Here is a 56,277-nt window from a genome sequence, read left to right as displayed (position 1 = left end):
AGCTGCGCCATGGAGTTGGCCGTGGAAAAGCGCACGAAGGCCTCGGGGGCGTGGCTGCCGAAGTCGCGCCCCGGCGTGAGGGCCAGGTGGGCGCGGCGCATCACCTCGTGGGCGAAGTTCCAGCTGCCCTCCACGCCCAGGCGCCGGGCGGCGGCGGTGCAGTCGGCCCAGGCGTAGAAGGCGCCGTCCGGCCGCACGGGCACGGACAGGCCCAGGGATTCGAGCGCGGGGATGAAGTAGTCGCGGCGGGCCTTGAACTCGGCGCGGCGGCGTTCGTACTCGGCGATGCTGTCCGGCTCGAAGCAGGCCAGCGCGGCATGCTGCGCCACCGTGCTCGGGCAGATGAAGAGGTTCTGCGCCAGCCGCTCCACGACCGGGACCATGGCCTCGGGCACGACCATCCAGCCCAGGCGCCAGCCCGTCATGTTGAAGTATTTGCTGAAGCTGTTGATGCTGACGATGTCCTCGCCGATCGCGAGCGCCGTGTGCCCGAAGGCCTCTTCGTAGGAGAGGCCGAGGTAGATCTCGTCGATGAGGGTGAAGCCGCCGCGCGCCTGCACGGCGGCATGGATGCGGCGCAGTTCGCCGGGCGCGATCGAGGTGCCCGTGGGGTTGGAGGGCGAGGCCAGCAGCACGCCGCGCGTCTTCGGGCCCCAGTGCGCGGCGACCTTGTCGGCGCTGAGCTGGAAGCGCTCTTCGGCGGTGGAGGGGACGAGCACCGCGCGGCCGTCCGCCGCGCTCACGAAATGGCGGTTGCACGGATAGCTCGGGTCCGGCATGAGGACCTCGTCTCCCTGCTCGATGAGCGCCAGGCAGGCGAGTTGCAGGGCGCCGGAGGCGCCCGCCGTGACCACGATGCGGCGCGCCGGCACCGCCACGCCGAAGCGTTCGGCGTACCAGCCGCCGATGCGTTCGCGCAGCGCTTCCAGGCCGAGGGCATTGGTGTACTGGGTGGCGCCGCTGCGCAGGGCGCGGTCGGCGGCCTCGCGCACCAGCGGCGGCGCGGTGAAGTCGGGCTCGCCGATGTTCAGGAAGATCATCGGCTCCGGGCCGCCGGCCACCTCGCGGGCCAGGGCCTGCGCGGCCTTGGCGATCTCCATCACGTAAAAGGGTTCGATGCGCTCGGCGCGCCGGGAGAACTTCATGGGAGGGATGTCCGAAAGGGGGCTGGGGCGCCGCGCAGCTCCCGTGGGAGCCGGGCGGCAGCCGGGGGGGCGGGCGAAAGAGGTGGGGCGCGCGGCCCGGGCTCAGTCCGTGCGGCCCGCCGCCGCGGCGGGCGCGCGGTCGGCGGCGATCTCGGCCGCCCGCAGCGTGGGCGCCAGGCCGTTGAGCACCCCGTTCACGTACTTGTAGCCGTCGGTGCCGCCGAACTCCTTGGCCAGCTCGACGCACTCGTTGATGACCACGCGCCACGGCACGTCCAGGCAGTTCTGGAACTCGTACACGCCGATCCACATGGTCGCGTGCTCGATGGGGGAGATTTCTTCCAGCGTGCGGTCGAGCTTCGGGGCGATGAGCGCGTCCAGCGCCCCGGCGTTCTCGATGCAGCCGTGCAGCAGGGCGTCGTAGTGCGCCGCATCGGCCTTGTGGAAGCCGGAGAGGTCGCGCGTGAACACGTCGATCGCCGTGGCCTCGTTGCGGCCCACGATGTGCTGGTAGAGGGCCTGCAGCGCGAAGGCGCGCGAGCGGCTGCGGGCCGACTTGGACGCGGCCTTGCGCGCGCCCGTGGACGTGGTGCCCGTGCGCGCCTGCCGCGGCGGGCGCTTGGCGCCGCCGGGCGCCGGGGTAGAGGCGGAATCGTCGCTCAAGACAGCTCCTCCAGCAGGTTCGCCATCTCCACGGCCACGCGCGCCGCGTCGCGGCCCTTCTCGGTCTGGCGGGCGACGGCCTGCTCCAGGTTCTCGGTGGTCAGGATGGCGTTGGCGATCGGCGTCTGGGTATCGAGCGAGACGCGCGTCACGCCGGCACCGGACTCGTTGGCCACCAGCTCGAAGTGGTAGGTTTCGCCGCGGATGATGCAGCCCAGCGCGATGAGCGCGTCGTATTCGTCCTGCTCGGCCAGGGCCTGCAGCGCCAGGGGTACTTCGAGGGCGCCGGGCACGCGCACGTGGCGGATGTTCTTTTCCTGCACGCCCAGGGCGAGCAGCTCTTCGCGGCAAGCGGCCGCCAGGGCCTCGGTGATGCCTTCGTTGAAGCGGGCCTGCACGATGCCGATGTGCAGCTTCCTGCCGTCGAGCCTGTCCGCGGTTCCTTTGTCTGCGCCAAACATGTGTTGCTTATTCCTTGGGGATGTATCCGGTGATCTCGAGGCCGTAGCCGGTCATGCTGGGCAGGCGGCGCTGCTGGCCCATGAGCTGCATGCGCGTGACGCCGCATTCGCGCAGGATCTGCGCGCCGACGCCGTAGGTGCGCAGGTCCATGCGGCCGCGCTCCGGCGCGTGCGATGCGCGCGCGGTGCCGTCGAACTGGGCCAGCAATTGCTCGGCGCTCTCGCCGCAGTTCAGCAGCACCGCCACGCCGCTGCCGTGCCGGGCGATGTGGCGCAGGCTGGCGTCCAGGTCCCAGGAGTGCATGTCGCGGCCCACTTCCAGCGCGTCGAGCACGGACAGCGGCTCGTGCACGCGCACCGGGACGCTGTCGTGCTCGCCCCAGGTGCCGCGCACCAGGGCGATGTGGACCGACTGGCTGGGGCCGTCGCGGAAGGCATGCGCGATGAATTCGCCGGCGGCCGTCTGCAGCGGGCGGGTACCTACCTTCTGCACCAGCGTTTCGTTGCGGCTGCGGTATTCGATGAGGTCGGCGATGGTGCCGATCTTCAGGCCGTGCTCGGCGGCGAACTGCTGCAGGTCGGGCAGGCGGGCCATGGTGCCGTCGTCCTTCATGACCTCGCAGATCACGGCGGACGGGCTGCAGCCTGCCATGGCGGCCAGGTCGCAGCCGGCTTCGGTATGGCCGGCGCGCATGAGCACGCCGCCATCGACCGCCTGCAGCGGGAAGATGTGGCCGGGCTGCACCAGGTCGGAGGCCTTGGCGTCCGGTGCCACGGCGGCCTGCACGGTGCGGGCGCGGTCGGCGGCGGAGATGCCGGTGGTCACGCCCTCGGCGGCCTCGATGGAGGCGGTGAAGGCCGTGCCCATCTTGGTGCCGTTGCGCGCCACCATGGGCGGCAGCCGCAGCAGTTCGCAGCGCTCGCGGGTGAGCGTGAGGCAGATGAGGCCGCGGCCGAAACGCGCCATGAAGTTGATCGCTTCGGGGGTGACGTGGTCGGCGGCCAGGACCAGGTCGCCTTCGTTCTCGCGGTCTTCCTCGTCCACGAGGATGACGATGCGCCCGGCGCGCATCTCCGCCACGATGTCTTCGACGGGCGAGATGGACGCGGGGGGAAGGGGGGTGTTCATGGGGGCGGGCTTTCGGTGGTCCGCGGCGGCCGGACCGCGCCGCCGGGAAAAGGGGGATTTTAGTGCAGGCGGCCGCCTCCCGCGGAGGAGTCCCGGCGTGCGCGTTCCGGGCCGGCCAGGGCACCCTGGCACAGCACGGCCGCCAGCAGCGCCAGGCAGACGAGCTTGGCGGCGCAGAAGACGGCGGCGGCCGTGCCCCAGGGCGCCGCGGCCATGTGCAGCAGGGCGTAGTTGTCTGCCAGGTCCGCAGCCGCCAGCAGGCCCATGAACCAGTGGGCGTGGCGCGGCAGCCAGGCGAGCCGGCGCCCGCGCGGCACCGCCCGCGCCACGAGGCGGCGCAGGGCCCAGGCCATCGGATAGGGAAGCCACAGGGTGTAGGCCAGCACGAAGGCGCCATCCCAGGCCAGCGTCTCGCGCAGGGCGGCGGGGCTGCACGGCGCGTCCGGGGCCGCCTGCCAGGCCGCGGCGAGCTGGGGCAGCGACGGCATGGCGCGCATCCAACCGGGGGCGCCGTCCAGCACGCAGGCACCGCGTCCGGCCAGGGCGGTGGCCGCGACCAGCAGCGCGACCACCACCGGAAGCACCCATCCCAGGGTGCGCCAGGGCTGGGGGCGCGGCACGTGTTCCGCAGGCACCGCGGCCGCGATGGGCAGGGCGCTGGCGTCGATGGCGTCGTCGGGCTGGCGTTCGCGCGCATTCAGCCCGGCCCAGACCCAGTACGGGCAGTCGTAGGCCTGGTCGTGCATGGGCGTGTGCGGGTCTCCGGGCAGCCACTGGCCACGGTCCAGCCGCAGCCCCTGCGCGGAGGCCTCCCCGGCCATCCAGCGCAGGGGTGTGCGCGACAGCCCGTCCCGGGCATAGGAGCCGCCCACGTCGCTGTGCACGCCGCGGAACCAGCGTTGGGCGAAGCTGCGGTGCACGCGCTCGCGGTCGGAGAAATACGGATCGTCGTAGCGCCGGGGCGCATAGGGCACGCGTGATTCGTGCAGGGACATCGCATGCCGGACGTGGGCGAAGCGCTTGCAGGCGAAGCCGGCCGAGTTGGTGATCTTCAGCCCGCCCAGCATTCCGATGCCGATGGATTCGACGGTGTCCCAGACGCCCACGAAATGCACCAGGGGCATGCGGCCCAGGGAAAAGTTCTCGATCACGTCCCGCGCGAAGTCCTCGCGCTCGCGCGAGCCCGACGGGTTGCGGCGCCGCGGCGGCGCGAAATACGTGCGCACCAGGCTCTCCAGCAGCGGCAGCCCTTCCGGGTGGACGAGCCCGTACATGTTGACCATGCCGGCCACGGCGCGCGCGGTGAACGCCCCCCGGGAAAAGCCCAGCAGGTAGATGCGGTCACCGGGCCGGTAGTTGCGCGCGAGGAATTCGTAGGCGCCCGCGATGTTGTGGAAGACGCCGCTGCCGAGCGCCAGGCCCGAGAGCCGGTCGCCGGCCTGCCGTAGCCGGGCGGCGACGTTGGCAGGCGGAAACAGGTTGGCGGTGCCGACGCCCGGGTCGTAGTACACGAGCTGCTCGGGACCGCCGCCCGGCGCGGCAGGGCCCTTGTCCAGCATGCGCAGCAGCTTCACGACGTTGGTGTCCTGCTCGTTGCCCAGGATGTTGCCCGTGCCGTCGAAGAGCAGCACGAGGTTGCGGCCCGGCGCGGCGGCCCAGCGGGCATCGGCTTCGGCGCACTCGCGCAGGATGTCGGCGCGCGTGGGCGCGCCAGCGCTGCGGGCGCCTTGCCGGCGCGCCGCCTCGATGGTGTCGTTCATGGTCCTCTCTCCCTCTTGTTCCCCGCAGGGTGGGACCATTCTGGCGAAGGTGGGCGCCGCTCCGCAAGGGGGGCGGGCGCCTGGGGTCACGTGGGCCGGCCCGTGGACAGGCTCAGACCGCGGAGGTTTCCAGGTGCACGTCGCTGGTGGGGTAGGCCACGCAGGGCAGGACGCAGCCCTCGGCCTTTTCCTCCCGCGAGAGGCCCGGCCATTCGATGGCGTAGCGCACCGAGCCTTCGGAGAGCATGCCGATGCAGGTGCGGCAGGTACCGTTGCGGCAGGAGCTCGGCCAGTCGATGCCGCCCTGTTCCATGGATTGCAGCAGGGTCTGCTCGGGCCAGGCATCGCATTGCGTGCCGTCGCTGCCGACGCGGGCGATGAAGAACGGTGGCGTGGGGGCGGGAGACGTCATGTGGAGGAACCGCCGGGTTGGCGGGGCAGGGTGGAATCGGCGCCGGATCGCGGTGCCATGGGCGTGTTCAGCTACGGTTTCAGGAGCCCGGCAGGCGGCCTGCCCGCGGGTTTCCCACTGCACATTTTTTGGGCAATGGGAATCAATCCCTTGTGAATCAACCACTTGCAATCGCCATACAGCGCTGCTCCCGTGTTATCCACATTGTTGTCCCATGCGGTGCGGGATAACCGGGCACCGGCTGGACATGCATTGCACAAAATTTGGGCAGTGCGTGGGTTTCCCAGGGAAATCAAGGACTTGCGATCGCCGTACAGCGTCGTTCCAGGGTTATCCACATGATTGTCCAGTGCAGGCAGGGATAACCGCGGAACGTTCAGGCCTCGACCTTCACGCCTTTCCAGAAGGCGAAGCGGCCGCGGATCTGCTCGGCCTCGGGGTGCGGGTCGGGGTAGGTCCAGGCGGCATCCGGATTCAGTTCGCCGTCCACCAGCAGCGAACGGTAGGCGGCCTGGCCTTTCCAGGGGCAGGTGGTGCGGTGGTTGCTGAAGGTGAAGTACTCCGTCTTGAGCGCGCTTTCGGGGAAGTAGTGGTTGCCCTCGACGAGGACCGTGTCGTCGCTTTCGGCGACGACCACGCCGTTCCAGATGGCTTTCATGGGGATCCCGGTGGAAGTGGGTGGATGTGGGGTGGAAGGAGGGGCCGCGCCGACCGGCGGCGCTGCGGGCGCTCCACCATAACCGAGTTCGCGCGGGGCCGGCGCGTTCAGAGGGCGGCAGGTACGGTGTCTCCCGGCCCGCGGGCAGGAAGCTCGATGCGGAAGACGGCGCCGCCTTCCACGTTGCGCGCGTGGATGCGGCCCTCCAGTGCTTCCACGATCTTGCGGCAGATGGCCAGGCCCAGGCCCGTGCCGCCGGAGCGGTTGCGCGTGCGGCTCGACTGGGCGAAGGCGTCGAAGATGCGTTCCAGCTCCGCGGGCGGTATGCCGGGGCCCTGGTCCTGCACTTCGATGCAGATGGTGTCCTCGGCATCCATGCCGGCGCGCAGCTGGATGCACGAGCCGTCGGGAGAGAACTTGATGGCGTTGGCCAGCACGTTGCGCACGACCTGCTGGAAGCGCCGCGGATCCGCCCGTGCCACCAGGGGATGCTGCGGCAGGTCGATGCGCAGATCCTGCCGGCGCGACGCGACCAGGGGGCCGAGTTCGCGCGCCACCGTGCGGATGTGGCCGCGCAGGTCGGTGCGTTCCAGGTGGATGGTGCCGATGTCGCTCTCGATCTTGGCCACGTCGAGCAGGTCGTTCACCAGCGCCAGCATGCGCTGGCCGGCCGCGAGGATGTCGGTGAACATCGCGCCCAGGCGTTCGTCCTGGCTGCGTGCCGAGCCCAGCTCCGCGAAGCCGATGATGGCCTGCAGCGGCGTGCGCAACTCGTGGCTCATGTTGGCCACGAACTGGGTCCGGGTGCGGGCCGCTTCCTCGGCGGCGTCGTACGCCTCGCGGGTGGCGCGCTCGGCCTCGCGGAAGTCGCTGATGTCCACGAGGATGCTGAGCACGCCCGTGACGTCGCCGCGGTCCCCGTGCACGGCGGCCTTGAGCACGCGCGTGGCGCGCCGCGTGCCGTCGCCGTAGGGCAGGTCGCGCTCCAGCGTGGTGCCGCCGCCGGCAGAAAGCGCGGCGTTGTCCGCTTCCTCGCCCGGGTAGAGGGCCCGGCGTTCGCCCACGATGTGCTCCCGCGGGCAGCCCATCGCCTGCTCCCAGGACCGGTTCACGAGCACCACGCGGTGGGCGAGGTCGGTCAGCATCATCGGCTGCGGGCTTGTCTCCAGCAACAGGTTCTGGAAAGCCACCTGGGCGCGCAGGCGCTGGTCGCCCCGCTCGCGCTCCGTCACGTCCACCGCGCTGCCCGCGAAGGCGATCACGTGGCCGTCCGCGGCGCGCAGCGGCACCGCCGCCACGTCGAGCACCCGCTCGCCGCCCAGGGGCGAGCGCACCCGCAACTGGCGGGTGCGCAGCGCGGACGGGGAGCGCGGGTCCAGCATCGCGGCCACCCGCTCCTGGCTTTCGGGAGCGACCAGGTCCTGCAGCCTGCGCCCGATCGCCGAAGCCGGCGGCTCCCCCCAGAGTGCGTTCCAGCGGGCGTTCACATAGGTGAACACGCCGTCGCGGTCGGTGCGGAAGATCAGTTCCTGCACGCTGCGCAGCAGCAGTGCGAGGTCCCGCTCGCTGCGCGCGATGCGTTCCTGCGCCGCGTCCACCGCCGCCCGCGCCGCTGCGCGCGCGCGCAGGCTGCGCCAGGCGATCCAGGTAAGCGCCAGCACCAGCGCCACAAGCCCCAGTTCCATCGCCAGGAACGGACAGGAGTCGCGCAGCCAGCGCATGAAGGCCTCGTGCCAGGGCTCCTCCACGATGACCACGAGCGGCTTGCTGCGGGACGCGCGATAGGCCAGGATGCGGTCGGGCCCCTGCACGCCCGGGCCGACGTAGCTGCCGTGCTCCTGCAGGGGCAGCAGGCGCGTGAACACCGGCAGCGAGGCGATGTCCGGAGTGTCCGGATCGGGAAGGGGAACCGAGGACGCGAGCAGGCGCCCGTCGTCGGTGGCGATCACCGCGTCGTAGTTCAGCGACTCGAGCGCCAGGTACTGGAAGTTGGACAGCGCGTCCGGATTGACCAGCGCCACCACCATCATCGGCGCGCCGGCATGGTCGCGGAACCCGTGCAGTACGGGAACGAAGGCCAGCCCCGGCGGGACCGGGGGCGGGGGAACGCCGCGCTGGAGGCTTTCCAGCCCGCGCCCGGGCTGCCGCGGGCCGATGTACGCGCCCCCGGCTTCCTGCCACGGGCCCAGGCGCCTGCGGTCGATCTCCATCCCGGCGATGTCGGCATCGGTGCTCGCCAGCACCCGCCCGCGTTCGTCCACGAGCGACACGCTGCGGATGAAGGGCAGGGCGGTGAGGGCCTGCCGCATGGCTTCCCCGGCGCCGGCATGGCGGTCGCTGCCCCCGTGCGTGTCGGTGACCTGCGCGTGCGCCAGTGTCGCCAGCACCATCTCGGCCGAATCGAAAGTGCGCGTGGTCTGGTCTTCCAGCACCCGGGCGAGCAGGCGGGCCTGGCCTTCGCTGGTGGCCATGGCGCTGCGCAGGTCGCCGACGCTCACCACGAGCACGCTCGCCACCGCCCCCGCCGCCGCCGCGAGACCGGCGATAAGTACCGGGGTGCCGGCGGGCCATGGCGACATGCGCTGCGCGAACGCGCGGACAGCGCGGGACAGGAACGGGATGCGCATCAGGGCACCGCCATGCCGTCGAGGCCGTGGCGACGGGCCGCCTCGTGCAGACGGCCGTCGCGCTTGATGCGCGCGACGAAACCGTCCACGGTGGCCAGCCACTGCGCGTCGCCCGGACGCACCGCATAGCCTGCCGGTATGGTGAAGCCCGGCCTGGGCGGCGCGACGATCCGAGCCCATTCGGCTTTACGCGCGAACTGCCGGGCATAGACACTGGTGGTCATGAAGGCATCCACCCGGCCGGAAAGCAGTTCGCGCTCGCGGGTGTCGGGCAGCCGCACCGGCACGACGCGCGCATGCTTGAATTGCCGCTCCGCCTCGAACTGGATGACCGCTCCGCTCTGCACCGCGACCGCGATGCCGGGGCGGTCCAGGTCGGACCACTGGCGCACCACGGAACTGCCCTTGGCGGCGATGGCGAGCACGCTGCTTTGCAGGTAGGGCTGGCTGAACTGCAGGTGCTGCAGTCGGGGCAGCAGCATGCCCAGCGCGAACATGGCGACATCGCAGCGGCTGTCCAGCAGGTCGCCCACGACGGTCTCCATGGACGAATCGACGTAATCCAGCCGCACGCCCAATTCGCGGGCGAAATGCTGCGACAGCTCGATGTCCATGCCGCTCAGGGTGCGCGTGCGCGGGTCGCGGTAGGTCACGCCGTGGTAGCCCGGCCAGATGCAGACCCGCACCACGCCATGCGCCGTCACTCGCTCGGCGACCGGCCCGGCGAGCAGGGCCGATGGCGCCGCCGCCAGGGCGGCGGCCAGCAGCAAGGCCGCCGGGCAGCCCATGCCGGGCAGGATGCGCCGCATCAGCCGGCCACCGGGGTCCCGGCGGTGTCGAGGCGCCGCACGGTCTCGGCGAGGTAGGCGGGGCTGAAGGGCTTGGAAATGAAGCCGCTCGCACCGGCCTGCATGCCCGCGGCGCGGTCCTGCAGGCCGTCGCGCGCGCTCAGAATGATGACGCGGGTGTGGGAGAGGTCCGGATCGTTGCGGATGCGCCGGCAGACCTCCATTCCGTCGAGCGAACCGGGCATCATCAGATCCAGCAGCACCAGGTCGGGCCGCTGCGCGCGCGCCATCGCCAGGGCGGCTTCGCCGCTCGCGGCCTCGTGCAGGGCCACCCCCTGGTCTTCCAGCGTCATGCGCAGAAGGCGGCGGATCTCTGCATGGTCGTCAACGATGAGTACGGTCTTCATGGGTGGGCGCGCAATCACTTGCGAAGATTGAATCATATTTATTAGATTTTATGTTTGCAAGAGAAATGCATTCCGACAGACACACACTGCATACATCTTGCACGCCGCACAGAGGCACAATGCCAGCTATGCCGAATTCCGACGAAGCCCAGAACGACCACTACACCACCCTTGAAACCGCCAAATTGCTAGGCATGGCCGTCCGCTCCATCCAGCTCATGGTGGACCGGGGCGAGCTCGAGGCCTGGAAGACGCCCGGGGGCCACCGTCGCATTTCGCGCGACTCGGTGTAGCGCTGGCTGCGCTCCAGGGAGGTGGGGCGAGGCGCCGCCCCGGGCGGGCCGGCGGTCACCCGCAGCTCCCCGGCGGGTCGCCCCAAGGTGCTGCTCATCGAGGATTCCGTCCATTACCAGAACCTGATCCGGCTGCTGCTGGACCAGCAGTTCCCGGACGTGGCCCTGCACGTGGCCAGCGACGGCATCGCCGGCCTGGCCATGTGCGGCAAGCTGGAGCCGGATGTGCTGATCGTGGACATCCTGCTGCCGGGCCTGGACGGCGCCGCGCTCATCACCAGCCTGCGGTCGCACGTGCAGTTCGCGCGCGTGCAGCTCATCGTGGTGACGTCGCTCACCGAAGCCGAGCGCGAGCCCTATGCCTTCGCCCTGCAGGGCCTGCCGGTGATCCACAAGCCCGCCATGGTGGCGCAGCTGCCGGATGCGCTGCGGGCCAGCCTGGCCGCGCGCGGCTGATCCGCGCACGGCAGGACGGAAACCCATGTCCAGACCTGTCGTTCTGCTGGTGGAGGACGATCCTTCGGTCGCGCGCTTCGTATCGATGGCGCTGGAGATCCTGCCGGTGGCGGTGGAAACCTGCCCCTGTGTCGAATCCGCGCTGGCCTGGCTGCGGCACCACCGCGCCGCCCTGGTCATCACCGACCTGATGCTGCCGGGAGAGTCCGGCATGGCCCTGCTGCGGCAGCTGCAGGCCGAGCCCGCCCTGGCGGCCGGGGCGCGCATCGTGGTGCTCAGCGCCGGCCTGGACCATGCCGTGCGGCAGGAACTGGCCGCCTGCGGCGCGTGGCGCGCGCTGGACAAGCCGGTCGGCGTGGCGGCACTGGAACGGTGCGTTCAGGAAGCGCTGGCCGATGTGCCGGTGTCTTCAGGAGAGGCCGGCGCCGCGGCCACCGCGGGCGCGCCGCACTCGCCGGACGTGGCCGGCAGCGCGGCGGCGACCGCGGAGTCAACGGCCATCCAGGAGTATTTCAGCGGAGACGCCGCGCTGTTCCACGCCTATCGCGCCGCCTGCCTCGCGCAGTTCGGCCGCGATGCCGCCGAGGGGGACAGGGCGCTGCGGTCCCGTGATCTCGCGGCGCTGCGCAGGCTCTGCCACAGCCTGTCGAGCGTGCTGCGCACCCTGGGGCGGACCGAGGACGGAGCCCTGGCGCGCGAGGCGGAACTGGCCGCCCGGGACGGGCGCCACGAGGCCGCGCGGGACCTCTGGCTCGCCCTGAGCCGGCGCCTGGACCGCTAGCGGAAGCCCGCGAGCGCCCACGGTCGAGCGCCGCATCACATTCCTTGTTTCCGGTAGGAGGAATTCTTGTGAATTCCCGGAGGCTTTTGTGATCTGCGTCATGAAATTGATAAAAATAAGTTTCCGTTTTTTTCAATTTTCCATATCATTTTGTTCATCCTGCGGCTGAGGCCTTGCTGGAAACCACTCGCACTTCGGAGGATGAACCATGACTGTCTTTTCCCGTCCGGGCATTGCCCGGCGGCTGTATGCCGTATCTGTTGCCCTCATCCTCGCGCTCGCGGCCGCGGCCGTGATGGCCTGGATGCAACTGAGCAAAGTGGGTGAACTGGCGGATGCCACTGGCCGCATGCGCGTTCCGCAGCTCACCCGCATCGCGAGCACGGAGCTGGGCATCACCCAGATTTCCCTGCAGATCCGGCACGCCATGCTGGTGCGTTCGCCGGAGGCCCTCAAGGAAACCCTGGCCGACATCGAAAGCAAGTACAAGCGCATCGCGGAAAACGACGCCGCCTTCCTGACGGACCTGAAGGATCCCCAGGCCCGCGAGGAATTCACCAATGTCTGGCAGAAGCTGGAGCAGGAGTTCAAGCCCATCGCGGACCGCAATCTCCGCCTGGTGGTGGAGGGCCGCAAGGACGAGGCGTTCGAGGTACTGGTCGGCGAGACGATTCCCACGCGCAACCGCCTGCTGGCCTGGCTGGCCAAGGAGCGCCAGCGCCAGACGGATCTGCTGCACTCGGAGCTGGCGGCCATCCAGAAGGAGGCCTTCAAGACCCGCACCCAGCTGTCGCTGCTGGTGGTGGCGATCGCCGCGGGCCTGCTGGCGTTTTCCTGGTACATCGCCAACCTGCTGCAGCGCCGCGTGGAGCAGTCGCGCGCGGTGGCCGAACGGGTGCGTGACGGCGACCTGACGGTGCCGGTGGTGGACACGGCCCGCGACGAGTTCAGCCCGCTGCTGGGTGCCCTGCACGATATGCAGCATGCGCTGACGCAGGTGGTGTCCACGGTGCGCGAGGGATCCGACAGCGTGGCGACGGCCTCCGCCGAGATCGCGCAGGGCAACAACGACCTGTCCGCGCGCACGGAGCAGCAGGCCAGCGCGCTGGAGGAGACCGCCGCGTCCATGGACGAACTCGGCGCCACGGTGCGGCAGAACGCGGACAACGCGCAGCAGGCCAGCCAGTTCGCGCAGGCCGCCTCCGAGGTGGCCGGCCGCGGCGGCCAGGTGGTGTCGCAGGTGGTGAGCACCATGCGGGGCATCCACCAGAGCAGCAGCAAGATCGCCGAGATCATCGGCGTGATCGACGGCATCGCGTTCCAGACCAACATCCTCGCGCTGAACGCGGCCGTGGAGGCGGCCCGCGCGGGTGAGCAGGGCCGCGGCTTCGCGGTGGTCGCGGGCGAGGTGCGCAGCCTCGCGCAGCGCAGTGCCAGCGCCGCCAAGGAGATCAAGGAACTGATCACGGCCAGCGTCGCCCAGGTGCAGAGCGGCACGGCACTGGTGGACCAGGCCGGCACGACCATGACGGAAGTGGTCGATTCCATCCGCCGGGTGACGGACGTGGTGTCGCAGATCAGCGTCGCGAGCCGCGAGCAGAGCGCGGGCGTGAGCCAGGTAGGAGAAGCCGTCACTCAGATGGACCAGGCCACGCAGCAGAACGCGGCCCTGGTGGAGCAGAGCGCCGCGGCGGCGAACGCGCTTCGCTCGCAGGCCGATCAGCTGGTGGCGGCCGTGGCGGTGTTCCGGGTGGGCGGACAGGCGGATGGCGCGGTACCGCGTCTGCCGCGGGCGACCTTCGCCCGGCTGGGCGCCTGAGCCGGGGCGGGCGGCGGGTTACCTGCCCGCGGACAGGTGGTCCCGCAGGATGCGCCGGATTTCCAGGATGGCGGCGGGCTGCTCCTGCACGCTGTGGCCGGAGGGAATGATCCGCTCGGACACGGCCCCTTCCAGGTGCGCGCTGGCATAGGGCACGACGCCGTCGGTCGATGCCGACAGCGGGCCGTCCTCCGATTCCCGGCCCATGATGGAGTGGTAGGGCACGCGCGGGGACACCGGCAGGCGCGCGGCGGCCTGGACGAAGGGATCGGTGTCGCTCAGGTTGTCGATGCTGTTGGGCAGGCGTACCACGCTGCTGCCGCCTTCCGGCGCCTCGGTGCGCGAGAGCCGGCGGGTGACGTCCGCGAACCGCTCCATGGTCGCCAGGGGCAGGGTGACGAAGTTGGAGAGCCAGCGCGTGATCCGGTGCCGTGCCACTGGCGTGCCGCGGTGCGGCGCGGCGATGAAGATGGCCCGGCCGACCTGGGGCAGAGCGTGGAAACGCAGCAGCGGGTCCAGCTCGGGCTGCAGCGCCTGCCGGTCCTCCAGGGACAGGGGATGCTCCGCGAGCAGGGTGTCCCACAGCGCGTCGCCGGAGTCCGACACCAGCAGCCGCGCGAGCACGCCGCCCATGCTGTGGCCCACCAGCACCATGCCGCGCGACGCGGTGGCCGTGCCCGCCGGGTCGAAATGGGCGATGGTGCGCTCCAGCGCATCCTCGATCGCCTGGCGGTTCACCCACAGCGGCAGGTTGGTGGGGTAGTACACCTGCCACACCTGGTAGTTCTGGCGCAGCGTCTCGTCGCCCAGCACCTCGTTGGCGACGTTGATCCACGCCTCCGGGCTGCTCGCGAGGCCGTGCAGCATGACGATGGTGCGCCGCGAGGGATCGTAGGGCTGCATGAGGTGGATGCGCGGTGCCGACAGGCCGTCCTCCATGCCCAGCAGGCTGCGCATGGCCTGCACCGCGAACCCCGAGCGCGCGAGCCACAGGCCGTAGCCTGCCGTGAAATTGCCGGCCAGCGGCACCTGGCGCCCCGCGAGCACGACCTGCGCCGTGTGATACGGATCGTAGAGTTCCACCTGCACGTCGTGCGTTTCCAGCACCTCGCCGAGCGTGCTTCCGTCGAAGCGCAGCAAGGCGGTGGCGGCGGGGTAGGGCATCTCGCGGAAGGGCTGCTCCGCTTCCGATGCCACCTGCAGCGCGCTGCGGCGCGGGCCGCCGGGCAGGGGCGCATCGCCCGCCGGCTGCATGGCCGTGACCAGCTCGGCGCCGAAGCCGTCGCGGCGGTAGGTGTTGCGCAGGCCCGAGAACCGCAGCGTGGAGGCGGCGATCAGTTCGCTGGGTTCGGGGGCCCCGCTGGGCAGGCGCAGGTCGGAGGTGTCGCTGCGCACGTGCCAACTGCCCCACTGCAGGCGCCTGCCGGGCGCCAGTTCGCCGCCCTCCGCCGCCACGGTGCGGCGGTAGCGCGAGAACATGCCCGCCAGGGCCTGCTGGGTGGCGAAGTTGTAGTAGTCGCGCACCTGGGTCTGGCGGTCCTCGAAGGCGCGCTCTTCCGGGCCGCGCGGCGTGAAGAAGAGGTAGGCCCAGGCGTGACGGGCGGTCTCCAGCCAGGCGTCCAGCTGCTGGTCCTCGCTGGCGGGGGCCTCGGCACCGGGGCCGGCGACCCTGCGGTCGCCGCTGGCCCGCAGGGCGGCGAGCAGCCAGAGCTCCGCCAGGGTGGACAGGCGCTGCTCCTCATCGACACCGGCCGAGGCCGCGAGCATCTGCCGGCAGGCGGGCATGTCCTGGTCGCAGGCATCGCCGTCGGTGCCCAGCACGCGCAGCACCTCCTCGGAGGCCTCGCTCAGCCGCCCGGTGGTGAGCACGTCGCCGCGGCGCTGCGCGAGGTAGTCGCGCGGCGATACGGCCGAGACGGTGACGCCCGCGCATCCTGCCAGCAGCGCGGCGAGGCAGAGCAGCATCGCGCAGAACGCCAGTCGCCTCGTCACGGACGACCCGCTGGCGGAGGTCCGGGGGCAGGAGGGGAGCGGCAGGCAGGAAGTCACTTGCGGGATACGTCCGGAGCTGGAAGGGAGGGGCTTTGCAGCCCGGCCGTGCGCATGCTACACGCGGCGGATGCCCCCGGGGCGGCCGGGGGGCGCACCGCTGCAGTACCCTCGGCGGGGTATGAGGTTTCATTCGAATCACCGCCTGCGGGCGGCCGTGCGCGTGGCCCTGAGCCACTATGTGGCCAACGGGGTGTCCGTGGCGCTGGGCCTGCTGCTCATCTCCGTGGCCGTGCATGTCTGGCTGGGGCCCGCGGCGGCGGCGGCCGCGTCGGTGGGCGTGATCGTCTGCTCGCCGCCGGACCTGCCCGGCCCGCGGCGCGGCAAGCTCTGGCAGATGCTGCCCGCACCGCTGCTGGGCATTCCCCTGTTCTTCGGGGTGCAGTGGCTGCAGGGCGATCCGCTGCACCTGGGCCTGCTGCTGGTGCCCGGCACGTTCCTGGCCTTCCTCGCCATGGCCTGGGGCCGGCGCGGCATCCCGATCGCGGTGGCGGTGATGTTCTCCATGGTGTTTTCGATGGCCGCGGCCCCGCGCGTGCCGCCCGGGGGCGACCCATTGCCCGCCGCGCTGGCGGTCACCGCGCATTTCGCGCTGGGCGCCGGGCTGTACGTGCTCTACGCGGTGGTGGCGAACCGCCTGCTCAACGCGCGCTACCGGGTGCAGCTCGTGGCGGACACGCTGTATTCGCTGGCGGCGCTCATGCGCGTGCAGGCGCGGCTGTTCGACAGCGCGCCGGCCGGCGTCGGCGCGTCGCCGGATGCCGCCGCGCGCGCGCAGGACGCGGAGCGCGGCGCCCAGGGGCAGGGCGGCGCGGGGGCGCGGGACGGCTCGGCGGAGGCGCCCCATGCCCTGACCGGACTGCTGCTGCGCCGGCAGGCGGCGCTGGCGGAGCAATTGCAGGGCGCGCGCAACATCGTGCTGGAGTCCCCCTCCACGCCGGCCCGCCAGCGGCTGGCGGCCATGCTGGTGCAGGTGCTGGAGACGCGCGACCACCTGCTGGCCTGCGAACTGGACGTGGAGGCGCTCAAGGCGCACCCGGGCCACGTGCCGGTGCTGCATGCGCTGCGCGGCGTGCTGCTCGATACGGCCGCGGAATTCGCCCGGCTCGCGGACGCGCTGCTGCGCGGCAGCCGGCCCGCGCCCTTCGCCGATGCGCGGCCCGCGCTGGCGGAGCTGCGCTGGAGCGATCCGCTGCCGCCCGCACCGGCGGCGGCGGGCCCTTCGCCGCACGCGCTGGCCCGGGGGCTGGCGGACCGGGTCGGGCACATCAACGACGAGGCGCTGCGTATGAATGCGCTCGCACGCGGCGAGGCCCCGCCGGACCTGGCTGTGGTGCGGGCCAGCTGGCAGATGTTCGTCAGCCCCACGGCCTGGTCCTGGGCGCCGCTGGCCACGCTCTGGCGCTGGGATGCGCCGCCGCTGCGGCATGCGGTGCGCGCCGCGCTGGCCATCGCCGCGGGCTTCCTGGTGGCGCAGGCGCTGCCCTGGGGCACGCACGCCTACTGGATCCTGCTCACCATCGTGGTGGTGCTGCGCGGCAGCCTGGCGCAGACGCTGGAGCGCCGCAACAGCCGCGTGGCAGGCACGCTGCTGGGCTGCGTGCTGGCGGCGGCCCTGCTGGCGGCGCACCTGTCGTCGTGGCAGCTGGTGCTGTGCCTGACGGTGGCGCAGGCCATGGCCCATGCCTTCGCGGTGCGGCGCTACCTGGTCACCGCGGTGGCGGCGACGGTGCTGGGCCTGGTGCAGTCGCACATGCTGCACGGCGGGGCGATCAGCCCGGCCTTCGACCTGCTGGAGCGGCTGGCCGACACGCTGATCGGCACCGGCATCGCCTGGGCGTTCTCGTATGTGCTGCCCTCCTGGGAGCGCTCGCAGATTCCGGCGCTGGTGCAGCGCACGCTGGTGGCGCAGGCGCGGCACGCGCGCGAGGCGCTGGCGCTGGGCCAGCTGCGCGCGGTGGACAATGCCCCCGAACTGGCCTGGCGGCTGGCGCGGCGCGAGGCCTATGACAGCCTGTCGGCCCTGGTGCAGGCCACCGAGCGGGCCATGGCCGAGCCCCGTGCCGTGCAGCCGCCCGTGGTGGCGCTGGAGCATTTGCAGGCGCGCTGCTACCAGCTGCTGGCGCAGCTCACCGCGATCAAGACCATGCTGCTGCTGCGGCGCGGGCGCCTGGATGCCGGGGCGCTGCAGGCGTGCCTCGCGCAGACGGCCGAGGCGATCTCGCGCCGGCTGGAAGGACTGGAGGACGCTGCCGCCACGGCGGCGGATGCCGCGCGGCCCTCGTTCCCCGGCGAGGCGCAGTCCTGGCCCGATCCGCACGACGGCGACCTCGGCCCCTGGATGGTGCGCCGCCTGGCGCTGGCCACCGAACGGGCCGGGCAGGTGCGCGCCGCGGCGCGCGAGGCCGTGGCGACCGGCGGATCCTAGCGCCGGCGGGGGCGCAGGCCGCCCGTGGCGGGCATCACCATTCCGCGAGGCTGCCGTCCCGGTGGCGCCACACCGGGTTGCGCCAGCGGTGGCCCTGCGCGGCGCGCTCGCGCACGTAGTCTTCGTTGACCTCGATGCCCAGGCCCGGGCCGCGCGGGATGGCCACCATGCCGTCCTGGTAGGCGAAGACCTGCGGGTTGGACACGTAGTCCATCAGGTCGTTGTCCTGGTTGTAGTGGATGCCGAGGCTCTGCTCCTGGATGAAGGCGTTGTAGCAGACCGCGTCGAGCTGCAGGTTGGCCGCCAGCGCGATGGGCCCCAGGGGGCAGTGCAGCGCCAGGGCCACGTCGTAGGCCTCGGCCATGGACGCGATCTTGCGCGTTTCGGTGATGCCGCCGGCATGGGACGGGTCGGGCTGGACGATGTCCGCATAGCCCTCCTGCAGCACGCGCTTGAAGTCCCAGCGCGAGTAGAGCCGCTCGCCCAGCGCGATGGGCGTGGACGAGATGCGCGCGATCTCCTTGAGGGCCTCGTCGTGCTCGCTGAGCACGGGCTCCTCGATGAACATCAGCCGGTAGGGCTCCAGTTCCTTGATGAGCACCTTGGCCATGGGCCGGTGGACGCGGCCGTGGAAGTCCACGCCGATGCCCACGTGCGGGCCCACGGCCTCGCGCACGGCGGCCACGTTCTGCAGGCAGCGCTCCACCTTGTCGAACGTGTCCACGAACTGCATTTCTTCCGTTCCGTTCATCTTCACCGCGGTGAATCCCCGGTCCACCGCGTCGCGGGCCTGGCGCGCGGTCTCGGCCGGCCGGTCGCCGCCGATCCAGCTGTAGACGCGGATGCGGTCGCGCACGCCGCCGCCCAGCAGCTCGGACACCGGCACGCCCAGGGCCTTGCCCTTGATGTCCCACAGCGCCTGGTCGATGCCGGCCAGCGCGCTCATGTGGATGCCACCGCCGCGGTAGAAGCCGCCGCGGTAGAGCACCGTCCAGTGGTCCTCGATGTTGCGCGGGTCCTTGCCGACGAGGTAGTCGGCCAGTTCCTCCACGGCGGCGGCCACGGTGTGGGCACGGCCTTCGAGGATGGGCTCGCCCCAGCCGTCGATGCCTTCGTCGGTTTCGATCTTCAGGAAGCACCAGCGCGGCGGCACCAGGAACGTGGTCAATCGGGTGATCTTCATGGGAGGGGGGGAAATGTCAGGAAACGGTGGCTGCGTCGGGAGAGGAACGGGTGGCCGCGGCGGCCGGCGCGGCGCCCTGTCCGCAGGTGCGGGCCATGCCGTAGGCGTCGTGCCAGGCCTGGATGAAGGCGACGGCCTTGCGGGCCACGTCGGCCGCGCTGTTGCCGGGGCGGTAGAGGGCCGAGCCCAGGCCGAAGCCGCTGGCCCCCGCCGCCGCATAGGGCGCGATGCTTTCCGGCGCGATGCCGCCGACGGGCGCCAGCGCCACGCTGTGCGGGATCACCGCGCGCCAGGCCTTGAGCACGGCGGGCGGAAGCGCTTCCGCCGGGAAGAGCTTGAGCAGGTTGGCGCCGGCGGCCAGCGCGGCATAGGCCTCGGTCAGCGTCGCCACGCCGGGCGCGCAGGCCAGGCCGGCCGCGCGCGCGGCGCGGATCACGGCCGGGTCGCTGTGCGGCATGACGATGATCTGCCCGCCGGCCCCGGCCACGTCGGCGCAGTCCTGCGCGGAGAGCACCGTGCCTGCGCCGACCACGCAGTCGGCGGGCAGGGCGTCCCGCAGGGCGCGGATGCTGGCCAGCGGCTCGGGGGAATTGAGCGGCACCTCGATGATGCGCAAGCCCGCGTCGTACAGGGCCTGGCCGATAGGTGCGGCCTCATGGGGCTGGATGCCGCGCAGGATGGCGATGAGGCCGCAGCGCTGCAGGGCGTGGAACAGGGTGTGGTCGATGGTGGTCATGCGGCAAGGCTTTCTGCGGATGAAGGTTGCGGCGCGTCCGGGGCCGGCAGGCCGGCGGCCCGGGCGATCTGCCAGAGACCGGTGGGGGTGGCCTGGGCGGCGATGGCGGGCTCGGCGAAGCCCTGCAGCCGCAGGGCCAGCGCGTAGCGGCGGCACAGGTCCGGCTCGCCGCAGAGCAGCGGCTGGACGGGCGCCGCGGCGCTGCCCGGCGGGTGCACCCGGGCGAGGGCGGCGACCTCGTGCCCGATGAGCAGGCCCGAGAGGTAGTCGGCCTGGGCGCTGGCGGGCAGCACGCCCGTGAGCCCCAGGGTCCGGGTGCTGAAGATGTGCGAGAGCAGGCCCAGGCCGGCGTCGCTGCCGCACGCCACTTCCAGGCCACGCAGGAAGGCGGCGTCTTGGGGCGCGGCGCCGTCCTGCGCGCCCGCCGGGGCCATGGTCCGGCCCAGGATGGTGTGGCCGCGCAGCGCGGCGAACACCTCGCCCGTCATGAAGGTGTGGAAGCCCTCGATGCCGCCGCGCTGCGCCACCACCCACTTGCTGTGGGAGCCGGGCAGGCCGACCAGCCAGGGGCCCGCGTCTTCGGCGGGCCGCAGGGCCAGCACGCCCAGCACCTGGGTCTCTTCGCCGCGCATCACGTTGGGGAGGTCCCCGGGCTGCAGCAGGCCGGGCACGATGTGCAGCGGCTGGCCGCCGGGGCGTTCCACCCGGGTCAGCCCTTGCGCCAGCGCATCGAGCGAGGCGGGCGTGTGCAGGTAGCGCGCCTCGCGCCAGCCCTGGGCACTGCCCACCATGCCGCAGGCGAGCAGCGGAAGGTGCGGCGCGGCAGCCAGCCAGTCGCCGCAGGCGTCCTGCAGGGCGCGCTCGAAGGCCGCGTCCGTGCCGGCGTCTGTGCCCGCGGGCGCGGGCGGCAGGTGCATGATGCCCCAGGGCCGGTGGCGCAACTCCAGTACGCGGCCCCCGTCGCCCAGGCGGTAGGCGCGCAGCGAACTGGTGCCCCAGTCGAGGGCGACGAGGCGGGTGGCCTGGAGGTCGGCGGCGTGGTCGTCCATGGCGGCAGCCGGCTCAGCGGGCCCAGCGCAGCACCAGCGGGTCGAGCCGGCGCGCGATGTCGATCAGGCCGCGGCGCACCTCGGGGTGCATGGGCGGGAACGGGTGGCGGCCGGCCTCGCAGGCGATCACGCCGCCTTCCTTCATCAGCGCCTTGGCGGTGAGGATGCCGCCCTGGCGGTTCTCGTGGTTGATGAGCGGCAGCCAGCGCTGGTAGAGCGCGAAGGCCTGGTCCCTGTCGCCCTGGCGGTGGGCCTCGATGATGGGGCGGATGCCATCCGGGAAGGCGCCGCCCGTCATCGCGCCCGTGGCGCCCGCGTCCAGGTCGGCCAGCAGGGTGATGGCTTCCTCGCCGTCCCACGGCCCTTCGATGGCATCGCCGCCCAGGCGGATCAGCTCGCGCAGCTTGCTGGCGGCACCGGGGGTCTCGATCTTGAAGTAGGCCAGGTGCTCGATCTCCTGCGCCATGCGGGCGAGGAAGGGGGCGGACAGCACGGTGCCGCTGGCCGGTGCGTCCTGCACCATGATGGGAATGTCGATGGCGTCGGATACGCGGGCATAGAACTCGTGGATCTGCGCCTCGGGCACGCGGAAGGTGGCGCCGTGGTAGGGCGGCATCACCATCACCATGGCCGCGCCCATGTCCTGCGCGGCGCGGCTGCGCTCGGCGCACACGCGGGTGCCGTAGTGCGTGGTGGTGACGATCACCGGCACCCGGCCCGCGACGTGCTCCAGCGACGTGCGCGTGAGGATCTCGCGCTCGGCGTCCGACAGCGAGAACTGCTCGGAGAAGTTGGCCAGGATGCACAGGCCATCGACGCCGGCGTCGATCATGAAATCCAGGCAGCGCTTCTGGCTTTCCAGATCGAGGCTGCCGTCCTCGTGGAACGTGGTCGGCACGACCGGGAAGATGCCGCGGTAGCGTGGATTCAGGGCAGAGTGTTTTGGGGGCATAAGGTCACGAAGTCATGGTTGAAGTCAGGCCTGCTCGGCGTCTCGCTTGGAGCACAGCCCCGGCAACTGGCGCGGCCCAAGGCCAGTGCAGCCGCGCAAGGGCCGCCCCGCCGCGCCGGCTGCGTCCCCCTGCCCGCAACGCGCAGCGTTGCGAGAGCGGGGGGAAGGCGCGCAGCGCCTCAGGGGGGTGTCCATCAGTGTGAATGGCGGGGTACGGCGGCGCCACGGCACCCCACCAGGAAATCGAAGTCGCAGCCTTCGTCGGCCTGCAGCACGTGATCGACGTACAGGCGCTGGTACCCGCCGCGGCCGCCATGGTCGGTGGCGGCCAGTTCGGCCAGGCGCGAGGCCAGTTCCTCGTCACTGATGTCCAGGTGCAGGCGCCCCTGTTCGCAGTCCAGCTCGATGAAGTCGCCGTCGCGCACGGCGGCCAGCGGCCCGCCGGCCGCGGCCTCGGGCGCCACGTGCAGCACCACGGTGCCGTAGGCGGTGCCGCTCATGCGCGCGTCGGAGATGCGGACCATGTCCTTCACGCCCTGCCGCAGCAGCTTGGGCGGCAGGCCCATGTTGCCCACCTCGGCCATGCCGGGGTAGCCCTTGGGGCCGCAGTTCTTCATGACCATCACGCAGCTGGCGTCGATGTCCAGGTCCTCATCGACGATGCGCTCCTTGTAGTGCTCCAGGTTCTCGAACACCACGGCGCGGCCCCGGTGCCGGAGCAGCTCGGGCGTGGCGGCCGAAGGCTTGAGCACCGCGCCGCGCGGCGCCAGGTTGCCGCGCAGGATGCAGATGCCGCCATCCGCGATCAGCGGGTTGTCCAGCGGGCGGATCACCTCGTCGTTGTACTGGGGCGCGTCGCGCACGTTGTCCCACAGGCTCCTGCCGTTCACGGTGAGCGCGTCGGGGTGGGGCAGCAGGCCGTTCTCGCCCAGGCGGCGCAGCACGGCGGGCAGGCCGCCCGCGTAGTAGAACTCCTCCATCAGGAAGCGGCCCGAGGGCTGCAGGTCCACCAGCGTGGGCGTGCCGCGCCCGATGCGGGTCCAGTCCTCCAGGTCGAGCTGCACGCCGATGCGGCCGGCGATCGCCTTCAGGTGGATGACGGCATTGGTCGAGCCGCCGATGGCGGCGTTGGTGCGGATGGCGTTCTCGAAGGCTTCGCGCGTCAGGATCTTCGAGAGCGTGAGCCCTTCGTGCGCCATCTCGACGATGCGCTTGCCGGACATGTGCGCCAGCACGTAGCGGCGCGCGTCCACCGCGGGAATCGCGGCGTTGTGCGGCAGCGAGGTGCCCAGCGATTCGGCCATGCAGGCCATGGTGCTGGCCGTGCCCATGGTGTTGCAGGTGCCGGCCGAGCGCGACATGCCGCCTTCGGCCGCGAGGAACTGGTGCAACTCGATCTCGCCCGCCTTCAGGGATTCGTGCAGCTGCCACACGGCCGTGCCCGAGCCGATGTCCTTGCCGGCCAGCTTGCCGTTGAGCATGGGCCCGCCCGTGACCACGATGGCCGGCACGTCGCAGCTGGCCGCGCCCATCAGCAGCGCGGGCGTGGTCTTGTCGCAGCCCGTGAGCAGCACGACGGCGTCGATCGGGTTGCCGCGGATGGCTTCTTCCACATCCATGCTGGCCAGGTTGCGCGTGAGCATGGCGGTGGGGCGCAGGTTGGATTCGCCGTTGGAGAACACCGGGAATTCGACCGGGAAGCCGCCCGCTTCGTAGATGCCGCGCTTGACGTGCTCGGCGATCTTGCGGAAGTGCGCGTTGCAGGGCGTGAGTTCGGACCAGGTGTTGCAGATGCCGATGATCGGGCGGCCGTCGAACTCATGGTCGGGGATGCCCTGGTTCTTCATCCAGCTGCGGTACATGAAGCCGTTCTTGTCGGCCGTGCCGAACCATTCGGTGGAGCGGAGTTTGCGCGGAGGGGTGGTCATCGTGGGAGCTCGGGAGGGATGCGGGAAAGGAAAGCGAAAAGGGCGGGGTCGGGTCAGCGCCGCCGGCCGGAGCGGCGCGTGAGCAGGCGTTGCAGCAGGCAGAAGACGAACAGCAGCACGCCGACGGCGATGCGCGTCCACCACGAACTGAGCGTGCCGTCGAAGGAGATGAGCGTCTGGATGATTCCGAGCATCAGCACGCCGAAGAGCGTGCCGGCCACGTAGCCCACGCCGCCCGTGAGCAGGGTGCCGCCGATGACGACGGCGGCGATGGCGTCCAGCTCCATGCCCACGGCGTGCAGCCCGTAGCCCGAGAGCATGTAGAAGGTGAACACCACGCCGGCCAGTGCCGAGCAGAAGCCCGAAAGCGTATAGACCCCCACCAGCGTGGAGCGCACCGGCAGGCCCATCAGCACGGCCGAGTGCTCGCTGCCGCCCACGGCATAGACCGCGCGGCCGAACGGCGTGCAGTGCGCGATGAAGACGCCGGCCAGCACCACGGCGATGGCGATCAGCGCACCCGGCGAGATCGAGGCGGTTTCGGACAGCTGCAGGCGCCACTGCGCGAGTTCCGAATAGCCTTCGTGCGTGATGCTGATCGAGTCGATGCTGATGAGGTAGCACAGGCCCCGCGCGAGGAACATGCCGGCCAGCGTCACGATGAAGGGCTGCAGCCGGAAGCGCTCGATCAGGAAGCCCATGAACGCGCCGAAGCAGGTGCCCATCAGCAGCACCACGGGCACGGCCGCCGCGGGGCTCCAGCCGTGGCGCTCCACCAGCGACGCGAACACCATGGTGGTCAGCGCGACCACGGCGCCCACCGACAGGTCGATGCCGCCCGAGAGGATGACGAAGGTCATGCCCACGGCGACGATGATCAGGAAGGCGTTGTCGATCAGCAGGTTGAGGAACACCTGGGCCGAGAAAAAGCCCGTGTAGCGCACCGAGCCGAGCGTGGCCATGGCCACGAAGAGCGCGATGGTGGCGGCCAGCGGCAGGTACCTGGCGTTCAGGCGCGGGCCGCGCGTGGCGGGCGCCGTGGCCGCGGCCGGGGTCATGACGGCGCTCATGGCAGGGCCCTCCCGGCGGCGGGGCGGCGCGCGAGCAGGCCCACCTGGGCGCGGAACTCGGGCGACTGCAGCAGCATGACGACGAACACCACCACCGCCTTGACCACGAGGTTCACCTCGGGCGGCACGCCCAGCGAATAGATGGCGTAGGTCAGCGTCTGGATGATGAGCGCGCCGATCACGCTGCCCGCGAGGCTGAAGCGCCCGCCGGTGAGCGCCGTGCCGCCGAGCGTCACGGCCAGGATGGCGTCCAGCTCCATCAGCTGGCCGGCGTTGTTGCCGTCCGCGCTCTTCACGTTGGAGCTGATGAGCAGGCCCGCGATGCCTGCGCACGCGCCGCAGAACACGTAGGCCGCCATGATGAGCCGCCCCGCCTGCACGCCGGCCACCCGCGCCGCCGTGGGATTGACGCCCACGGCCTGGATGAACAGGCCCAGCGCCGTGCGCGTGATGGCGAGGTGGAGTACGGCGAACACCGCCGCCGCCACGAAGAGCGAGAACGGCAGCCCGGCCAGATAGCCCCCGCCGATGAAGAAGTAGGGGGTGTAGTAGATGGTGATGATCTGCCCGTCGGTGATGAGCTGGGCGATGCCCCGGCCCGCCACCATCAGGATCAGCGTGGCGATGATGGGCTGCATGCCCACCCTGGCCACCAGCACGCCGTTCCAGACGCCGCACAGCAGCGCGACACCCAGTGCGCCCAGGATGGCCACCGGCAGCGGAAAGCGGCTTTCGGTGGCCGACACCGATCCGCCGATCAGCCAGGCGGCCACGGCCGCGGCGATGGCCACCGTGGCACCCACCGAGATGTCGATGCCGCGCGTGGCGATCACCAGGGTCATGCCCAGCGACACCAGCACCAGGGGCGCGGCGCGGTTGAGGATGTCGATCAGGCTGCCGTAGAAATGCCCGTCGCGCCATTCGATGTGCAGGAAGCCCGGGTTGAAGGCCGCATTGATCGCCAGCAGGAGCAGCAGCGTGATCACCGGCCAGGCCAGGCGGTGGCGCAGCAGCGCGGCGGGTGCGAAGGGGGAGGGGCGGTATTCAGGCATGCGCGTGATCCGCGATAAGGCTGAAGATGTCGTCTTCGCTGCTGCCGGCGGGCAGCTCGCCCACCTTGTGGCGGTCGCGCAGCACCACGATGCGGTGGGCCACGCGCACCACCTCGCTCATTTCCGAGGAGATGAAGAGCACGGCCATGCCGGCCCGCGCGAGGCGCAGGATCTGGTCCATGATTTCCTGCTTGGCGGCCACGTCGATGCCGCGCGTGGGCTCGTCGAGGATCAGCAGGCGCGGCTCGGTCGCCAGCCAGCGCGCCAGGATGGCCTTCTGCTGGTTGCCACCCGACAGCAGGCCGATGGGCGTTTCCACGCTGGCGGTCTTGATGCCCAGCAGCTGCACGTAGCGCTCCGCCAGCGCGGCCTGTTCGCTGCGCGGCAGGAATTTGCCCACGCCCATGCGTGCCTGCAGCGCCAGCGCGATGTTCTCGCGCACCGAGAGTTCGGCCACGATGCCGTCGGTCTTGCGCTCTTCGGGGCACAGGGCCAGGCCCTGCCGGATGGCGTCCATGGGGTTGGAGAAGGCCACCGCGCGGCCGTCGATGCGCAGCATGCCGCGGTCGGGCTGCTCCAGCCCGAACAGCAGGCGCGCCAGCTCGGTGCGGCCCGAGCCCAGCAGTCCGGCCAGCCCGACCACTTCACCGGGGCGGATCTGCAGGTCCAGCGGCTGCAGCTGCCCGGCCTGGCCCAGGCCTTCGGCCTGCAGCAGCGCGGGCGCCTGCGTGCCGGTGTCCTGCGGCGCCTGGGCGCTGGCGGCCTGCGCGGCCAGTTCGCGGCCCAGCATGGCGGCGATCAGCGCCTGCGGGCCCAGGTCCTTCGCCAGCCATTCGCCCACCCAGGCGCCGTTGCGCAGCACGGTGATGCGGTCCGACACGGCATAGACCTGGTTCAGGAAGTGCGTCACGAAAACGATGGACAGGCCCTCGGCGCGCAGGCGGCGCAGCACCTCGAAGAGCTTCCTCACCTCGTCGTCGTCCAGGCTGGACGTGGGTTCGTCCAGGATCAGCACGCGCGCGTCGATGCTGAGTGCCCGGGCGATCGCCACCAGCTGCTGCACCGCGACGGGAAAGTCCGACAGCAGGCGCGCCACGTCGATGTCGAGGCCGATGCGGGCGACCAGCTCGGCCGCGCGCCGGTGCATCCGCGCCCAGTCGATGCGCCAGCCCTGCGCCAGCCCGTGGCGCGGGTAGCGGCCCGCGAAGATGTTCTCGGCCACCGAGAGGTTGGGGCAGAGGTTGACCTCCTGATAGACCGTGCTGATGCCCAGGCGCCGGGCGGCCAGGGGCGAGTCGGGCCACACCGGCTGGCCGGCCAGCCGCATCTGGCCGCCGCTGGCCTTGAGCACGCCCGTGAGCACCTTGATGAGGGTGGATTTGCCCGCGCCGTTCTGCCCCATCAGCGCGTGGATCTCGCCGGGATAAAGCCGCAGCTGCACGTCCTGCAGCACCGGCACGCCGGAGAACTGCTTGCGGATGCCCGCCAGTTCCAGCACGGGCGCTGCGCTGGGTGCCGGAGCGGTGGCGGAGGCATTCATGGGCGAGGTCATGTTGTCTGTGCTGCGCGGGCGGACCTGGGGGAGGTCAGGCCTTGTTCTTGTGATAGACGTCCACCAGCACGGCGGCCAGCAGCACCACCCCCTTGATGACCTGCTGGTAGTCGATGCCGATGCCGAGGATCGACATGCCGTTGTTCATCACGCCCATGATGAAAGCGCCGATCACCGCGCCCATGACCTTGCCCACGCCGCCCGAGGCCGAGGCCCCGCCGATGAAGCAGGCCGCGATCACGTCCAGCTCGAAGCCCAGGCCGGCCTTGGGCGTGGCGGTGTTCAGCCGGGCCGCGAACACCAGGCCCGCGAGCGCCGCCAGCACGCCCATGTTCACGAAGGCGTAGAACGACAGGCGCTCGGTCTTGATGCCCGAGAGCCTGGCGGCCTTCTCGTTGCCGCCCATGGCGTAGATGCGGCGGCCGATGGTGGTGCGGCTGGCGACGAAGTCGAACAGCACGATCAGCAGCGCCATCACGATCAGCACGTTGGGCAGGCCCTTGTACGAGGCCAGCAGGTAGCTGAGATACACGAGCAGCGCGGTGAACACCGCATTGCGGGCGATGAAGAAGGCGGCGGGCTCCACCTGCACGCCGTGGCGCACGCGGTTGGCCCGGGCGCGGATGCCCGCCACCACCAGGGCGGCGGCCACGGCCGTGCCCAGCAGCAGCGAGGTCACTTTCAGGCCCTGCATGCCGAACACGTCGGGAATGAATCCGGAACTCAGGCGCTGGAAGGATTCCGGGAACGGCCCCACGGACTGCCCGGCCAGCAGCGCCAGCGCCAGGCCCTTGAAGACCAGCATGCCGGCCAGGGTGACGATGAAGGACGGAATGCGCGAGAACGCCACGAACCAGCCCTGCAGCCCGCCGATGAGGCCGCCGCACAGCAGGCAGACCAGCGTGGCGGGAACGAAGTGCCACTGGTACTGCACCATGAGCACGGCCGCCAGCGCGCCGATGAAGCCGCTCACCGATCCCACCGACAGGTCGATGTGGCCGGCCACGATCACCAGCAGCATGCCCAGCGCCATGATGACGATGTAGCTGTTCTGCAGCAGCAGGTTGGTGAGGTTCAGCGGCTCCATCAGGGTGCCGTCGGTCATGTACTGGAAGAAGCCCATGATGGCGACCAGCGTGATGAGCATGCCGTACTCGCGCAGGTGGTGGCGGGCGTGCTCCAGGGGCGAGCGGCCGGTGCGCGCGGGCTGGGCGGAGGAGGAGGCGGCGGGGGCGGAGGTATTGGGCGTGGAGGTCATGGAAGACATGTCAGTGGGCTTTCACGATGGCGCTCATGATCTTTTCCTGCGATGCCTGGGCCGTGGGCATCTCTGCGACGAAGCGGCCTTCGTTCATCACGTAGAGGCGGTCGGTGATGCCCAGCAGCTCGGGCATCTCCGAGGAGATCACGATCACGCACTTGCCTTCGGCGGCCAGCTGCGCGATGAGGGTGTAGATCTCGTACTTGGCACCCACGTCGATGCCGCGCGTGGGCTCGTCGAGGATGAGGACTTCGGGGCGGGTGAAGAGCCATTTGCCCAGCACCACCTTCTGCTGATTGCCGCCCGAGAGGTTGAGCGTCTTCTGGTCCACGCCGGAGGAGCGGATGCGCAGCTGCTCGCGGAAACCCTGGGCCACCGCGTGTTCGCGGCCGCTGTCGATCACGCCGGCCGAGGAGACGCCCTCCAGGTGGGCCAGCGAGATGTTGAACCGGATGTCCTCGTTCAGCACCAGGCCGTTGCCCTTGCGGTCTTCGGTCACGTAGGCCAGGCCGTGGCGCACGGCCTTCTCCACGGTGCCGACGTCGATGGGCTGCCCATCGAGCAGCACCTCGCCGCTGATGCGCCGACCCCAGGAGCGGCCGAAGAGGCTCATGGCCAGCTCGGTGCGGCCGGAGCCCATCAGGCCGGCGATGCCGACGATTTCGCCGCGCCGCACCTGCAGGTCGATGCCCTTGAGGAAGGGCGCCTCGGGCCGCTGCGGGTGGTAGGCCTGCCAGCCGCGCACCTCGAAGGCCACCGGGCCGATGCCGGGCGTGCGCGGCGGATAGCGGTCGGCCATCTCGCGCCCGACCATGGCCTGGATCACGCGGTCCTCGCTGACGGGCGCGGCGCGGCAGTCCATGGTTTCCACCGTGCTGCCGTCGCGCAGCACGGTGACGGAGTCGGCCACGCGCGAAATCTCGTTGAGCTTGTGCGAGATCAGGATGCAGGTGATGCCCTGGCCCTTGAGTTCCAGCAGCAGGTCCAGCAGGGCCTGGCTGTCGTTCTCGTTCAGGCTGGCGGTGGGCTCGTCCAGGATCAGCAGGCGCACCTGGCGCGACAGCGCCTTGGCGATCTCCACCAGCTGCTGCTTGCCCACGCCCAGCTGGCCCACCAGGGCCTCGGGCGACTCGTGGAGGCCCACCTTGCGCAGCAGCGCCTGCGTCCTGTCGTGCGCCTCCATCCAGTCGATGACGCCGTGGCGGGCGGTCTCGTTGCCCAGGAAGATGTTCTCGGCGATGGACAGCAGGGGCACCAGGGCCAGTTCCTGGTGGATGATGATGATGCCCAGGTGCTCGCTGTCGCGTATGCCCGCGAACCGGCGCTCCTCGCCGTCGAAGACGATTTCGCCGCTGTAGCTGCCGTGCGGATAGACGCCGGACAGCACTTTCATCAGCGTGGATTTGCCCGCGCCGTTCTCGCCCACGATGGCGTGGATCTCTCCGGCCTGCACGCGCAGGTCCACCCGGTCCAGGGCCACCACCCCGGGGAAGGTCTTGCGGATGTTCCGCATCTCTAGAAGCATGGTCTCGGTGTCCGTTGGCGTCGCTGGCGTGCCCCCGCGCCCGGCCTGCAAGGCCCGGGGCGGCGGCATGTGGCTCGGGAAGCGCGGCCCGCGGCGGGCCGCGCGCGGCGGATCACTTGATCTGCGATTCCTTGTAGTAGCCGCTGTCCACCAGCACCTTCTTCCAGTTCGACTGGTCCACCAGCACCGGCTTGAGCAGGTGGGAGGGCACGACCTTCACGCCGTTGTTGTAGGTCTTGGTGTCGTTGATCTCGGGCTGCTTGCCCGACAGCACCGCGTCCACCATGTCGGCCGCCACCTTGGCGAGCTCACGCGTGTCCTTGAACACGGTGGATGTCTGCTCGCCCTTCAGGATGGACTTGACCGAAGGCACCTCGGCGTCCTGGCCGGTCACGATCGGGCAGGGCTGCTGGGCGGTGCAGTAGCCCACGCCCTTGAGCGACGAAAGGATGCCAATGGAGATCCCGTCGTACGGCGAAAGCACCGCGTCCACCTTCTCCTTGCCGTAGTAGGCCGAGAGCAGGTTGTCCATGCGGGCCTGGGCGGTCGCGCCGTCCCAGCGCAGGGTGCCGACCTTGTTCATCCCGGTCTGCTTGCTGCGCACCACCAGCTTGCCGCTGTCGATGTAGGGCTGCAGCACGCTCATCGCGCCGTCGTAGAAGAAGAAGGCGTTGTTGTCGTCGGGCGAGCCGCCGAAGAGTTCGATGTTGAACGGGCCCTTGCCCTGCTTGAGGCCCAGCTTGTCCACGATGGACTGCGCCTGCAGCACCCCGACCTGGAAGTTGTCGAAGGTGGCGTAGTAATCGACGTTCTTCGAACCCTTGATGAGGCGGTCGTAGGCGATGACCTTCACGCCCTTGTCCGCCGCGCTCTGCAGCACGCGCGAGAGCGTGGTGCCGTCGATGGAGGCGATCACGAGCACCTTCGCGCCCTTGGTCACCATGTTCTCGATCTGGGCGAGCTGGTTGGGGATGTCGTCTTCCGCGTACTGCAGGTCGGTCTTGTAGCCGCGCTCCTTGAGCACTTTGGCCATGTTGTCGCCGTCGGCGATCCAGCGGGCCGAGGACTTGGTGGGCATGGAAATGCCGATGCTGCCCTTGTCCGCGGCATGCGCCAGCGGCAGGGTGCCGAGGGCGGCCAGGGCGAGGGCGGCGGCAGTGGTTTTCAGAAAGGTTCGCTTCACGGGAGTCTCCTGGTTTTTATCGCTGTGCGAGAGGGGGAGGGGGAGTCAGTACTTGCGCTTGGGGAATTCCTGGGCCGCGGTCTCCATCGGGAAGATGCCTTCTTCCGTCACGATGCGCTTGGGCACCGTCTTGCCGGCCTTGATGTCCTTGACGGCCGCCATCAGCTGCGGGCCCAGCAGGGGGCTGCATTCCACGGTCACGTTGAGCTTGCCGGCCATCATGGCCTCGAACGCGCCCTTGACGGCATCGATGGAGATGATGGTGATGTCCTTGCCGGGCTTGAGGCCGGCCTCCTCGATGGCCTGGATCGCGCCGATGGCCATGTCGTCGTTGTGCGCGTAGAGCACGTTGATCTTCCTGCCCTCGGCCTTCAGGAAGGCTTCCATCACTTCCTTGCCCTTGGCGCGGGTGAAGTCGCCGGTCTGCGAGCGGATGATCTTGAACTTCGGGTCTGCCTTCACGACTTCCTCGAAGCCCTTCTTGCGGTCGATGGCCGGGGCCGAGCCCACGGTGCCCTGCAGCTCGACGATGTTCACGTCGCCCTTGGCGTCCTTCATCTTCTCGACCAGCCAGCGGCCGGCCTTGCGGCCTTCTTCCACGAAGTCAGAGCCCATGAAGGTGACGTAGAGCGACGTGTCCTTGGTGTTGACGGCGCGGTCGGTGAGCACCACGGGGATCTTCGCGGCCTTGGCCTCGCGCAGCACCGGCTCCCAGCCCGATTCCACGACGGGCGAGAACGCGATCACGTCCACGCGCTGGGCGATGAAGGAGCGGATGGCCTTGATCTGGTTCTCCTGCTTCTGCTGCGCGTCGGAGAACTTCAGCTCGATCCCGGCGTCCCTGGCCGCCGACTTGATCGATTCGGTGTTCGCGGTGCGCCACTCGCTCTCCGCGCCGACCTGGCTGAAGCCCAGCACGATGGGCTTTTGCGCCCACGCGGCCGCGGGCAGCAGGGCGGCCACGGGCGCGCAGGCCAGGGCCGTGGCCAGCGTGCGTCGGGTCAGTTTCGTCATCGTTGTCTCCTGTGTTTATGGTCGGGATGAAGAGAAAGGGGGGCTTCAGGCCAGCATGTAGCCCGTGCGGACCGTGGTGTGGAACTCCGCGGCGTGGAGGCCCCGTTCGCGCAGGCCGTGGCCCGGCTCCCGGCGCTCGCCGGAGGGCGCGTGGAAGTGCGCACCGGCCGTGGGCAGGTTCACCATGGTCGTGCCCGCCCGGGCGTGCCGCTTGAAATGCATGGCGTGCTTCAGCGACGTGGTGCAGATGCCCGCGCACAGGCCGCGGGGCGTGTCGTTGGCGAGCGCCAGGGCGTGTTCGTAATCGTCCGCGCGCAGCACGCAGGCCACCGGGCCGAACATCTCCTCGCGGGCGATCCGGTGCTCGGGGCGCGCGGTGAAAAGCGCCGGGCCCAGGTAGTGGCCCGGCGTGGGGCGCTCGATGCGATCGCCGCCGAAGACGTGTTCCGCGCCGTCCTGCCGGGCGGCCGCGATCTGCTCCAGGCAATGCGCCAGGTGCCGCTCGTCCACCACGGGCCCCATGGCCGTGCCGCGTTCCAGCGCGTGACCCACCCGCAGGCTCGACAGCCGCTGGCGCAGGCGTGCCACGAAGTCGTCGTGCACGCGGGCCTCGACCACGATGCGGCTGGAGGCCCTGCAGTGCTGTCCGGCGGAGCCGTAGGCGCCCTGCAGCGCGCAGTCCGCGGCCTGGTCCAGGTCGGCGTCGGCCAGCACCACCAGCGGGTTCCTGCCGCCCAGCTCCAGCTGCACCCTGGCGCCGCGCGCTGCCACCGAGCGCAGGATGCGCGCGCCGATCGGTCCCGAGCCGGTGAAGCTCAGGGCATCGACCAGGGGATGGTCCACCAGGGTCTGGCCGACTTCGCGGCCGCTGCCCATGACGAGGTTGAACGCGCCCGCCGGCAGGCCGCTGCGGGCGATGATCTCGGCCAGCGCCCAGCCGCAGGCCGGCACCCGTTCGGCCGGCTTGAACACCACCGTATTGCCGAAGGCCAGGGCCGGCGCGATCTTCCACGCGGGAATGGCGAAGGGGAAATTCCAGGCCGCGATCACGCCGACCACGCCCACCGGTTCGCGCGTCACCTCCACCTGCATGCCCTGGTGCATCGACGCCATCAGCTCGCCGGGGATGCGCAGCGCCTCCCCCGCGAAGAACTTGAAGATGTGGCCGCTGCGGACCACTTCCGCCACCGCCTCGGGCAGCGGCTTGCCCTCTTCGCGGGCCAGCAGCGTGCCCAGCTCTTCCTTGCGGGCCAGCAATTCGCTGCCCACGAGGTCCAGCACGTCCGCGCGCCGCTGGGGGGCGCTGCGGCTCCAGTGGCGAAGGGCATCCGCAGCGGCCCGCACGGCCTGGCCCGCCTGGTTGCGGTCGGCGCGGGCGTATTCGGCCACCACTTCACGGGTGTCGGACGGATTGACGCTCACCCCGGTGGTGGTGCCGATCTCCCAGCGCCCATTGATAAGGTGCCGGGGCGTCTGCTGCATGTCGCCAAGCTTCATGGGCCCTCTTTGCTACGGTTGCGCTGCAGTCTATGGAGGTTTTTTATATCAATCCAATAGTTTTTTGGACAAAATAGATATCAATCCCGGCATTCAGGAAAACCCCATGAGCACCTACAACCACTGGTTCATCCGCGCGCGCCTCAAGACGCGGCAGCTGCTGCTGCTGGTGGCCCTGGCCGAGGAGGGCAACATCCACCGCGCGGCCCAGGTGCTCAGCATGACGCAGCCGGCTGCCTCCAAGCTGCTCAAGGACCTGGAAGACGTGCTGGAGGTGCCGCTGTTCGAGCGCCTGCCCCGCGGCATGCGGCCCACCTGGTATGGCGAAACCATGATCCGCCATGCGCGCATGGCGCTGGCGAGCCTCAACCAGGCCCATGACGAGATCGGCGCGCTGAAGACGGGGCACTACGGCCAGGTGGGCATCGGCGCCATCACCTCGCCGGGCCTGAGCCTGCTGCCGGCGGCGGTGGCGCTGGTGAAGCAGCAGCACCCGAGCCTGCGCATCTCGCTGGAGATCGAGACCAGCCCGGTGCTGCTGGAGCGCCTGGAGCAGGGCCGGATCGACATCATGGTGGGGCGTGTGCTCGCCGTGCCGGAAACCGGCCACCTGCGCTACGAGACGCTGACGGACGAGCCGGTCTGCGCCGTCACCCGTCCCGGCCATCCGCTGTCGGGCATGAGCGGCCTGACGCTGCGGGACGTGCTCTCGGCCAGCTGGATCGTGCCGCCCGCCGGCAGCGTGCTGCGGCACCGCTTCGACCTGATGTTCCAGCAGGAAGGGCTGTCCCCGCCCACGGACATCGTGGAAACCTCCGCGCTGCTGTTCACCACCCGCATGCTGCAGCAGAGCGAGATGATCGGGGTGGTCGGCGCGGACGTGGCCCACTATTACGCGGCCCACGGCATCGTCACCGTGCTGCCCATCGCCATGCCCTGCCACATGGACGCCTTCGGCATCGTCACCCGCACCGACCGCCTGCTGTCGCCCGCCGCCAAGGTGATGATGAAGGCGCTCAAGCAGACCAGCCTCGTGCAGTACGGCCGCAAGCTGGAGATGGACGAGTAGGCCGCGGCCCCCGATGAAGGCCCACGCGGATGTGCGCTGTGCCACGGCCTCTGCACAGGCACGGCCCCGCCAGCAACCGCCGCGCAAGGGCCGCCCCGCCGCGCTGGCGGTGTCCCCCTTCCCGCCGGGCGCAGCCCGGCGAGAGAAAGGGGGAAGGCGCGCAAGCGCCTCAGGGGGTTGCCTCCATCAGACCCATCCAGCGTCCACCTTGAACTCCTGCGCGGTGCACATCGCGGCGTCGTCGGAGCCCAGGAACAGCACCATGCGCGCGATGTCGCGCGGCTGCAGCTTGTCGGGCAGGCACTGGTTGCGCGCGAGTTCCCGCTCGCCCTCGGCGTCGAGCCACAGCCGGATCTGGCGCTCGGTCATCACCCAGCCGGGGGACACGGTGTTGATGCGGATGCGGTCCTGGCCCAGCGTGCGCGCCAGGCCCCGGGTGAGCCCGTTCACCGACGACTTGGCGATCGCATAGCAGGGGTAGCCCGACCCCTTGCCCTGCCAGCCGGTGGAGCCGAGGTTGACGATGGAGCCGCCGCCGAGCCGGCGCATGCCCGGCACCACCGCCTGGATCGCGAAGAAGGCCGGGCGCTCGTTGATCGCCATGCGTTCGTCATAGTACTCGGGGGTGACGGACTCCAGCGTGTGGCGGTCGTCGCTGGCCACGTTGTTGACCAGCACGGAGACATCGCCCAGCTCGGCCGCGGCATCGCGCAGGGCGGCGCGCAGGGCATCGATGTCGCGCACGTCGCACTCGCGCCACCAGGGGCGCGGCAGGCCCGCGGCCTCCATGTCGCGGACCAGCTGCCCGCTGGCCTCGCGGGCCACGTCCACGAACGCCACGCGCGCGCCCTGCTCGGCGAAGGCCGTGACGATGGCGGCGCCGATCCCGCTGCCGCCACCCGTCACGAACACCACGCGTCCGCGCAGGCTGGGAAACACCGACAGGGCTCCGGACGGCGAGGCGCCGGCGCCGGAAGAAGGAACGGGTGAAATCTGAGACATATAAATTTCAGTATCGATTGATAGAAAAAATAATGGTTACGTGCATCAATTTGCGTTGATAAGATCCGCCGCGTCAAGAGGCCCGCGACAGACGGGCGCTGAAACAACGTCTGGAGACGCGCATGAATCCTCCCGAGATGCCTTCCGGCACCCCGCCGGCCGTGTCCTGGCCCGCCCCCGCGACCGGCGCGGCGCGCTGCGTGCGGCCCATGGCCTCCCAGCTGGGCGAGGGCCTGCTGTGGTCGGAGCGCGAACAGGCGCTGTACTGGGTGGACATCCTCGCCCGCGAACTGCACCGCTGGGACCCCGCAGGCGGCGCGCACCGCTGCTGGACCTTCGAGGAGGAAATCTCCGCGCTGGCCGAGCGCGCCGCGGCGCCCGGCCTCGTCGTCACCCTGCGCCGCGGCTTCGCGCTGTTCGACCCGGCCGCCGACACCACGCCGCGCTACCTGCACCAGCCCGAACCGGAGCGCGCCGGCAACCGCTTCAACGACGGCAAGTGCGATGCGCAGGGGCGCTTCTGGGCCGGATCGATGGACTTCGGCTGCGAGGCACCCACCGGCGCGCTCTACCGCTTCGATCCCGATGGCCGCTGCACGCGGCACGACGACGGCTTCGCCGTGACCAATGGCCCGGCCTGGTCCCACGCCGGGGCTGCGGGCGGGACGCGGGCGCCGGCCATGTTCTTCAACGCCACCGCCGAGGCCTGCACCTACCGCTACGACTTCGACCCCGGCACGGGAGCGCTGTCGAACCGGACGCTGTGGAAGCGCTGGTCCGCAGAAGACGGGCTGCCCGACGGCATGACCACCGATGCGCAGGGGCGGCTGTGGATCGCTCACTGGGGCGGCGCATGCGTGACCTGCCACGATCCCGCGAGCGCCGCCGAACTGTGCCGCGTCCCCCTGCCGGTGAGCCAGGTCACCACCTGCGCCTTCGGCGGCCCCGATCTGCGCACGCTCTTCGTCATCTCCGCCCGCGTGGGCCTGTCGGATGCCCGGCTGGTGGCCGAGCCCCTGGCCGGATCGCTCTTCGCCGTCTCCGTGGACGGCCCCGGCCTGCCGGCCCATCGCTTCGGCGGCTGACCTCCTGGAGACGCCCCATGAACGAGACCTTCCATCCCGTCACCTGGCTGCACCATGCCGGCCAGCACCTGGGCCTCGTGCCGTCGCTGGGCGGCAGCGTGGCGGCCTGGCAGATCGACGGCCCCGACGGCCGCCGCGCCGACCTGTGGCGCTGCTGGGACGGCCGCACGGCCGATCTCTACCGCATGGCCTCGTTCGCCATGGTGCCCTGGTCCAACCGCATCAGCTGCGGCGGGTTCTTCCATGCGGGGCGCTTCCGTCCGATGCAGCCCAACCGCGCGGGCGAGCCGTACCCCATCCACGGCGACGGCTGGCTGCAGCCCTGGAGCCTGCACCAGCCGGCTCCGGACACCCTGGAGATGGCCCTGCACTCGGACCGCTTCCAGGGCAACCCCTACCACTACGAATGCGTGCAGACCTTCCGCCTGGTGCCGGGCGGGCTGGACCAGAGCGTGGTGGTGCGCCACCTGGGCTCCGAGCCGCTGCCCTACGGGCTGGGCCTGCATCCCTGGTTCCCGCGCACGCCGGACACGCGCATCTCCGCTCCCGTGCAGGGCGTGTGGCTCAGCGGCAGCGATCCGCTGCCCACGCGCCACACCGAGTGGTTCCCCGAGGGCTGGAACCTCAACGGCGGCATATCGGCCCACGGCGGCCTGATCGACAACGCCTACACCGGATGGGGCGGCACGGCGCGCATCGCCTGGCCCGAGCGCGGCCTGCAGCTCACGGCGCGCATGCCGGACTTCGTGAAGGACGGCGGGGCCGGGCGCCACTTCTGCCTGGTGTACCGGCCGCCCGAAGGACCGGCCTTCTGCTTCGAGCCCATCACCCAGCCCATCGACGCCTTCCACCAGCCGGGGCAGCCGGGCCTGCGCGTGCTGGAGCGCGGGCAGGAGTTCGCGCTGCGCGTGCAATGGCGCTACGGCCTGCTCGACGATGCGCTGGCTGGAGGCGCCCCGCCGTCCGGCCGCGCGGCGGCGCCCGTGGCAGGGCCCTTTGCGGGGGCAGGGGCGGGGGCCGGGGGCCGCAGCGGCGACCCGGGGGCGGTACGGAAAGAGTCCAGGCTCGCTTCCGACGCCGAGGCATAGCGGCTGCTGCCGGCTTCGGCGCCCGCCGCAGCACGGTCCGCCGCGCCGCTCTCCTGGCCCTGCGCTCCCGGTTCCCAGGTTCTCGTGGCCTGGATGCGCTGGCCCGGCTCGCGCCGGGGCACGGGTTCGTAGAGGATCCACTGCCCGACCGTGCGCATGGCTTCCGCGCTGCGGTTGTTCTGGTGCTTGAGGAAGAAATCCAGGCCGCGTTCGTCCTGCAGCTTGGCCTTCTCGCGCAGCAGCAGCAGGGTGGGTTCCCACATGGCCTCGTTCTGCAGGAAGTCGTCGAAGGCCGCGTCCTCGGCCCGCGCGCCGTCCTCGTCGCCCGCGGCGCGGGCCAGCGCGGCCAGGGCGCGGTGCGTGTCCAGCAGCGGCGCGGCAGGTGCGCGCATCGCCTTGTCCGCGAACATGGCGGCGAAGCCGTTGCCCTGCGCGAACGTCCGCGTCTGCTCCATGAAATGCGACAGCTGGATGTCCGCCAGCAGGTGGTGCAGGGGCTCCTCCACGTCGCTGCCCAGCTTGCCGGTGCCGTAATGCGCCCAGCCGTCCCATTCCGCGTGCACATGGCGCTCGAATTCCGCGAAGCGCGAGTAGTCCGTGGCACGGTCGCTGCGCACCGGGTCGATCTCGTCGCCGAAGAGAAAGAGCGTGCAGAAATTCGTCGTGGCATGGTTGGCCACCTCCACCCCGTAACCCGCGTCGAGCGTGCCCAGCCCGGCGCTGGCACGCTGGACGGTGCGGGCGCCGTCGGTGCGCAGTGCCTCCGCGAACTGCACGCTGGCCGTGGCGCGGGCCGCGACCTCCGTCCGGGCGGAGGCGGTCGCGTCGCGGTAGATGGTGGTCATGTAGCCCGCGACGGTGGTGGCGGTGCGGCCATTGTCCTGGCGCGTTTTCACGCCCAGGCCGGCCGCTACCCCGGCACGGCGGCCCCGGCCCGCGACCTCGCCCACGCGCAGGCCCGCGCTGGCGGACACATTGGTTTCCGTCCCGGCACCGGAGCGCTGCGCTCCGTCGATCAGGCCCGCGCTCAGTTCCGGGTGGTGGGCCAGCAGTTCGCGCAGCCAGTCGTGGCGTGCCGGCGCGCCGTCGGGGCCCGGAGCCGCCAGGCGGAGCAGGTGCTCGTAGGCATCCAGGAACTCCACGTTCAATTCCGGTTCCCGGCCCTTGCCCAGCCGCGGCAGCCGCAGCTGGATGCCGTTTTCCAGGCCGCGCTCGCCGCGCCAGCGCCAGTCGGCGGCGACGGTGGCGCCCAGCGCCGCCTGGTCGGTGCCGAGCTTCGCGGCGTAGCCGGTGTTCGCGCCCGCGCCCACCTGCACCTGGTCCGTGCGCTGTTCCCCGATCTGCAGGTACATCCCGGTACGCCCCATGTAGAACTCCATGACGGAGTCGCGGTTGCGCTGCGCGCCGGCGATCAGGCGCACGCCCATGCCGAACAGGGAGGTTCCCAGCGCTATGGCAGCGGACAGCGGCCCTGCGTTCAGGCCCCAGGCCTGCTGCCCGATCAGGCGCAGGCGATCGCGCCACTCGAGCTGGCCGATCATGTCCCGAGTCAGGTCCAGCAGGGCCTGCGCATGCGTGGCCTTCCCGGGATCGCCATCGCGCAGCAATCGCGTGGCCTCCTGCACGCTGGCGCGGAACTGCGCGCCCTGGCGCAGCGCATAGCCGTGCCAGGACACGGGCGCGCCGCCGGGCGGCGGCGGTGGTGGCGGAGAGGACGGCTCGCCCGCATCCTCCGGCAGCGCCTCTGCCAGCAGTGCCAGCGCCTCGGCCGCGGTGTGCGGGCGGCGCTCGAGCCGCTGCCAGGCGGCCTCCAGCAGGGGCACGCTCTCCTGCGACATGCCCGACGGCGGCACGCCCTGGCCGCGCGCCGTGCGCTCGAAATGCGCCCGCAGTTCCGCCGCGCGCGCCGCGATGCGTTCGCGCGCGGGGGCATCGACCACCAGCGTGGCGCGGTCCGTGCCTTCGGGCGCCCATTGCACCGTCTCCGCCAGGGCCTGCCAGGCGCATTCCGCGGTGCTGGGCAGCCGGCCCGGCGGCCTGCCCGCACGCCATCCGCCCAGCATGTCCGTGAGCTGGCCGGCGGCTTTTTCCAGGGCCGCGTCCGCCCGGCGCCGCGGCGTGGGCAAGGCCGTGGCACCGCCCACCTCCAGCGCCTGGGGCAGGGAGCGCAGCGCATTGGGCTGCCCGCCGAATGCCTGAGGCCGCGCGCCGTGCCGCGAGAGATCGTGCAGGGCGTCGGCCAGCCGCTGCAGATGGCCGTTGGCCCGGTCGTAGGCCGAGCCCGGCGCGTTGCTCTCGTAGCCGTTGCGCAGCGCGTGGTAGGCCGCCCGTTCGTCCACCGTGCAGGCGGCCAGCGCCTTGGCGGGCTCCGCGGCATGCAGGGCCTGGCGGGCGGCGTGGCGCGCGTGGCCCAGCCAGGTGCGCAGCGCGGTGTCGTCCGGCGCGGCCTGGCGCAGCAGGGCATCCGCGCGCAGCGCCAGGCGCGCGGCCGCCAGGCGCTCCGGGCGCGCGGCCGGACTGCCTTCCGGGCGCATCAGGTGCGACAGCACCTGGAGCCCGCGGGGCACCCGCGCCAGGTGGTCCACCGCGCGTTGCGCCGCGGGCGGCAGTCCCGCCGTGGCGGTCCGGGCCGGCGCCGCTCCGGGAGGCGGCGCCAGATCTTTCCAGTGCAGTTGGCGCAGCGCGTCCAGGGCCTGCCGGGCCTGGGCCGGGTCGCCCCCCGCCGCCACGGCCAGCGCCTTCAGGCCCACCGCCACCACGCCGGCGGCGGGAATGGCCCGGTCGCCGAACAGCGCCGTATCCAGGCCGTCCGCCCAGTCCCGCAGCGCGGCTTTCAATGCCGCGCAGGCGGCGGTTTCCGCGGGCGTGGCGGGCGCGCGCAGGCCGGGCAGCGTGTCGATCTGCCGGCCGGTCAGCTCCGCCTCGCGGGCCTTCAGCGCCGACGAAGCCGCATCGCTGGCAGCCCGGGCGGCATCCCGCGCGGTCTCCAGCGTGGCGCGCCGCTCCTGCAGGCCGCCCAGCAGGGAGCGCAGGTCGGCGGCCTCGTCATCCGCGTCGAACAGGTCGCGGGCCATGGCCAGGGCGGAGTGCTCCAGCCGCTCCAGTTCGGCCTGCACGTCCTGCTTGCGCCGCTCCAAGTCCTGCCGGACGCCGGCGCGGATCGCGTGCAGCGACCGCAACTCGTGCAGATGCTGCCGCAGCGTTGCGGCGTCCTCTCCGGCGTCCGCCCCGGCGCGCGCGGCCATCAGCCTGTCCAGCCTGCCGCGAACGGGTGCCGCCAGCGCCGCCTCGGCCTGGGCGATGCGCCGCTCCAGCGCACCGGCTTCTTCCCGCAGCCGGGCGAGGCTGTCGTCCAGGGCCCGCTGCTGCGCGGAGATGGCGGCCTGCTGCCGGCGCAGCGGCACGGGCCGCTCCGCGGCGTGCGCGATGCGCCGGCCGGCGCGCTGGGCGTCCCCGTCCAGCCGTTCGATGTGCAGTTGCACCAGGTGCTCGAGGGCCGTCGCCTTGCGGACCGCTACGTCTGCCTCGAGCAGGCGCTGCGACGCGGCGAAGGCCCGGGCCTGCGCCGCGCCCACGCTGCGCCATGTGCCCCGGTCGCGCGGGTCGTCCCGCGCGATGGGCCGCGCGCCGGGGGCGGCTGTATTCCGGAAGCGCGTCAGTTCGTCCAGCCCCACGGGTTTGCCGGCCCGCAGCCCGAGCGCAGTTCCGGCCTTGCCCAGGAACTTCCGCAATGCCTTGGTCGCCTTGCGCGGGGCCGTGGCGCCCTGGGAGCCGGCCTGCGCAGCGGCGGCACCCGCGGAACCGGCATCCGCCGCCGCGGGCAGGGGTTCCGCCAGGTATTCGCGCACCCGGCCGGCCAGGCCGGACTGGGGCGCAAGCGCTTCCCTGCGCGCCGCGGCACCGTCGAGCTGGTGCAGTTTGTAGTGGGCCTGCTTGCCGGGCGCGGGATCGCCGGCATGGGCCGCGTTGCGGGCATTGCCGGGGACCAACAGTGACGTGGCGTGGGGGCGCAGGGAGATTTTCGGCATGGCGTCCATCCAGAACAGGGCGTCGTGCGCGATCCCGGCGCAAGGCCCGGGCAGGGGTGGCTGGACGCCGCACGCCAGGGGCATGCGCCGTTGGCTGGCCACGACTCCTGCCATGATGCGAAACCGGCCCTGTACGCGCCGGCGCCCGGCCGAAGCGCTTTCCATCGGCGCGAAGCAGGGACTTGCCCGCGGGCCCGAGCGCGAGCGTTGCCGGCGTGCTAAGTTCCGTCCGACACGGACCAACCGGTAACAAAAAAGACGTACCATGACGAGCCATCTGCAGGAGAGAATCCGCGCGCTGCCAGGCAACCGGCTGGCGGGCATGCGCCGCGGCATCGAGAAGGAGGGCCTGCGCGTGCTGGCCGAGGGCGGGCTGGCGCTCACGCCCCATCCGGCGGCGCTGGGCTCCGCGCTCACGCACCCGCACATCACGACCGACTACAGCGAGTCGCAGATCGAACTCATCACCGGCGCGCGTGGCTCGGTGCGGGAATGCCTCGACGAGCTGACCGAGATCCACCAGTTCGTGCTGCGCACCCTGGCGCAGTCCGGGGAGATGCTGTGGGTATCGAGCATGCCCTGCGGACTGCCCACGGACGAGACCATCCCCCTGGCGCGCTTCGGCTCCTCCAACGTGGGGCGCGCCAAGAGCATCTACCGCATGGGCCTGGGGCACCGCTACGGCCGCCGCATGCAGACCATCTCGGGCATCCACTACAACTGGTCCATGCCCGGCATCGCGAGCGACGAGTATTTCGGGCTGATCCGCAACTTCCGGCGCCAGGCCTTCCTGCTGCTCTACCTCTTCGGCGCATCGCCCGCGCTGTGCGACTGCTTCGTGCAGGGCCGCCAGCACGGCCTGCAGCGCCTGGGGCCGGATTCCCTCTACCTGCCGCACGCCACCTCGCTGCGCATGGGCCGCCTGGGCTACCAGAGCGATGCCCAGGCCACGCTGGCCGTGAGCTACAACGGGCTCGACGGCTATGCCGACTCCCTGCACGAAGCACTGACGCGGCCCTATCCCGCCTACGAGGCGCTGGGCGTGCGCAACCCCGGCGGCGACTACAACCAGCTGGGCACCAGCCTGCTGCAGATCGAGAACGAGTTCTACGGCACCATCCGCCCCAAGCGCACCGTGCGCCCCGGCGAACGCCCCCTGCACGCGCTGCGCGACCGCGGCGTGGAATACGTGGAGGTGCGGCTCATGGACCTCGATCCTTTCGCCCCCGTGGGCATCGAGGCGCCGACCATGCGGCTGCTGGACATGTTCCTGCTGCACTGCCTGCTGTCGGACAGCCCGCCCGACACCCCCGCCGAGATCGCCACCCTCAAGCGCAACCAGCACCTCACGGCCGAGCGCGGCCGCGAGCCCGGGCTGTGCCTGGAGCGTGCCGGCCGCAGCGTGCCGCTGGTGGAGTGGGGCGCCGAGATCCTGGCCGAATGCGCGCCCATCGCCGCCGCGCTGGACGCGGCCCAGGGCACGGATGCGCATGCGCAGGTCCTGCAGGCGGCAAGGAACCTGCTGCGCGAGCCCGATGCCACGCCGTCCGCCCGCGTGCTCGCGCGCATGGCCGGCGGCCACGGCCAGAGCTTCCTGGGCTTCACGCTCGCGCAGTCCCGTGCTTCCCGCGACACCCTGCTGCAGCAGCCCTGGGCCGGTGAGCAGCAGGCACGCTACGAGCGCGTGGCCGCCGGGTCGCTGGCAGAGCAGAAGGCCATCGAGGCCGCCGACACGCTGGACTTCGAGAGCTGGCGCAAGCGCTACATGGCCATCGGCGCGGCCTCGTCCCTGGCGGACGCGCCGCTCGCGCAGACCGTATAGGCCTGTTGCATAGGCTTTCTGTCAGCGGCCGGCCGCCTGCGCCGCGCCGCGGATGCCCGCCAGCGTACCCGTGGGCGTGATCGCCTCCGCGTCCAGCAGGCAGTGCAGCACGCTGGGCAGGCCGCTCGCGCGGGCGCGGGCCAGCGCGGGCGCGAAATCCTCCGTCCGCTCCACCCGCTCTCCGTGCCCGCCGAAGGCCTGCGCGTAGGCGCGGAAGTCGGGGTTGCGCAGTTGCGTGGCGCTCACGCGCCCCGGGTACTCGCGCTCCTGGTGCATGCGGATCGTGCCGTACATGCCGTTGTCCAGCAGCACCACGATCACCGGCAGGCCGTACTGCACGGCGGTGGCGAACTCCTGCCCGTGCATGAGGAAGTCGCCGTCGCCCGAGAACACCACCACCTCGCGCTGCGGCCACAGCCGCTTGGCGCCCACGCCGGCCGGCAGGCCGTAGCCCATGGAGCCGCTGGTGGGCGCGAGCTGGCTGGCGAAGGCCGTGAAGGGCCAGAACCGGTGCACCCAGGTGGCGAAGTTGCCCGCGCCGTTGCAGAAGATGGTGTCCGGCGGCAGCACCTCGCGCAGGTGGCGCATCACCTCGCCCATCTGCAGCGGGCCCGGAATGCGGATCGGCGCGGGATCGCTCCAGGCCAGGTAATCGGCGCGCGCCGCGGCGGCATGCGCGGCCCAGCGCACCGGGCCTTCCGGCCGCACCGCGGCCAGGGCGGCCGTGAAAGCCTGCGGCGTGGCATGGATGGCCTGCGCCGGGCGGTACAGCCGGCCGAGTTCGTCGGCATCCGCATGCACGTGGACCAGGGGCTGCGCCGGCACGGGAATGTCCAGCAGCGTGTAGCCCTGTGAAGGCACTTCCGACAGCCGTCCGCCCACCAGCAGCACCAGGTCGCTTTCGCGGATGCGCGCCAGCAGCTCCGGATTGGCGCCCAGGCCCAGGTCGCCGCCGTAGCAGCGGTGGCTGGCCGGAAACAGCATCTGCCGGCGAAACGAGCAGCACACCGGCAGGCTCCACGCCTCGGCGAAGGCCGTGAAATCGCGCACGGCCTCCTCCGTCCAGCGGCTGCCGCCCAGGATGGCCACCGGCCGCTCGGCCGAGGCCAGCCGCCGGGCCAGCTCGCGCAGTGCAACTGGGCCGGGGTGCGTCTCGGCCACCGCGTGGGGCAGGGCGTCGGCGGCCTGCACGGCATCGGTCAGCATGTCTTCCGGCAGCGCCACCACCACCGGCCCGGGCCGGCCCGAGGTGGCCACGTGGAACGCCCGCGACAGCAGCTCCGGCAGGCGCCGCGCATCGTCCACCTGCACCACCCACTTGGCCATGGTGCCGAACACGGCGCCATAGTCCAGCTCCTGGAAGGCCTCGCGGCCCAGCGCCTCGCGGGCCACCTGGCCCACGAAGACGATCAGCGGCGTCGAATCCTGGTGCGCGATATGGATGCCGGCCGAGGCATTCGTGGCCCCCGGGCCGCGCGTGACGAAGCAGATGCCCGGCCGGCCCGTGAGCTTGCCCTGCGCCTCGGCCATCATGGCCGCGCCGCCTTCCTGCCGGCAGACGGTGACGGCGATGTCGGCATCGTGCAGCGCGTCCAGCACCGCCAGGTAGCTTTCGCCGGGCACGCAGAAGAGCTGGCGCACGCCGTGCAGGATGAGCTGGTCCACGAGGATCTGGCCGCCGGTGCGTGCCAATTCTGGTCTTGACCGCTTAAGTGAACTAAGAGCTTTAATATTTGGCATGTCCTCGTCGCAGACTTGGCAGGGCTTTAAATTTTAGTGGGACACTACTAACCTGTGGAAAAATTAAGCGAACATTCCGAAGTTGCTGATCTTCTATGGTAATTTTGCTTGCTTTGGTGTAGATTGATCACTTTGCTCGGCTAACGGATGATTCATGCTTATTACAAGATTGAAACTGAAAAATTGGCGGAATTTCAAAAATCTTGATATTCCTTTGAGAAGTCGTAGCTATATTATTGGCGCCAATGCCTCTGGCAAATCTAACTTGTTGGATGTATTTAGGTTTTTGCGCGATATATGCAAACCTGCAGGCGGTGGGCTGCAGAAGGCTATTGAGGATAGGGGAGGGCTGACCAAGCTTCGGTGTCTGCAGGCGCGAACGGATAATGAGGTGGAGATCCACGTTGAAATCTCTGAAGATGCAGATTCGGATCCGGTGTGGATTTACACTCTTGCTTTCAAGCCTGAAGGTACGGGCTTGCACAGGGTTCTTGTGACTCGCGAAATAGTTCGAAAGGCCGATAAGCCAACTCCGATTCTAAATCGTCCCGACCCAAAAGATAAAGCGGATACGCTTCGCAGAACTCAAACAGCGCTTGAACAAATTAATTCAAACTCGGATTTTCGTGAAATTGCTGATTTTTTTAGAGAGACCACCTATTTGCATCTTGTGCCTCAGTTGCTCAAGCATACAGAAATAGGTGCCCGCCTAGTTGAGGGGGATCCGTTTGGTCAAGGGCTTCTTCAACGTATTGCAAAAACACCCCAGAAAACTAGAGATGCTCGCCTTCGCCGTATACAGCAATCCCTTGAGAAGGCTGTTCCGCAGTTCAAGCAACTCAAATTTGAGCAAGACAAGATAACGGGTTTGCCTCATTTGATGGCTTCTTATCAGCACTGGCGCACTCATGGTGCTTGGCAGCGGGAAGATCAATTTTCCGATGGCACGCTTCGATTGTTAGGCCTTTTGTGGATGCTGCAAGAAAGTAATTCGCTATTGCTGCTGGAAGAGCCCGAACTCTCGTTGAACGATGCGATTGTTGCTCACATTCCATTGATGATTGATCGAGTGTTGAGGAAGCAGAAGGCCTATGGTAGGCAGGTTATCGTTACAACGCATAGTGAGGCGCTATTGGGCAATCCTCTTGATGGCGGTGCAATAATACTTTTGCAGCAAAATAGCGATGGTACTTTGGCTCGAATGCCAAGTGCTACTGAAATTGATTTGATGAAGGCGGGGCTTTCTCCTGCGGATGTTATGCTTCCGAAAACTCATCCGGAAGGAATTGATCAAATTGGGCTGTTTTCATGAAGAGAGAAATATTCGTTGTGGGGGAGGATGAGCTATGTTGTTCTATTGCCGAAGTACTTGTTGATAAAACGGGCAAGGGGTTCAGAGTTTATCAGAGAACTGTCGCAGGGGGTGCTGGGCAATTTAAAAAAAAGATACCCGCGATGAATCAGGTGGCTTCCAATGTGATGCCGGTGCTGATGGTGGCAGATGCGGATCAGGCTCCTAGTCCTGCTGAGCAAATCAGGATGTGGCTACCAGCCAAACCTAGTGATAGATTATGCTTGCGGTTGGCTGTGAGAGAAGCTGAAGCGTGGGTTCTGGCGGATAATGTGGGATTTTCTGAGTTTGCTATGGTAAGTAAAGACATTTTTCCTATTAGTCCTGAAAATGAATTGGACCCAAAAGGAAAACTGCTTTCCATAATAAGAAGGAGTAAGCGCAGGGAGTTGAGGGAAGAAATGCTGCCTGCCAAAGGTTCAATGTCGGTTATTGGTCTTGGTTATAATATTCACATAGTCGATTTTGTTAAAAATTACTGGAATATCGATAGGGCGACCGCAAGGTCTCCAAGTCTGGGAAAAGCCTTTTTAAGGCTTAATTCAATGCTCGCGAAATAGTTTGTATGCCCGCCGCCGCCCAGCTTCTCGCATTCCTGATCGCCGCCGTTCTCATCACCGCCACGCCCGGGCCGGACAACCTCATGGTGCTGGGCATGGGCATGTCGAGGGGCCGGGCGCGGGGCGTGGCCTTCGGGCTCGGCTGCGCCGCGGGCTGCCTGAGCCATACGCTGCTCGCGGTGCTCGGCGTGAGCGCGATGATCGCGGCCTCCCCCGTTGCGTTCACCGTGCTCAAGTGGGTGGGCGGCGCCTACCTCGTGTGGCTCGGCGTGCAGGCCCTGCGCCACGCCGGCAGCGGCGGCACCGTGCGCACCGACGTGGCCGGGCAGGCCGCCCAGCCGCTGCGCGTCCTGTTCGCCAGGGGCATGCTGGCGAATGCGGTCAATCCGAAGGTCGTGCTGTTCTTCCTCTCGTTCCTGCCGCAGTTCGTGGTGCCCTCGCAGGGCGCGGTGGGGCTGCAGCTGGGCGTGCTGGGGCTGGTGTTCACGCTGCAGGCAGCGTTGCTCTTCGGCCTGCTGGGCTGCTTCGCGGGCACGATTGGCCACTGGCTGCAGCGGCGGCCGCGCGCCGGCCTGTGGCTGGACCGCATCGCGGGCACGGTGTTCATCGCGCTGGGCCTGCGCATGGTGGCGGCGCGCTGAACGCGGGCGCCCCGCTCAGGCGCGCGGCAGCGTGATGGTGACGGAGGTGCCCTGGCCGGGGCGGCTTTCCATGCGCACCTGGCCGCGGTTGGCTTCCACCAGGGATTTGACGATGCCCAGGCCCAGGCCGACGCCATCCTTGCGGGCACGGGCCGTCTCGCCCTGCCAGCCCGGCTCGAACGCGCGGGCGACTTCTTCCGGGCCCATGCCCATGCCGTTGTCCGCCACCGTGAGTTCGACCGATCGCGCGGCGTGCGGCGAACTGCAGGTGCCGGCCATGCGCACGGTGCTGCCCTCGGGCGAATACTTGAGCGAATTGCAGATCAGGTTGCCCAGCACCCGCACCATCTGGCCGTAGTCCACCCGCACCAGCGTGTCGGGCACCGGCCCCAGCACGAGCGCGATGCCGCATTTCTCGGCGATGGGCGCCATCATCTCGACCGCGTCGGTGGCCAGCGTCGCCAGCGGCAGGGCCTGCACGGTCGATGCCGAATCGGACGGCCGCAGCAGGCCTTCCACCAGCGAGGCCATCATGCCCACGGCCGACAGCATGCGCTGCACCACCGCGTCCGGCGGCGCCTCCGCGCTGCGCTGGATGTGCGTGGCACTGAGCTGCAGCACCTGCAGCGGCGTGCGCAGGTCGTGCGCGACCACCGCCAGCACCCGCTCGCGCGCCAGGGCCTGGGCGCGGGCCGTGGCTGCGGCCTCCTGCGCGGCGGCCAGGGCGGTGCGCAGGTCCAGTTCGCGCGCCGCGGAGACGGCCAGCTGGCGGATGGTCTCCAGCTCGTCGTCCGTCCAGGCGCGCGGACGCGTGTCGATCACGCAGAAACTGCCGATGTTCTGCCCGTGCGCCTTCAGGGGCACGCCCACGTAGGCGCGCACGCCCAGGCTCTGCACGGTGGGCACGGCGCGCCATTGCGGCTCGGTGTGCGTGTCGCGGATGACCAGCGCATCGTCCCGGTCCAGCGTGAAGTGGCAGAACGTCAGGCCCTCCATTTCGCGGGCGCGGGCCAGCGCCTCGGGAAAGCCGGACTGGCTCTTGTAGAAGTCGCGCCGCGCATCGACGACGGAAATGAAGCATGCCGCGGCGCCCAGCAGGCGGGCCGCGGTCGCCGTCAGGCTGTCGAAGCCCGGCTCCGCGGGGGAGTCGAGCAGGCCCGTGGCCTCCACGGCTTCCAGGCGCTGCGGCGCGTGGCGGGCCGCCAGGGCACGGGCGGTGGAATGCATACCCTCCAGGGAGGCGTCGGCCGGCTCGGGGGGAGGGGGCGCAGTGGCATGCATGGGCAGAGAATAACGCGACAGCAATACCGTAGAGTGCCCGGGGCCACGAAATAACTGCCGCGCCGGCTGCCGGCGTGGGTCGCTCAGGCGGCAGGGGCCGCGGGCCTGCCCGGCGGAGGGGACGCCAGCGCCTCCTGCGCGTCTTCGCACCACCAGTGCGCGGCGGCGTAGAAGCCTTCCCAGACGCAGCCGTTGCAGCCGCGGCCGCAGCAGGTGGTGGGTGGCTCGGGCGGCGGCCGCAGCGCGACGCCACGGGACTGCGCCAGCGCCTGCAGGCTGGCGAAAGCCTGCGCCGCGTCGCCTGCGGTGCGCAGGGGCGGGAGGCCCGCCGGGAGCGCCTGCGGGCCGTGCGGCGCGGTCACCGGGGGCCGCCGCGCCAGCGCTGCCAGGCCCAGCGGCCCATGAAGGCCAGCCCGAGCACGAGCGAGAACCAGCCGACCACGTGGATCTGCCCCATGAGGTCGCGCACGCTCAACGAACGCGCGTAATGGGGCGCCAGCAGGATGACGATGCCGATGAGCGCGCAGGTCACGCCCTTGAAGAGCATTTCGGACGCCTGCCGCCGGGTGGTATCGGAAGCGGGTGGCGGCGTGGGAGAGGCGCGGGTCATGGGCGGGTCTGGGACAATCGGTGGAACAACGGGGGCGGGGCAGGGCGCCGGACGGGCGATTATCCGTGCGCCCGGTCTGCCGCGTTTCCCGCCCGCCTCTCTTTCCAACGCACAACCAGAGTTCCCTCCCATGGCCATCCAATGGTTTCCCGGCCACATGCATTCCACGCGCAAGGCGATCGGCGAGCGCATCAAGGACATCGACGTCGTCATCGAGCTGCTGGACGCACGCCTGCCCGGCTCCAGCGCCAACCCGCTGCTGGCCGAGCTCACCGGCCACCGGCCCACGCTCAAGGTGCTGAACAAGCAGGACGTGGCCGATGCCGGCCGCACGCCGGCCTGGCTCGACTGGTACAACGCCCGCCCCGATACCCGCGCCATCGGGCTGGATGCTTCCGACACCGCGCCGGCCCGCCGGCTGATCGAGGCCTGCCGGCAGCTCGCGCCGCAGCGCGGCGGCATGGCCAAGCCGATGCGCGTGCTGATCTGCGGCATTCCCAACGTGGGCAAGTCCACCCTGATCAACACGCTCACCGGCAAGACCCAGGCGAAGACCGGCGACGAGGCCGGCATCACCAAGCTCGAGCAGCGCATCGTGCTGGACGATGATTTCTACCTGTGGGACACCCCGGGCATGCTGTGGCCGCGCATCACCGTCCCGGAGAGCGGCTACAAGCTCGCCGCGAGCGGCGCGGTGGGCCGCAACGCCTACGACGAGGAAGAGGTGGCGCTGGAACTGCTGGCCTACCTGCAGCGCCACTACGCGCCCCTGCTGGACGCGCGCTACCGCCTCGGGCTGGATGCGGCAGCGATCGCGGCGCTGCACGACGACGAGCTGCTCGCGCTCATCGCCCGCAAGCGCGGGGCCGTGATGTCGGGCGGACGCGTGAATCTGCAGAAGGCGGCCGAGCTGGTGATGACGGATTTCCGCAGTGCCATCCTGGGGCGCATCACGCTGGAGACGCCCCCCGAATTCGAGGCCTGGAGCGCGGCGGCGCAGGTGCAGGAAGCCGCCCGGGCCGCCAGGAAGGCCGAGCGCGAATCGCGCCGCAAGGGAGGGCGTCCCGCCAGCGGAGCCGAAGGCGGCGAAGGCGCCTGACCACGGCGCAGGCGTGCGCCAGGCAAAAAAGGGCTGCCACGCCCCGCATGGCAACCCCAATGCCGGTCCACCGGCTCGCAATGAAGAAACAGAAAACCGGGACAGGCCCCCTCAGAACGAGTGGCCCATGCCGAAGTACACGGCGCGCTGCGATGCGCCGGCGCCCGGGCCGTTGACGGTGACGTCGGCCGCGTAGTTGGCGGTGGAGCTGTTGTTCACGCCGCCCAGCGACGCGTACAGGAAGGTGCGCTTGGACAGGTAGTAGTCCGCGCCCACCATCAGCAGCGTCGCATTGCCGTTGCCCCGGTTGGCGCTGACGCGGTAGCCCGCGCCGATCAGGGTCAGCGCGGGCGTCACGTCGTAGCGCACGCCCAGCCAGCCGTGCTTGAGCTTGCTGGGCGCGCCGGCCACGGCGTCGGGGGCGGAGATGGCTTCGTAGGCGGCGAACAGCTTGGCCGCGCCGATGCGGTAGGTACCGCCCAGGATCGCGTCCCTGGAATAGTTGTAGGCGTCGCTGTAGTTGCCGTTGGCATCACGCCGGCTGTTGAACATGGCGCGCACTTCCAGGTCGTTCGCGGCGTAGGCCAGCGACAGGCCTTCGTTGCGCAACTGCTTGTTCGAGCCCGTCTGCTCGCCCAGGCCCACCTGCACGTTGGCGGTGAAGCCGCCGAAGTTGGGCGTGGTGTATTCGATGAGGTTGTTCACGCCCGGCCAGTTGCGCCCGCGCACCAGCGTCGCGCTGCTCATGAACTGCTGGCCCGTGGGATCGATGTTCCAGACGTCGTTGCTGTTGAAGAGGTTCTTGCCCACCATCAAGGTACCCCAGCTCGCGCTGCTCAGGCCCACCAGCGAACGGCGATTGAAGAACGCGGTGCCGGTCGTGCCCTTGGTGGCGCTGAAGCCGCCTTCCAGGTTGAAGACGGCGCTCAGGCCGCCGCCCAGGTCTTCCTTGCCGCGCAAGCCGATCATGCTCGTTCCCCACTGGTTGTCGGCGGCGCGCGTGAGCGAATGGGCCTGGCCGGTGGCGGGGTCGGCGATCTTGTCGATGTATTCCACGCCGGCGACCACGCGGCCGTAGAGCGTGACGGCGGACTGCGCGTGCGCGGCGCCGGGCAATGTACCGGCCGCAGCCAGCAGCGCGGCCGCGGCCGCCAGGGTTGTTCTGGAATGCGTATTCACAGCATTTATCTCCGTTGTAGTAACTTTGCCGATCGAAAGAAAACCGGGCTGCGCCCGGCAGTCACCCGCCCGTGGCGCGCATCCGCGCCGGAGGCCTTGGAGCCACCGACCTCGCGGGCAGAGGCTGGCCGCGAAGCCCCGGTAGGGCTTCATCGCCAAGTTCATATATGAACGGTTGATTCACTGGAGAACAATGTAAAAACGAGGGGCCTGCAGCGCCAATGAGGGGATACCCTGCTGCCGTGGCGACGCTGCCACGGCAAATTGCCAGGCACGTCGCCGCGCGATTGCCTGGAGAATGCGCACCGGCGCGCCCCCGGGGCCCTTCCGGCACAGGCCTTCCCATCCCCCCTTCCCCGAAATGACAGAAGACACCGATCGCTACCGCGCTCCCGCCCTGGACAAGGGGCTGGACATCCTCGAGCTGCTGGCCGGCCAGCCCCATGGCCTCACCCGCGCCGAGATCGTCAAGGCCATGGGCCGCAGTCCGGGCGAGATCTACCGCATGCTCGAGAGGCTGGTGGCGCGCGACTACGTCACCCGCTCGCCCCAGGGCGACCGCTACGCGCTCAGCCTCAAGCTCTTCGTGCTGGGGCACAGCCATCCGCCCATGGAACGCATGGTGTCGCAGGCCTTGCCGTTCATGGAAGGCTTCGCCACCGCGGCGCAGCAGTCCTGCCATCTGGGCATTTACAACCGGGGGGGAATCACGGTGGTTGCCCAGGTCAACGGCCCGGGCAACTGGGGCCTGTCGATCCGCCTGGGCGTGCGGGTGAGCCTGATCGACACGGCCTCGGGGCACGTGATGCTGGCCTTCCAGACCGAAGAGCGGCGTGCCGAGATGCTGGCCGAGCACCAGGCGCAGCAGGGCGTGCAGGGCGACGGGCCCATGCAGCCTGCGGAGCTGCAGACCATCCTGGAGCGCATCCGCGCCCAGGGCTTCTGGCAGGGGGCCAGCCAGCAAGCCTTCGGCGTGACCGATATTTGCGTGCCCGTGCGGGGGCCGCAGGGCCAGGCGCTGGCCGTGCTGACCTGCCCCTTCATCCAGCGCCCGGACCGGCCGCTGGAGGCCGATCTGCAAGCCGCGCTCGATCAGCTGGCGCAGGCGGCGGGCGCCCTGTCGATCCGCTGAACGGACCGTCCGGCCGGAACCTGTTCAATGTCTTCGTGGGGGCGCATGCACGGCGCCTGGTGGCCCGGAATGCCGGGCAACGGGTGCCTGCGGATCCCCCGCAGGCCGGTCGCGAAGGCGGATCAGTCGCCGCCGCCATCGCCAGCGCCACCGCCGGCGCCACCGCCGGTGACGATCTTGCCTTCCTTCACGTAGCGGTCGTATTCATGGCGCGGCAGGGCGGCGACACCCGCGGCGTTCTCGTCGGGCTCTTTCCAGCTCACCGTGACACTGTCGTCCGCATGGGTGAGCTCCACCGGGCCTTCGGGAATCGCGATGGGCATGCCGTCGCCCTCGCGGTAGGTCACTTCGCCGTGGATGGTCGCGTGTTCTGCGTGCATGGGTCGGTCCTCCTCGCAATGCATGGTTGGGTGGGCCGGCCGCGCGGCGTGCGGGGCCTTCTGACATGCATTACACCGGTGCGGCCGGGGAGGCCGTGTCGGACCACGCCGCCAGTGCGCGCCTGCGCTCATGCGCGGCGTGGCGCCTGCCGGGCCAGCCGGGCGTCGTGCCACATCGCGGCGCAGTTCGCGCCCGCCATCGCCAGGCCGGCGGCGCAGGTGGCGTCCCAGCCGCCGTGCTGCCATGCCGCCGAACCCAGCGCGGACCCGAGCGCGGCCCCGGCGAAGTAGGTCGTCATATAGACGGCGTTGAGCCGCGAGCGCGCCTGCGGCGCCAGGGCGTAGATCACGTTCTGGTTGCTGATGTGCACGCCCTGCAGCGCCAGGTCGATCGCCAGCACGCCCGCCAGGAACCACGGCAGGCTGGTGCCGCCCAGCCACAGCGCCCCCCAGCTGGCCAGCACGAGCAGCACGGAAGCCCGGGTCGTCCCCTGCTCGTGGCCGCGGTCGGCCATGCGGCCCGCCCAGTTGGCCATGAGCGCACCCGCCACGCCCGCCAGCCCCACCAGCCCGATCTGCGCATCGCCCAGTTGGTGGGACGGCCCCGCCAGCATCAGCGCCATCGTGGAAAACAGCACGCTCACCGAGCCGAACGACAGCCCGCCCAGCAGTGCCCGGCTGCGCAGCCGCGGGTGCTGCCGCGCCAGCGTGGCCAGCGAGCGCAGCACCTGCGCATAGCTCGGCGGGTGGGGCGTGCGCAGTGCCGGCAGCACGAACCACAGCGCCAGCGCGACCGCCAGCATGGCGACGCCGCCCGCGCGGTACACCAGGCTCCATCCGCCCACGCCCGACAGCAGCCCCGCCACGCTGCGTGCCGCCAGGATGCCCACCAGCAGGCCGCTCATCACCAGGCCCACAGCGCGGCCGCTGCGCCCTGGCGACGCCAGCGCCGCCGCCATCGGCACCAGCACCTGCGCCGCCACGGAGAACAACCCCGTGATCAGGGTGCCGGCGGCCAGCGCGCCGAAGCTGCCGGCGAAGCCGCTCAGGAACAGCCCGCAGGCCGCGAGCGCCATCAGCGCCACCACCAGCCGCCGCCGCTCCAGCTTGTCGCCCAGAGGCACCAGCAGCAGCAGGCCCGCCGCGTACGACACCTGGGAGATCGTCACGGTGAACGCGGCGCGGGATTCGCTCACGCCCAGTTGCACCGCGATCGAATGCAGCAGGGGCTGGTTGAAATAGTTGGCTCCCGCGCACAGGCCGCAGGCCGTGGCCATGAGCAGCAGGACGGGGGTGGACAGTCCGGCCGGAGCCTGGGCATGCAGCGCGTCGGACGCGGGAGAGGAGGGGGAACTGGATTGCATGGGCAAAGGAAACGGTCTGTGGAAGGGAAATGGGCCTGGGGCGCCGTGGCGCCATCCGCCCGCGGGAGGTGTCGGGGCCGGGAGGCTCACGCCGCCGGCAGCACCGCCGTGGCGTCGATCTCGAACAGCATGCCGTCGAGCGCGAGGCGCGGCACCGGAATCAGCGTGCAGGCCGGCAGGGCGGCCGCGCCCCAGCACGCTCGCAGCGCGGCGCCGAAGGACCGCAGCCGCTCTTCGGAGTGGTCCACCACCAGCACGGTAAGGCGGGCGACGTCGCTCGGCGCGGCGCCCGCTGCGGCCAGCGCCGTGCACAGATTGGCCAGCGCCTGGCGTACCTGGGCATCGAATCCTCCGGCCAGCCGGCCAGCGGCATCCTCCCCGCCCTGGCCGGCCACGTGGACGGTGCGGACCGGCCCCTGCACGACGGCCAGGTGGGAATAGCCATTCGGGGCGGGATCATGGAGCCCCGGAGGGTTGGCGAACGACAGCACGGGACGGGAGACAGTGGCGGAAGCCGCGGCAGATGCGTGAGAAATCATGGGAAATCCTCGGGTCGTGAAGGGTGGACGCCGTGGGGCGGCGACCGCATGCCCTGCAGTATGGAACCTCAACTAAACTTGAGGTCAACCGCTTTTTCCATCCCATTTCCGCCACCCCGCCGAGCCATGCCGCCAGCCTCCCGCCATGCCCCCCCGTCCGCCACCCCCGGCGCATCCATCCGTCCGGCCGCCGAGGCCCGTTCCCGCCGGCCCGGCCGTGCCGACGTTCCCGAACTCACGGTGGGCGAGGTCGCCGAACGCAGCGGGCTGGCCGTATCGGCCCTGCATTTCTACGAATCCAAGGGCCTGATCGCCAGCGTGCGCAGCGCCGGCAACCAGCGCCGCTATCCGCGCTCCGTGCTGCGGCGCGTGGCCGTGATCAAGATCGCGCAGCGCATGGGCCTGCCGCTGGCGACCATCGCGGGCGCC

Annotated in this window: 46 protein-coding genes and 2 pseudogenes (2 of these 48 running past the window's edge); 14 read left to right on the top strand and 34 right to left on the bottom strand. The window is 70.3% G+C overall.

The features are described 5' to 3' along the window. The 10 genes from BLR99_RS08530 to BLR99_RS08485 form a co-directional block, all read right to left on the bottom strand. Positions 1 to 1,145: the 5' portion of a pyridoxal phosphate-dependent aminotransferase gene (locus tag BLR99_RS08530; protein WP_074687054.1), read on the bottom strand. 40 nt of this gene lie to the left of the window's left edge; the window shows 1,145 of its 1,185 coding nt (coding positions 1-1,145); it begins with the start codon at positions 1,143 to 1,145; its stop codon lies beyond the left edge, outside the window. Between the two features lie 102 nt (positions 1,146 to 1,247). Next, positions 1,248 to 1,808, bottom strand: coding sequence for a transcription antitermination factor NusB (nusB, locus tag BLR99_RS08525; protein WP_074687052.1), 561 nt, complete (start codon positions 1,806 to 1,808; stop codon positions 1,248 to 1,250). Next, complete coding sequence (ribH, locus tag BLR99_RS08520; protein ID WP_011795345.1) at positions 1,805 to 2,269, bottom strand: 6,7-dimethyl-8-ribityllumazine synthase; 465 nt, start codon at positions 2,267 to 2,269, stop codon at positions 1,805 to 1,807. Before ribH ends, nusB begins: the two co-directional genes overlap by 4 nt. A 7-nt stretch (positions 2,270 to 2,276) precedes the next feature. Continuing rightward, on the bottom strand, positions 2,277 to 3,398 hold the full coding sequence (gene ribBA, locus BLR99_RS08515) for a bifunctional 3,4-dihydroxy-2-butanone-4-phosphate synthase/GTP cyclohydrolase II (RefSeq protein ID WP_074687050.1): 1,122 nt from the start codon (positions 3,396 to 3,398) through the stop codon (positions 2,277 to 2,279). Positions 3,399 to 3,457: 59 nt separating this feature from the next. Then, positions 3,458 to 5,158, bottom strand: a complete 1,701-nt coding sequence (locus BLR99_RS08510) for a T6SS phospholipase effector Tle1-like catalytic domain-containing protein (protein WP_074687048.1) — start codon at positions 5,156 to 5,158, stop codon at positions 3,458 to 3,460. Between the two features lie 112 nt (positions 5,159 to 5,270). Further along, a complete protein-coding gene (locus BLR99_RS08505; protein WP_011795348.1) occupies positions 5,271 to 5,570 on the bottom strand; it encodes a 2Fe-2S iron-sulfur cluster-binding protein in 300 nt (99 codons plus the stop codon). Positions 5,571 to 5,946: 376 nt separating this feature from the next. Continuing rightward, positions 5,947 to 6,228: a DUF427 domain-containing protein gene (locus tag BLR99_RS08500; protein ID WP_011795349.1), complete on the bottom strand. Its 282-nt coding sequence runs from the start codon at positions 6,226 to 6,228 to the stop codon at positions 5,947 to 5,949. Positions 6,229 to 6,335: 107 nt separating this feature from the next. Next, a complete protein-coding gene (locus BLR99_RS08495; RefSeq protein ID WP_074687046.1) occupies positions 6,336 to 8,855 on the bottom strand; it encodes a sensor histidine kinase in 2,520 nt (839 codons plus the stop codon). Then, positions 8,855 to 9,664, bottom strand: a complete 810-nt coding sequence (locus BLR99_RS08490; protein ID WP_046059584.1) for an ABC transporter substrate-binding protein — start codon at positions 9,662 to 9,664, stop codon at positions 8,855 to 8,857. The genes BLR99_RS08495 and BLR99_RS08490 overlap by 1 nt, the downstream gene beginning before the upstream one ends. Next, the gene (locus BLR99_RS08485; RefSeq protein WP_017439895.1) at positions 9,664 to 10,050 is read right to left on the bottom strand and encodes a response regulator transcription factor; all 387 of its coding nucleotides are present in this window, start codon (positions 10,048 to 10,050) and stop codon (positions 9,664 to 9,666) included. The genes BLR99_RS08490 and BLR99_RS08485 overlap by 1 nt, the downstream gene beginning before the upstream one ends. A 128-nt stretch (positions 10,051 to 10,178) precedes the next feature. Between BLR99_RS08485 and BLR99_RS08480 the strand changes: the two are divergent. The 3 genes and pseudogenes from BLR99_RS08480 (at position 10,179) to BLR99_RS08470 (ending at position 13,399) form a co-directional block, all read left to right on the top strand. Then, positions 10,179 to 10,799: pseudogene (locus BLR99_RS08480) on the top strand (response regulator). Between the two features lie 25 nt (positions 10,800 to 10,824). Beyond that, positions 10,825 to 11,580 (top strand): response regulator, encoded by a 756-nt coding sequence (locus tag BLR99_RS08475; protein WP_011795354.1) that lies wholly within the window; start codon positions 10,825 to 10,827, stop codon positions 11,578 to 11,580. A gap of 208 nt (positions 11,581 to 11,788) precedes the next feature. Continuing rightward, positions 11,789 to 13,399 (top strand): methyl-accepting chemotaxis protein, encoded by a 1,611-nt coding sequence (locus tag BLR99_RS08470; protein WP_011795355.1) that lies wholly within the window; start codon positions 11,789 to 11,791, stop codon positions 13,397 to 13,399. An 18-nt stretch (positions 13,400 to 13,417) separates the two neighbouring features. Here the strand turns inward: BLR99_RS08470 and BLR99_RS08465 are convergent, their stop codons facing one another. Further along, entirely contained in the window at positions 13,418 to 15,391 is a 1,974-nt protein-coding gene (locus tag BLR99_RS08465) for an esterase/lipase family protein (protein ID WP_074687044.1), read from the bottom strand. Positions 15,392 to 15,569: 178 nt separating this feature from the next. On the opposite strand from BLR99_RS08465, the gene BLR99_RS08460 reads away from it, so the two are divergent. Beyond that, on the top strand, positions 15,570 to 17,876 hold the full coding sequence (locus BLR99_RS08460) for an FUSC family protein (protein ID WP_074687042.1): 2,307 nt from the start codon (positions 15,570 to 15,572) through the stop codon (positions 17,874 to 17,876). Positions 17,877 to 17,910: 34 nt separating this feature from the next. Here the strand turns inward: BLR99_RS08460 and dgoD are convergent, their stop codons facing one another. From dgoD to BLR99_RS08390, 13 genes are all read right to left on the bottom strand, one after another. Then, positions 17,911 to 19,059, bottom strand: coding sequence for a galactonate dehydratase (dgoD, locus tag BLR99_RS08455; RefSeq protein WP_017439902.1), 1,149 nt, complete (start codon positions 19,057 to 19,059; stop codon positions 17,911 to 17,913). A 16-nt stretch (positions 19,060 to 19,075) separates the two neighbouring features. After that, the gene (locus BLR99_RS08450) at positions 19,076 to 19,795 is read right to left on the bottom strand and encodes a 2-dehydro-3-deoxy-6-phosphogalactonate aldolase (RefSeq protein ID WP_074687040.1); all 720 of its coding nucleotides are present in this window, start codon (positions 19,793 to 19,795) and stop codon (positions 19,076 to 19,078) included. Continuing rightward, positions 19,792 to 20,844 carry a 2-dehydro-3-deoxygalactonokinase gene (locus BLR99_RS08445; protein WP_074687038.1) on the bottom strand — a complete coding sequence of 351 codons (1,053 nt, stop codon included), beginning with the start codon at positions 20,842 to 20,844 and terminating at the stop codon, positions 19,792 to 19,794. Before BLR99_RS08445 ends, BLR99_RS08450 begins: the two co-directional genes overlap by 4 nt. Positions 20,845 to 20,857: 13 nt before the next feature. After that, positions 20,858 to 21,796 (bottom strand): dihydrodipicolinate synthase family protein, encoded by a 939-nt coding sequence (locus BLR99_RS08440; protein ID WP_074687036.1) that lies wholly within the window; start codon positions 21,794 to 21,796, stop codon positions 20,858 to 20,860. 194 nt (positions 21,797 to 21,990) lie between these two features. Continuing rightward, on the bottom strand, positions 21,991 to 23,724 hold the full coding sequence (locus BLR99_RS08430) for an IlvD/Edd family dehydratase (protein ID WP_074687032.1): 1,734 nt from the start codon (positions 23,722 to 23,724) through the stop codon (positions 21,991 to 21,993). A 53-nt stretch (positions 23,725 to 23,777) separates the two neighbouring features. Then, positions 23,778 to 24,794 carry a galactofuranose ABC transporter, permease protein YjfF gene (gene yjfF / locus BLR99_RS08425; RefSeq protein WP_011795363.1) on the bottom strand — a complete coding sequence of 339 codons (1,017 nt, stop codon included), beginning with the start codon at positions 24,792 to 24,794 and terminating at the stop codon, positions 23,778 to 23,780. After that, a complete protein-coding gene (locus tag BLR99_RS08420) occupies positions 24,791 to 25,846 on the bottom strand; it encodes an ABC transporter permease (protein ID WP_074687030.1) in 1,056 nt (351 codons plus the stop codon). Before BLR99_RS08420 ends, yjfF begins: the two co-directional genes overlap by 4 nt. Further along, the gene (locus BLR99_RS08415; RefSeq protein WP_074687028.1) at positions 25,839 to 27,398 is read right to left on the bottom strand and encodes a sugar ABC transporter ATP-binding protein; all 1,560 of its coding nucleotides are present in this window, start codon (positions 27,396 to 27,398) and stop codon (positions 25,839 to 25,841) included. The genes BLR99_RS08420 and BLR99_RS08415 overlap by 8 nt, the downstream gene beginning before the upstream one ends. A 34-nt stretch (positions 27,399 to 27,432) precedes the next feature. Further along, entirely contained in the window at positions 27,433 to 28,665 is a 1,233-nt protein-coding gene (gene mmsB, locus BLR99_RS08410) for a multiple monosaccharide ABC transporter permease (protein WP_074687026.1), read from the bottom strand. A gap of 1 nt (position 28,666) precedes the next feature. Continuing rightward, positions 28,667 to 30,184 (bottom strand): multiple monosaccharide ABC transporter ATP-binding protein, encoded by a 1,518-nt coding sequence (gene mmsA, locus BLR99_RS08405; protein ID WP_074687065.1) that lies wholly within the window; start codon positions 30,182 to 30,184, stop codon positions 28,667 to 28,669. A gap of 112 nt (positions 30,185 to 30,296) precedes the next feature. Beyond that, positions 30,297 to 31,367: a multiple monosaccharide ABC transporter substrate-binding protein gene (gene chvE, locus BLR99_RS08400; protein WP_074687024.1), complete on the bottom strand. Its 1,071-nt coding sequence runs from the start codon at positions 31,365 to 31,367 to the stop codon at positions 30,297 to 30,299. Positions 31,368 to 31,412: 45 nt separating this feature from the next. After that, the gene (locus BLR99_RS08395) at positions 31,413 to 32,381 is read right to left on the bottom strand and encodes an ABC transporter substrate-binding protein (RefSeq protein WP_011795369.1); all 969 of its coding nucleotides are present in this window, start codon (positions 32,379 to 32,381) and stop codon (positions 31,413 to 31,415) included. A gap of 45 nt (positions 32,382 to 32,426) precedes the next feature. After that, the gene (locus BLR99_RS08390; RefSeq protein WP_017439077.1) at positions 32,427 to 33,878 is read right to left on the bottom strand and encodes an aldehyde dehydrogenase family protein; all 1,452 of its coding nucleotides are present in this window, start codon (positions 33,876 to 33,878) and stop codon (positions 32,427 to 32,429) included. A 106-nt stretch (positions 33,879 to 33,984) separates the two neighbouring features. Here BLR99_RS08390 and BLR99_RS08385 point away from each other — a divergent pair, with 106 nt between their 5' ends. Then, complete coding sequence (locus BLR99_RS08385) at positions 33,985 to 34,947, top strand: LysR family transcriptional regulator (RefSeq protein ID WP_074687022.1); 963 nt, start codon at positions 33,985 to 33,987, stop codon at positions 34,945 to 34,947. Between the two features lie 186 nt (positions 34,948 to 35,133). On the opposite strand, the gene BLR99_RS08380 is transcribed toward BLR99_RS08385, so the two are convergent. Then, positions 35,134 to 35,949 (bottom strand): SDR family NAD(P)-dependent oxidoreductase, encoded by an 816-nt coding sequence (locus tag BLR99_RS08380; RefSeq protein WP_074687020.1) that lies wholly within the window; start codon positions 35,947 to 35,949, stop codon positions 35,134 to 35,136. Between the two features lie 122 nt (positions 35,950 to 36,071). Between BLR99_RS08380 and BLR99_RS08375 the strand changes: the two genes are divergently transcribed. After that, on the top strand, positions 36,072 to 37,034 hold the full coding sequence (locus tag BLR99_RS08375) for an SMP-30/gluconolactonase/LRE family protein (protein ID WP_083369972.1): 963 nt from the start codon (positions 36,072 to 36,074) through the stop codon (positions 37,032 to 37,034). A 17-nt stretch (positions 37,035 to 37,051) separates the two neighbouring features. Next, the gene (locus BLR99_RS08370) at positions 37,052 to 38,122 is read left to right on the top strand and encodes an aldose 1-epimerase (RefSeq protein WP_074687017.1); all 1,071 of its coding nucleotides are present in this window, start codon (positions 37,052 to 37,054) and stop codon (positions 38,120 to 38,122) included. Between the two features lie 128 nt (positions 38,123 to 38,250). Here the strand turns inward: BLR99_RS08370 and xopZ are convergent. Then, positions 38,251 to 42,150 (bottom strand): annotated as a pseudogene (xopZ, locus tag BLR99_RS23725) (XopZ family type III secretion system effector); the annotation flags it as partial. Between the two features lie 265 nt (positions 42,151 to 42,415). On the opposite strand from xopZ, the gene gshA reads away from it, so the two are divergent. Further along, positions 42,416 to 43,972: a glutamate--cysteine ligase gene (gene gshA / locus BLR99_RS08365; RefSeq protein WP_048857381.1), complete on the top strand. Its 1,557-nt coding sequence runs from the start codon at positions 42,416 to 42,418 to the stop codon at positions 43,970 to 43,972. A 21-nt stretch (positions 43,973 to 43,993) separates the two neighbouring features. Here the strand turns inward: gshA and BLR99_RS08360 are convergent, their stop codons facing one another. Next, entirely contained in the window at positions 43,994 to 45,712 is a 1,719-nt protein-coding gene (locus BLR99_RS08360; RefSeq protein WP_011795377.1) for a thiamine pyrophosphate-binding protein, read from the bottom strand. A gap of 154 nt (positions 45,713 to 45,866) precedes the next feature. On the opposite strand from BLR99_RS08360, the gene BLR99_RS08355 reads away from it, so the two are divergent. From BLR99_RS08355 to BLR99_RS08345, 3 genes are read left to right on the top strand one after another with little or no spacing between them, the layout of a single operon-like run. Continuing rightward, positions 45,867 to 47,024: an AAA family ATPase gene (locus tag BLR99_RS08355; RefSeq protein ID WP_011795378.1), complete on the top strand. Its 1,158-nt coding sequence runs from the start codon at positions 45,867 to 45,869 to the stop codon at positions 47,022 to 47,024. Next, on the top strand, positions 47,021 to 47,623 hold the full coding sequence (locus BLR99_RS08350; RefSeq protein ID WP_011795379.1) for a hypothetical protein: 603 nt from the start codon (positions 47,021 to 47,023) through the stop codon (positions 47,621 to 47,623). The genes BLR99_RS08355 and BLR99_RS08350 overlap by 4 nt, the downstream gene beginning before the upstream one ends. Before the next feature lie 5 nt (positions 47,624 to 47,628). Further along, complete coding sequence (locus tag BLR99_RS08345; protein ID WP_011795380.1) at positions 47,629 to 48,264, top strand: LysE family translocator; 636 nt, start codon at positions 47,629 to 47,631, stop codon at positions 48,262 to 48,264. A gap of 15 nt (positions 48,265 to 48,279) precedes the next feature. On the opposite strand, the gene BLR99_RS08340 is transcribed toward BLR99_RS08345, so the two are convergent. The 3 genes from BLR99_RS08340 to BLR99_RS08330 all read right to left on the bottom strand — a co-directional run bounded on the left by BLR99_RS08340 (position 48,280) and on the right by BLR99_RS08330 (position 50,155). Beyond that, complete coding sequence (locus tag BLR99_RS08340) at positions 48,280 to 49,491, bottom strand: GAF domain-containing sensor histidine kinase (protein WP_228193999.1); 1,212 nt, start codon at positions 49,489 to 49,491, stop codon at positions 48,280 to 48,282. Positions 49,492 to 49,628: 137 nt separating this feature from the next. After that, positions 49,629 to 49,859, bottom strand: a complete 231-nt coding sequence (locus BLR99_RS08335; protein ID WP_041827965.1) for an oxidoreductase-like domain-containing protein — start codon at positions 49,857 to 49,859, stop codon at positions 49,629 to 49,631. Positions 49,860 to 49,903: 44 nt separating this feature from the next. Then, complete coding sequence (locus tag BLR99_RS08330) at positions 49,904 to 50,155, bottom strand: hypothetical protein (protein WP_011795383.1); 252 nt, start codon at positions 50,153 to 50,155, stop codon at positions 49,904 to 49,906. Positions 50,156 to 50,285: 130 nt separating this feature from the next. On the opposite strand from BLR99_RS08330, the gene ylqF reads away from it, so the two are divergent. Further along, positions 50,286 to 51,254 carry a ribosome biogenesis GTPase YlqF gene (ylqF, locus tag BLR99_RS08325; RefSeq protein WP_011795384.1) on the top strand — a complete coding sequence of 323 codons (969 nt, stop codon included), beginning with the start codon at positions 50,286 to 50,288 and terminating at the stop codon, positions 51,252 to 51,254. 111 nt (positions 51,255 to 51,365) lie between these two features. On the opposite strand, the gene BLR99_RS08320 is transcribed toward ylqF, so the two are convergent. After that, positions 51,366 to 52,433: a porin gene (locus tag BLR99_RS08320; RefSeq protein ID WP_011795385.1), complete on the bottom strand. Its 1,068-nt coding sequence runs from the start codon at positions 52,431 to 52,433 to the stop codon at positions 51,366 to 51,368. Between the two features lie 361 nt (positions 52,434 to 52,794). Between BLR99_RS08320 and BLR99_RS08315 the strand changes: the two genes are divergently transcribed. Then, positions 52,795 to 53,565: an IclR family transcriptional regulator gene (locus BLR99_RS08315; protein ID WP_011795386.1), complete on the top strand. Its 771-nt coding sequence runs from the start codon at positions 52,795 to 52,797 to the stop codon at positions 53,563 to 53,565. Between the two features lie 122 nt (positions 53,566 to 53,687). Here the strand turns inward: BLR99_RS08315 and BLR99_RS08310 are convergent, their stop codons facing one another. From BLR99_RS08310 to BLR99_RS08300, 3 genes are all read right to left on the bottom strand, one after another. Continuing rightward, entirely contained in the window at positions 53,688 to 53,945 is a 258-nt protein-coding gene (locus BLR99_RS08310) for a hypothetical protein (RefSeq protein ID WP_011795387.1), read from the bottom strand. Positions 53,946 to 54,073: 128 nt separating this feature from the next. Next, the gene (locus tag BLR99_RS08305; protein ID WP_074687015.1) at positions 54,074 to 55,309 is read right to left on the bottom strand and encodes an MFS transporter; all 1,236 of its coding nucleotides are present in this window, start codon (positions 55,307 to 55,309) and stop codon (positions 54,074 to 54,076) included. 86 nt (positions 55,310 to 55,395) lie between these two features. Next, positions 55,396 to 55,848, bottom strand: a complete 453-nt coding sequence (locus BLR99_RS08300) for a RidA family protein (RefSeq protein WP_011795389.1) — start codon at positions 55,846 to 55,848, stop codon at positions 55,396 to 55,398. Positions 55,849 to 55,974: 126 nt separating this feature from the next. On the opposite strand from BLR99_RS08300, the gene soxR reads away from it, so the two are divergent. Then, positions 55,975 to 56,277: the 5' portion of a redox-sensitive transcriptional activator SoxR gene (gene soxR, locus BLR99_RS08295; RefSeq protein ID WP_011795390.1), read on the top strand. It continues 252 nt past the right edge of the window; the window shows 303 of its 555 coding nt (coding positions 1-303); it begins with the start codon at positions 55,975 to 55,977; its stop codon lies beyond the right edge, outside the window.

The organism is Paracidovorax citrulli, assembly GCF_900100305.1.
In the GTDB taxonomy this organism is placed as follows: domain Bacteria; phylum Pseudomonadota; class Gammaproteobacteria; order Burkholderiales; family Burkholderiaceae_C; genus Paracidovorax; species Paracidovorax citrulli.
Note: the sequence above shows the minus strand (reverse complement) of the source record. Positions and strands in the feature narration are given on the sequence as shown.

What these genes read in the sequence shown, in the direction of transcription:
- ribH (WP_011795345.1), bottom strand. Translation starts at nt 2,269, where the DNA reads ATGTTTGGCGCAGACAAAGGAACCGCGGACAGGCTCGACGGCAGGAAG.
- ribBA (WP_074687050.1), bottom strand. Translation starts at nt 3,398, where the DNA reads ATGAACACCCCCCTTCCCCCCGCGTCCATCTCGCCCGTCGAAGACATC.
- BLR99_RS08510 (WP_074687048.1), bottom strand. Translation starts at nt 5,158, where the DNA reads ATGAACGACACCATCGAGGCGGCGCGCCGGCAAGGCGCCCGCAGCGCT.
- BLR99_RS08505 (WP_011795348.1), bottom strand. Translation starts at nt 5,570, where the DNA reads ATGACGTCTCCCGCCCCCACGCCACCGTTCTTCATCGCCCGCGTCGGC.
- BLR99_RS08500 (WP_011795349.1), bottom strand. Translation starts at nt 6,228, where the DNA reads ATGAAAGCCATCTGGAACGGCGTGGTCGTCGCCGAAAGCGACGACACG.
- BLR99_RS08495 (WP_074687046.1), bottom strand. Translation starts at nt 8,855, where the DNA reads ATGCGCATCCCGTTCCTGTCCCGCGCTGTCCGCGCGTTCGCGCAGCGC.
- BLR99_RS08490 (WP_046059584.1), bottom strand. Translation starts at nt 9,664, where the DNA reads ATGCGGCGCATCCTGCCCGGCATGGGCTGCCCGGCGGCCTTGCTGCTG.
- BLR99_RS08485 (WP_017439895.1), bottom strand. Translation starts at nt 10,050, where the DNA reads ATGAAGACCGTACTCATCGTTGACGACCATGCAGAGATCCGCCGCCTT.
- BLR99_RS08475 (WP_011795354.1), top strand. Translation starts at nt 10,825, where the DNA reads ATGTCCAGACCTGTCGTTCTGCTGGTGGAGGACGATCCTTCGGTCGCG.
- BLR99_RS08470 (WP_011795355.1), top strand. Translation starts at nt 11,789, where the DNA reads ATGACTGTCTTTTCCCGTCCGGGCATTGCCCGGCGGCTGTATGCCGTA.
- BLR99_RS08460 (WP_074687042.1), top strand. Translation starts at nt 15,570, where the DNA reads ATGAGGTTTCATTCGAATCACCGCCTGCGGGCGGCCGTGCGCGTGGCC.
- dgoD (WP_017439902.1), bottom strand. Translation starts at nt 19,059, where the DNA reads ATGAAGATCACCCGATTGACCACGTTCCTGGTGCCGCCGCGCTGGTGC.
- BLR99_RS08450 (WP_074687040.1), bottom strand. Translation starts at nt 19,795, where the DNA reads ATGACCACCATCGACCACACCCTGTTCCACGCCCTGCAGCGCTGCGGC.
- BLR99_RS08445 (WP_074687038.1), bottom strand. Translation starts at nt 20,844, where the DNA reads ATGGACGACCACGCCGCCGACCTCCAGGCCACCCGCCTCGTCGCCCTC.
- BLR99_RS08440 (WP_074687036.1), bottom strand. Translation starts at nt 21,796, where the DNA reads ATGCCCCCAAAACACTCTGCCCTGAATCCACGCTACCGCGGCATCTTC.
- BLR99_RS08430 (WP_074687032.1), bottom strand. Translation starts at nt 23,724, where the DNA reads ATGACCACCCCTCCGCGCAAACTCCGCTCCACCGAATGGTTCGGCACG.
- yjfF (WP_011795363.1), bottom strand. Translation starts at nt 24,794, where the DNA reads ATGAGCGCCGTCATGACCCCGGCCGCGGCCACGGCGCCCGCCACGCGC.
- BLR99_RS08420 (WP_074687030.1), bottom strand. Translation starts at nt 25,846, where the DNA reads ATGCCTGAATACCGCCCCTCCCCCTTCGCACCCGCCGCGCTGCTGCGC.
- BLR99_RS08415 (WP_074687028.1), bottom strand. Translation starts at nt 27,398, where the DNA reads ATGACCTCGCCCATGAATGCCTCCGCCACCGCTCCGGCACCCAGCGCA.
- mmsB (WP_074687026.1), bottom strand. Translation starts at nt 28,665, where the DNA reads ATGTCTTCCATGACCTCCACGCCCAATACCTCCGCCCCCGCCGCCTCC.
- mmsA (WP_074687065.1), bottom strand. Translation starts at nt 30,184, where the DNA reads ATGCTTCTAGAGATGCGGAACATCCGCAAGACCTTCCCCGGGGTGGTG.
- BLR99_RS08395 (WP_011795369.1), bottom strand. Translation starts at nt 32,381, where the DNA reads ATGACGAAACTGACCCGACGCACGCTGGCCACGGCCCTGGCCTGCGCG.
- BLR99_RS08390 (WP_017439077.1), bottom strand. Translation starts at nt 33,878, where the DNA reads ATGAAGCTTGGCGACATGCAGCAGACGCCCCGGCACCTTATCAATGGG.
- BLR99_RS08385 (WP_074687022.1), top strand. Translation starts at nt 33,985, where the DNA reads ATGAGCACCTACAACCACTGGTTCATCCGCGCGCGCCTCAAGACGCGG.
- BLR99_RS08380 (WP_074687020.1), bottom strand. Translation starts at nt 35,949, where the DNA reads ATGTCTCAGATTTCACCCGTTCCTTCTTCCGGCGCCGGCGCCTCGCCG.
- BLR99_RS08375 (WP_083369972.1), top strand. Translation starts at nt 36,072, where the DNA reads ATGAATCCTCCCGAGATGCCTTCCGGCACCCCGCCGGCCGTGTCCTGG.
- BLR99_RS08370 (WP_074687017.1), top strand. Translation starts at nt 37,052, where the DNA reads ATGAACGAGACCTTCCATCCCGTCACCTGGCTGCACCATGCCGGCCAG.
- gshA (WP_048857381.1), top strand. Translation starts at nt 42,416, where the DNA reads ATGACGAGCCATCTGCAGGAGAGAATCCGCGCGCTGCCAGGCAACCGG.
- BLR99_RS08360 (WP_011795377.1), bottom strand. Translation starts at nt 45,712, where the DNA reads ATGCCAAATATTAAAGCTCTTAGTTCACTTAAGCGGTCAAGACCAGAA.
- BLR99_RS08355 (WP_011795378.1), top strand. Translation starts at nt 45,867, where the DNA reads ATGCTTATTACAAGATTGAAACTGAAAAATTGGCGGAATTTCAAAAAT.
- BLR99_RS08350 (WP_011795379.1), top strand. Translation starts at nt 47,021, where the DNA reads ATGAAGAGAGAAATATTCGTTGTGGGGGAGGATGAGCTATGTTGTTCT.
- BLR99_RS08345 (WP_011795380.1), top strand. Translation starts at nt 47,629, where the DNA reads ATGCCCGCCGCCGCCCAGCTTCTCGCATTCCTGATCGCCGCCGTTCTC.
- BLR99_RS08340 (WP_228193999.1), bottom strand. Translation starts at nt 49,491, where the DNA reads ATGCATTCCACCGCCCGTGCCCTGGCGGCCCGCCACGCGCCGCAGCGC.
- BLR99_RS08330 (WP_011795383.1), bottom strand. Translation starts at nt 50,155, where the DNA reads ATGACCCGCGCCTCTCCCACGCCGCCACCCGCTTCCGATACCACCCGG.
- ylqF (WP_011795384.1), top strand. Translation starts at nt 50,286, where the DNA reads ATGGCCATCCAATGGTTTCCCGGCCACATGCATTCCACGCGCAAGGCG.
- BLR99_RS08315 (WP_011795386.1), top strand. Translation starts at nt 52,795, where the DNA reads ATGACAGAAGACACCGATCGCTACCGCGCTCCCGCCCTGGACAAGGGG.
- BLR99_RS08310 (WP_011795387.1), bottom strand. Translation starts at nt 53,945, where the DNA reads ATGCACGCAGAACACGCGACCATCCACGGCGAAGTGACCTACCGCGAG.
- BLR99_RS08305 (WP_074687015.1), bottom strand. Translation starts at nt 55,309, where the DNA reads ATGCAATCCAGTTCCCCCTCCTCTCCCGCGTCCGACGCGCTGCATGCC.
- BLR99_RS08300 (WP_011795389.1), bottom strand. Translation starts at nt 55,848, where the DNA reads ATGATTTCTCACGCATCTGCCGCGGCTTCCGCCACTGTCTCCCGTCCC.